The following is a 57671-nucleotide window of genomic DNA, read 5'->3' as shown; positions in this document are numbered from 1 at the left end:
AGCGCTCGCGCAGCGGGTCGACGGCCTGATCGTCAGTTCGCGGATGCCCGACAATGACGCGCAGTGGTTGCTTGATCTCGGCAAGCCAGTCGTGCTGTTGAGACGTAGCGATGTGCTGCAGATCCCGAGCGTCGGCATCGACAACCGGCTCGCAACCTACATGCTCGCGCGGCATCTGCTCAACCTCGGGCATCGTCACATCGCCTACCTCGGTTTTGGGAAGGCACGCATCAACGACGAGCGCATTCGCGGCGCGCGCGAGTGTCTGGAGGAAGCCGGCCTCACGCTCGACGTGTACGACGCTCACGCGCCGACGGCGCATGCAGGCGAGGACGCGTGCTCGCGCGTGATGCTCGGTCCGCGCAGGCCGCAGGCGGTGATCTGCTACAACGACCTGATCGCGCTCGGCTTCATGAAAGAGGCGGCGTCGCTCGGCATCAAGGTGCCGCAGGAGCTCTCGGTGACTGGCGTCGACAACGTCCCGTATGGCGAGTACGCAGCGCCCGCGCTCACGACCGTCGATATTCAGAGCGAGAAGATGGGCGAGCTCGCGATGCAAAAGCTCATCGACGCGCTCGCGGGCCATGCGGAGGCTGGGCATTCGACGTTCGAGCCGAGGCTCATCGTCCGTGAGTCGACAGCGGCCCGCGGCTGACGCGCCTCGTGCTTTCACGCGTCGAGCTTCGCGGGGGTCATGCGCGGCGTCAGCATCTGCATGACGGCAAGCGCGACGAGATAGGCGAGCGCGCCGATCGCGAACAGTACCCAGTAGTGGCCCGTGCGTTGCAGGACCTGTCCGATCACTTCCGAGAACAGCACCGCGCCGATCGAGCCCGCCATCCCGCCGATCCCCACAACCGCGCCCAGCGCGCGCTTCGGAAAGAGATCGGACGCCGTGGTGAAAAGATTCGCGGACCAGCCTTGATGTGCGGCTGCGGCCAGTCCGACGATCGCGACGGCACCCCAAAGATTATGGACTTGTGAGACGAACGCGATCGGCAGCACGCAGCACGCGCAGATCAGCATCGCCGTCTTGCGCGCGGCGTTCACGCTCCATCCGGAACGCAAGAGCGCCGAAGAGAGCCAGCCGCCGCCGATGCTGCCGACGGTCGTCATCGCATAGATGCAGACGAGCGGCAGGCCGATGTGCTGCATGTCCATGCCGCGCGACTCGTTAAGCCACTTCGGTAGCCAGAACAGATAGAACCACCACACCGGGTCAGTCAGGAACTTGCCGATCAGGAACGCCCACGTCTCGCGCTTTCTGATCAACGCGCCCCAGCCCGGCGCGCGGGCGTTCACGTTGACGGCATCGAGCACCTCGACTTCGTCCTGTCCATCCTCTACCGAACTCGTGTCTGCGGACCGGTAGAGCGCGAGCCATACGACCAGCCAGACGAGGCCCACCGCCCCGATGATCACGAACGCCGCACGCCAGCCGAACGCCAGCGCAAGCGGCGGGATGATTGCGGGCGCGAACACTGCGCCGATATTCGCGCCAGAGTTGAAGATGCCGGTCGCAAGCGCACGCTCGCGCCGCGGGAACCATTCGGCCGTCGTCTTGCTGGCGGCCGGGAAGTTACCGCCCTCGCCGATGCCGAGCAGCGCACGCACTATGGCAAAGCCGGCCACCGAGCCGACCGCCGCATGCAACACCGCAGCCGCGCTCCAGATCAGCATTGCAAGCGCGTATGAAATGCGCGTGCCCAGCCAGTCGACGATCCGGCCGAAGCACAGAAGGCCGACCGCGTAGAACGCCGAGAATGCGATCACGATGCGGCCGTACTGCACCTGGGTCCAGCCAATGTCGTGCTGCAGCACTGGCGCGAGCAGACCGAGAATCTGACGGTCCATGTAGTTGATTACGGTGGCGAAGAAAAGCAGCGCGCAGACCGTCCAGCGGTAACGGCTGGCGGCGGTGCGGGCGGGTCTGATGACGGCGGTTTGCATGTGAGTCTCCGTTGCGCGGCGGCGCTCGTCGCGTCGCGCTATGTGTCATTGAGGGCGGGGAGCGCCGAGGGTCGCTACGCGCGCCGCAGCAGGTGTGTTACGTCACGAGCACGTCCAGTTAGGAAAACGTTTTTCTAGAATAGAAGTTTTGTTACTCTCTGTCTAGTCCTTAGTTTACCTAGTCTTGCGCACTGTGATCCGGTGGTGGGACCATCTAGCCACGAAGTCTGGTTAATCGTTTTCGTTCCCATGCGCAGCGGCCTCGGCAGATCGAGACGGCGCGGAGATTAGGCGGACTGGCGGGGCACGGGTCGGTCGTGTCGGCGCGAACAGATTGAAACGACGGCGAGCGGATTTTTCGTAGGGTTTTTACTGGCTTCCGTCGAGCCGTGCCTAACGAACAGCCGGACACGCTTGTGAAGTTGCTAGTTTCAGCATCGATCCACTTACAATCAGGAGACAAAAATGCATTCGTCAAGAAAATCATCCGTTATTTTTGCGGCCAGTACACTGACGTTCCTTCTCGTCAGTGCCTGCGGAGGCGGCTTGGATGATGGTCCGAAAAATCCAGTTTCTTCTGCGTCCACCGTGTCTCTTCACGGAATAGTTTATGGAGCGACGGATACGAGCGTCCCGTCAGGAGCAGGCGTGTCCATAACCATGATGGGGCAGATGAGAGCGCTCTTTGATCTCATCAAGAAAGCGCCTGATTTCACACAAGTGGTGATGGATCTGGGCGACGGCAGCCCGGTCCATGTGCTCGATACCAATACGGGCGATAAATTTCTGCCTGGCAAACTGGCGCTCGGCCTGTCGTACATACTGATCGATATGAAAGCGAAAGGGGATCCGAAATACGCGGATTACCTCGCGACGTATCAGAAAATAACGACCGCCATGATGGCGCAGACGAGCGGCGCCAACTACACGTACGCAAATACATCCTGGGGCGAGTACTACTACCTCGTTGCGCTCAATAATTTCAAAGCGCACGGCATGCTCAACGAAGTCTTCAGTGACGCAATGCTGGCTACGCTGCAAAATCGCCTGACCTTCTGCGACATGTTCGGCGCGGATGCGAGCGGCACGAAGAACACGTGCCCCGCCACAGGTGTACCGGTCGACGTTGCATCGCTCAATACGGCGCAGAATTACTATGCCGTCTCTTACGGTATCGCAGGGCTGAGACAGAAACTCGGATGGAGCAATCCGACTTTCTTTTCCGCCACCGACCCGGCTGTGGCATCGATGGGCGCGCGCGACGCGCTGCTGTACACGCTCACGAATCACATTAGAAAGGACTCGTCCGGCGGCTTTTCCGACGAGGCCTCGAGCACCCATACGACCTATTATGATCAGGCGCGCTTCGATCGGTACAGCACGTTGCTAATTGGCGAAGTCGTTGAGCGAACGTTCGAAATGGGCAATGAGGCCAATCTCACGCCCGAATTGAAATCCTATCTGCGCAAGTCAGTCGATCTCATTCTTCCGCAGCTCAACGCAGACGGCCAGGGTTTCAACTATGGCAGGTCCATCGGGCCGTACGGAGACTCAGCCTTTATGGAAATCCTGACTGCTGCGGCAAATGCTGGCGTACTGTCCGCTCAGGAGATGGAGGTGGCCTATTCGTTCATCTACAAGGCGGCCTATCGTTTCGACACGTTCTGGTACGACCCGACCTTGCCGACTCCGTCCGTGAACATGTGGGTCAAGGGCCGCGGCACCGACGCGTATCGCGGCAAGCCCCGCGTGATGGGCGAGAACTTCAGCCTGCTGCACCAGTACATGTATGTGAACGCGTGGTGGGACAAGCTCGGTTTCAACGGCAAAGCGCCGATGTCCGATTCCGACCTGCAAGCGTGGCTGAATACAAAGCCGCATTACACGCTCACCTGGTACAACTTGCCCACCGATACCGCGCATCCATATAGCGCCGCGCTCATCACCGTGCGCGACGGCAAGCGGGTCATCAATCTGAATCTGAGCCAGGCACCCGACTACAATTCGTACACGCCCTATTACCCGACGCCGTTCTCCGACAACCTGATTTATGGCACAACGGATCTGGGCTATGCGTTGCTGATTCCGCAAGTTTCCTATAATGGGAAAACCTACATTCCGGTCACGTATTATAAGAACCTGAGTGTTCAGGAAAACAACGGGCAGGTGGTCGTCTCTTTCGACACGACCAAGTTCCGGCAGGCCGTTAAGAATGCAACCTATGCCACGGATATCGACTTGCAAGTCCACACGGTTCTAACGTTTGGTCAAGGCACACTGACGCGAACCGATACGCTGAGTTCCGGGACGTTGACCGGCGCCATCGCGGTCGAGACGGACTTCACGTCCTTTGCGGATTTCCAGAACACCATGAATAGCGATGGTTTCTCGGTTAAGTACGCCAATAGTAATGCGACCAGCTATGGCACGACGGGTTTTGACGGTTGCGTCCTGTCTAACTTCGAAATGGCGGCCGGGGTAACCAATCCGTTGTCGACCACTCCGATCGGGCAGCTGCATTCGAACTTTGCCTGTACGACGCGCCCCTTCGCACTCAACGCGGGAAGTGATCGTACGTTCAGCTGGACTCTGAAGTACGCCGGTTCGAATTGATCCTATGAAGTGCGCCGGCCTTTTAAGGGCCGGCGTTGCCTCGCAAGGAAGTTTATGAGCTGAAAAGCTTCGTATGGTCGAACTCTCGTGATGTGTAATCTGGTGTGCACGTTAGCTGTCCCCCGAAAGGACGTGCTGTGTCTGTTAGGAAATCATTACGTAGGGCAATTCATCGGAGTCGGTCTGAAATATAGATGTCCGCCGAGTGGCTTTTAGATGCGATCCGGCCAACCCAAAGCTCGAAGAAGGACTGTTCGTTACTCGAAAGCGGTCAGCGGTCCGAACGGTTCGATCGGCTGTAGCGGGTCGCGAACGGTCCGCCAAAAATCAGCAAATTGCATACGTATTCCCATGCCGTCAGGCGGTGGTACACCGAGCTAGAATTCTGTCATCATCCGAGCACGGCGCAGACGCTTCGCGTCTGCCCGGTGCGAGTGACTCACTGGGGGAAAAAGCTGATGAGCAAGAAATCTGCGTCCGACGAGGTCGGCAATGCGACAGAGACAACCGAGGGGACGCTGGCAGCATTGACAATGCGGATCAACGAGTTCCTTCATGACGGGACGCTTGACAGTCGTTTCGCCGCGAAGCTGACAAAGCGTCTGAAAAAGGAAGCGGAAGCGATTTTGGAAACCGGCAAGGCAACGAAGGCAGGGCAGCGGGAGTTGAACGAGGTTTTCGACATGCTGGATGCAGCACTGCGTGACCACGACGCGAGGCTACTGGTTACAGCCAACGCTGAGCTGCGGGCGACAGACAACGCGGTGGCTTCCAAGAGGTCGCAGTAACGTCCTCAGACAATACGGGAGGCAGAATGCCTCCCTGTCCTGCGATCCGATCAACCAGTGACTCTCATAATAGCCCTTGCGGACAGGCTTGATCGTAGAAAGGAACCAGGGTGTTTTCTCGTTCATTTGACTACCCGTCATGATTCGTTCCTCCATGCACACGCAACTGAAACCGTACTCCCCGAATCTGTCCCGCGCCAAATGAACTGCGAAACAGTCGGCTGATGCTCAAAGGGGGGATGTTTCGTGTGCTACAGATTTGCTGCAGCAATGGTAGCAATCCATATCTTCCCTAAAAGCAGGTTGGGACGGACTAAGGGTAGCATCGGTTCGCCTCCTCTCGCCTCGGAAACCGGGTTGAGGCATTTTTATAGCGCCCCACCTCGGGCGCTTTTTTTGCGCCTGCTTTGTGCGGCCCACATCTTTCAGCGCTGTCGGCTGTGTAACCACCCTGCGGCCGTCTAAACTAAAAGAATCTATCACCGCCGAAGCTCCTCCGTGCTCACGTCTGATATTCCGCTGACTGCCGATGATCTGCTGTTCGTGGTAGACGGACTGGCCTTGCGCTCGCCCGCGCTTGCAGGTGATCCCGAACAACTTTCTGCGGAGATTCGGCAAACGATCATGGAAGTCCGTCTGATGGTCGCAAATTACGACCTAACGGCATTGCACTCCAGTCTGTGCATCGCTGAATCGTTGCTCCTGCTCAATCGCCCAGCAGAGGCGCTGGCGGTCATCCACACGGCGGTTCGCCATAACGCCAGCGGCGGCCATTGATTGCACTACGCGGCACGTGCTGGTCGAGCCTCTGGCTCTTGGCAACTCGTGCCGGACTTAAGCGCTTCTTAAGCTATTCCGCATATAGTGCAGATCTCTCAGGTTCTAGCTCACTCGGACGCTAGATCCTTTCAAGCCGGCTTCGCGCCGGCTTTTTTTCGCGCTGAGTGTCCCAGCAACGTGTCCCAGGTCACGGTGCATCAGGTTCTCCCCGATCTTAAGTTTGCCTTCAATGCCCCGCGGTGCATTTTTTGAGCACCCGTAGCAATCCATATCTGACAGGCCTTGCGCCTGTCATTCCATCCCTTGAACTATCGTTGCCCGAGAGGCACCGTCACGTTCCTGTGGCCGATGGCAGGCATCGGATAACCCGTAACGAACTCGGCCTTGCTGAACTCGCGTTGCCGACCTGCTGCGCCCCCTCGCTCGAGCAGCGAGAACGTCTATTGCCCACATCACCCAATCTGCGCGCTTCATCGGCGGCGCCTTCTATTCGCCCGCATTGGGCGAGATACACTTCTCTGCGAATGGCGCTTCGTCCTATGGATTGATCAAACATTTTGCGAGGGCACAATGACATCAGACTTCGAGCCAACGGTCATACCAGCCGGGGAGTCGGCCGGGCTGTTCGACACCGCATGCAACCATGTGCGAGACATGACACGCGCGCGCTGCGCAGTCTTGATCGTCATCGACGGCGAATCGGGATCAGGGTATTCCGTGGTGGGCCCACTTGAGGCGCAGGTTCTTTTGCCAGACATCTTGCATAAGATGGCAGATACCTTGCGCGGGCAGCTCTCGAAAAATCTGCAGTAGCTTGCCGTTCGTCTCGCCCTACGGGTCAAACTCAGGCGGCCTATCGTGAATGGCTGGCAAAATTAACGGACCGCAGCCAGCCATGATGCGCCTGTCGCATCAAAAAACCGAAGAGTCGAAATCCGGCAAGTAGCGGCTTCACTAGAAGTTGAGAAGTCGCTGGCTGAGCCCCCAAAGGTCATCGGCGAATGCAGAGTCGATCGCATAGGGCACTACGCCCGTAAGCCTCATGGCATCCGCCATATCCATGTTCTCCGGTTCCTGCATCATCACCGGGGCAATGTCGACATTTTCGCAATACACGCCGCCCATACCATTCAATTGTGGACTCGTTGCACACCAGACCTGGGTGGCTGCTCCCTGCCCGATGGTCTTGAGTTGCCTTGCCGGATCGCGCACCGGCTTGCCTTGTTCATCGAGGACACCTGCGGTGATCAGCTGCTCGCGCGTCACGTATTTCCCCAGCCCGGTATCGACAATGGCGCCCGGATGCAGCGAAAACGCGTGGATCCCGTGGGCCTTTTCGCGCTGGTCGAGCGCAGCGGCAAAGAGGATGTTGGCCGTCTTCGATTGTCCATACCCTGCCCACGGTGTGTACGGGCGACGCTCGAAATGCGGGTCGTCGGAAATCACCGGCGAATAGCGGTGGCCAATCGACGAAACCGACACCACGCGAGCGTCTCCCGCCTTGCGCAGCGCAGGCAAGAGCCGCATCGTGAGTTGAAAGTGGCCGAGGTGGTTGGTCGCGAACTGATACTCGTAGCCTCGCGCGTCGCGCATCAATTCCGGCACGGCCATGATCGCGGCGCTGTTGACCAGCATGTGCAGCGCCGGTGTCGATTCGAGAAACGACGCCGCAAAGGCGTCGATTGAAGCCGGATCGAGCAGATCCATCTGCGCGATTTCCACGTCGATGGCGGCCAGTGCCTCGCTGGCGCGGCGCAGGTCGCGCGCGGGGACGACCACGCGTGCGCCGGCGGCGCGCAAAACCCGCGCGGTTTCGCGCCCGAGGCCGGAGTAGCCCCCGGTCACGATCGCCGTCATGCCGGTAAGATCGATGCCGGCGATGACCTCGTCGGCAGTGGTGGCAGCTCCGAAACCCGAACCGAGTGGCTTTTGTAGCGTCATCATGGCGTTTCCCTGGACAAACAACGATGTACGCAGTGTGGGCTCAAATTCCGGTACGATGAATAATCAAAAGTTCGGAATACTGTCGCATGAGTTCAGAAATCGAGGGCGATCCACTTTCGGATATCCTTCGGCTGCTCGGCGCCCAGCCCGTCGTGGCAGGCGGCTTCTCTGCCGGCGGCACATGGGCGATCCGCTTTCCGCAGCCGAAAAAGATCAAGTTCTTCGCGCTGGTCAAGGGCAGTTGCTGGCTTTGCATCGACGCGCAGGCGGAGCCGGTCGCGGTCGGCGAAGGCGACGTCTTTCTGCTAACCGGCGAACGCTCGTTTGTCCTCGCAAGCCACCCGGACGCGGAACCGGTCGACGCGGCCACCCTTTTCTCCGGCGACAGGACCCGGACCGCGACGATTGGCGACGGCAACGGTTGCACGCAGATCGGAGGACACGTCAGGCTCGCGCCCTCAAACGACGCGTTGCTGGTCGACGTCCTGCCATCGCTGATACACATCCGTGCGGACTGCGAGCAGGCGGACGTCCTTCGATGGCTGCTTGCCCGGCTCGTCAAGGAATTCGCGTCGGGTTTGCCGGGCAGCGGCCTTGCTTCAACATACCTTGCACAACTGATGTTCGTCGAAATGCTGCGCGTCCATCTCGACACCGGCACGGAAATCCCCAACGGCTGGCTGCGCGCCATCGGCGACAGGCGGCTTGCGCCCGCGCTACGGCTGATGCATGGCGATCCCGGCCGGGCGTGGCGGCTGGACGAGCTTGCGACCGCATCGGCAATGTCGCGCACGGCGTTCTGCGTGCATTTCAGGTCTGTCGCGGGCATGGCTCCGCTCACGTGGCTCACGCAGTGGCGCATGCGTATGGCAAAGCAGGCGTTAATCGACGAGAAAATACGGATTGCCGTTCTCGCGGCAAGGTTGGGTTACGCATCCGAAAGCGCATTCAGCAGCGCGTTCAAGCGGGTGTCCGGAATGTCGCCGAGCGATTACAGGCGGGCGGGGTGGTCTGGTTGAAGCGCGGGGTCGCCCGACTATCGCAGCCGCACCTTCGAACGTCGAGATAGGAACGATGACCGTTGTACCGTCATAAGCTGCCGTTGCCGGGATACCGCGGCGATCCTTTGGGTGTGAATACCCTGACGACGAAGCTGATGATCGAAAATCGACAATCTTCTGAAAAGTTTGTAGCGGGTCTCGCCAGACTGTCCGCTTTTGGGGTCGCGCGGTGCCGACCGCCGGGCTCGTGCTGCACATGCGGATCGCGTGAGTCCGTCGGCCACTTTCGGCCGTTCGAGATGACGATCGAAACTTCCCGATTGCGGACGCTCACAATCCGCCCGACAACGAGATATCGCTTCGGCGCGAAAGCCATACCCTTGGTCGGGCACTGCGGCGTAGGTGTACCATCCCAGCACTCGAACATGAGTCGTCAGTTCTGTTAGGGCGGGTGCGACTTCGAGTCAAACCGCAGAGGTCAGTCATGAGCTCATTGGTAGTCGCCTTGATCGTGCTTGTGTGTGTCTTCGGATGCGGATTGCTCGGCCTGGGTCTTCGTACATTCCTTCCCGACCATCACCTGAGCGAGGATTCGACGGCTATCGTGAAGCTGGGGGCTGGCCTGATGGCGACGCTCGCTGCTCTCGTCCTTGGTCTCCTCATCGCCTCGTCAAAAGTTTCTTTCGACCGACTCAACGACGAGTTCACGCAGACGGCGGCTACGGTCGTCTTGATCGATCGCACTTTGGCCGATTACGGCCCGGAGACGAAGGAAGCGCGCGAGCTCTTGCGCAGCACCTACGCGTCATCCGCGCCGACTCCCCGCGGTTAGTCAGTCAGCAACCAATCGCCGGTGCTGGCGTGCCCGATCAATGCCCGGAGTCGATGGTCATTCATCCGCTTGTCGCAGATAGAACGCGTCGAGAAACTCGTTCATCAGTGCCGCTATGTCATCCACTTTTTCATCAAGTGCAAAGTGGCCTGCGTCGAGCAGATGGACTTGCGCATTTGGCAAATCACGCTGGTAGGCAGCAGCTCCGGCCGCAATGAAGGATCTGTCGTAGCGTCCCCACAGGATGAGCGCGGGAGGCTGTTGCGTTTTCATCCATTCTCGCCAAGCTCCATAGGCCACCACGTTCGTACGGTAGTCATAAAGCAGCGCGGCCTGGATGTCAGACTGGCCCGGACGATTGAGAAACGCGTACTCGTCCGTCCAGGTGTCCGGGCTGTAGCGTTCGGGGTTCGGGCTCTCACCGTCGTGACGATATTTTGTACTTTCGAACGATGTGAACGCGGTGAACACCTCTGGACGCGCGGCAGGATCCGCCCAGTACTCCTTGATGGCCGTCCACTTTTGCCCGAGACTTTCCTCGTGGCTATTGGCGTTCTGGATCACTAGCGCTTCAAGACGCTCGGGATGTGCCAGCATGATTCGGAATCCGATCGGACCACCGTAGTCCTGCAGATAAAAGCTGTAACGGTCGATGCGAAGCTGTTCGAGTAGGCCATCGATCGTCTCGGCGAGGTGATCGAACGTGTAGGCGAACTGCGAAGGCGGCGGTGCGTCGCTGTGGCCGAAGCCAGGATAGTCCGGTGCGATAAGGTGGTAGTGTGTCGCGAGCAGCGGAATGAGGCTATCAAACATCCGCGACGACGACGGAAACCCGTGAAGAAGCACGATGGTTGGTGCGTCTTTGGGCCCCGCCTCTCGATAGAAGACGCCGACACCTTTAACTTCCGCTCGGTGATAAGTGAGGGTCGATGAGGACGATCCGCTCGGAACAGTCCTGCGTGGGCGGGAATCGGTAGGCGGACTCTTTGTATTCATGGTGACTCCGTTATTAGGCAACGTTGGAGCGGCAAGTTAAGTCTGCGCCCTTCATTCCCTCGAAGCAGACGACATTGCTCGTCAGTGCACGACATCAGATGGCGATGTCAAGGCTACGGCGTAATCGAATCAGATCAGCCCGCAATTGTTAAAATGACTGACGGTTGATGCCGGTAGCTCTCAGGGCAGTCGTCGAAATGATTGCGGCCGCTGCTTTGAGCGCTCTCCCATCTTCGTCCCGGGTAATCAGCACCTGCCGTTCGTCAGTGGATTCGCGTGAAGCGCCCGGCCGCTTCCAGACGTTTAAGAAGTGGGGTAAGCGTGGCGGAGTCCAGGAACACTCGCTCGGCGACCGCCCTCAACGCTATGCCATCGTGCTCCCACAGCACCGACATGACCAGTTACTGCAAATCCTAGCTTATTTTTGCGGACGAAACATTCCAAGCCGCCCATCTGGCGAACAGTACAGGGCGCGTATAGGCCTTCACCCAACGCCGATCAGTCTGGCTTCGCGTAGTCGTGCCTGCTGCCCTCGTCCTTGCACGCCCAAAGCCACGCCACGACGAACACGCCGAGACTGGCGCCCAAAGACGACGACAGCCGCACCACGCGCACGTCAGCACCCTTTCAGGTCGGGGCAAATCTCGAACCCCTATGTCACCCGTTACAGGCAACCCTTCGCTTCTTGCGCGTTCTCACTCCCGCTTCCCCAACAGTGTTCCTCACGGTCCACCTGCCACCGCTCCATTGAACCAGAGCGAGGGCGAGAAATCGGGGTTCCCGCGTTCCCATCCCTGCCGACCCGAGCACTTCCGGGCCTGTCCGTTTAGCACCTGTTTATTCCCCGATGGCCTCGTGACGACGTGCACCCACTTGAAAAAGGTGCAACCGGCCATTTACCATTTTGGTCAGAGCCTCTCAGCAGCTTTGGCTCTTCGAAGATAACGAGGATTCCATCGACAGTTCACGTACGTTGTGCATGCGGAACTTGCCTGGCCCCCACACCGCACGGCTGCTGGCAGTGTCGATCCCTGCCCGGTCGCCCGGGTGAATCGCCCATAGGGTGGGTACGTTGTCCCCGGAGCTTCGAACCCGACCGTTACCGGTCGCGCACGTCCAGGTAGGCAACTGCTGGTCGTACAGCAGGTCACGCCTTCAATCTCCGATGTTCAGGTTGTTGAATGTGACAAGGCAGAGAAGAGCTTTGCCATCCACTACGTTGCCGATTTACGTCCGGCGGACGGCGACACGCGTCGCACTTCAGGGGTCTTCTTACCCTTGACCGACGCTCGCGAGCGGCTTGTAGGTCGATCTGAGAGGTCGATTTTTTCGCTTGCCGATTGCAAAAACCATGCAGCGACTTTTTCAACAGTATCGGCCACTAACCGCCGTTCACATGCGTCGTCGGTCGGACGTTCAGGCGTCGGCTCCGCCCCCGTAAGCGGCCATCCGATTGTCAAAGACGAACGCTCCTTCATCGGCCTGAGCCGACGTTCGCGGTCAATCGATTGCGGCCGGCGCGAGCGTCCGCTTAAGGTTTTCAGTCACGATCAGGACAAGGGACAATCGACGTCAATGCGTTCAGCACCAGTCCTTCGCGAACGAGGCCCGCTCCCACAACATCCAGGCCAGGATGTGGCTGTTGCGAACGGCGCTCGGGTCGGCTCAGAGCGGTTGTCGAGACAATCGGCTACACGTCTGGGCACACCGGGGTGAACCGGTCCGCTATGCGATTTTCACGTCACACGGACGCAATGGTGCTAGGGAACGACCCAACTGCCTTGCGGCGAAACCGCATCGGACGTACTCCCGGAAAGCTTGATGAAATAGCCACCTTTTGACGCGAAGCGCTGCGTTGGCGCGAGGCTCAAGCGAGGGAAATAACCGTTCACCAGCCGTCGACTCAGCATATTTTCGAGCTGTTCGACCAGATAGTCGCGATGAAACAGATCGAGCATGCCGGACAACGTATCCGCCAGTATCTGGCATGCCAGATACGTGTTTGCTTCCACGCGTTCATCCAGTATCGGTACGTGCCGTATATTGAACCAGGCGAGCGGAAAATTTATTGCGACCCGTCTCAGCACAGGAAGATCGAACGGATAGGTGACTAACGTCGATTCGCGCCAGGCCGATGGTAGCGGCGCATGCTCAAGGCCGCCCATCAATCCGGACACGTAGACGGTAGCCAAGGGCGCAGAGGCGGGTAATGCAGCAAGTGCGCCCGGCCGCAGCCACAGGATCAGCACATCGTCCTCTTTGATTCCAGTCAATGCCCGGTTGATCGCGCCTGGCGCGGCGTCGCTGTCGAGTGGCCGGTCGAGCGGCGGCGGTTTACCGGCTGCCGCAAGTTGGGCCGCAAGATGCGCGGCCGCCTCTTCGCCAGCATCGCCTCGCTGAAAGACTTGAATCACCCTTCGGTCGGTGGCCGATTTCCCGTGCGCCAGTGCCGCGCTCTGCGGGAGCGCCAGACGCGCCGAGATCAGCTCGGCCTCAAGCAGGACACCCTTGGAAAAGTAGACGTTGTAGAAGTCGTGCTCGGCGATAACGGGGACGTCGACATTCGGAAACAGACAGGGCAGTGCCTCGGATTCGCAGAATCGATGCACTGGCGCCCATGTGTTGCCGCCGATGCCTGAGATGACGGCGAACACCGGCTCGGTGGCGAGATGCTCATGGAGCTGACGCTCCCATGTCTCCGGTGGTCCACTCAGTTCCCACACGTGCAGTTGCCAGCGACGCTTCACCCGGTAGAACACGTTGCGGTCGCTTTGCATCGGCTTGACGCCGCCTCGCAGAAATTCGTTCTGGTCGGAAAAAAACTGTCGAATTACCGCTAGCATTCCGTCGCGGCTCGTGCGGTCCGAATCCGGAGTGGTAATCGTAGCGAAGTGAAGCGTGTCCTCGGTGACGCCGGGCGAAAGGGTGCTCGACAGTCCGCGCAGATAGTCGATCAACTGGGTCATCGTGTTGTCGTCGATATCGAAGCGCGGCATCAATTCGTTGAGGGGGCGGCCGTCCCGGCCCGTCCCATGACGGATGGCTTCCGCCAGCGTCTGATCGATGTACGGCTGGCGTTTGAGATTGACGTATCCCGGCATGTACCGGTAGTCCATATCGTCGTTCGCACTGCTTGCTGGGCGGAACAGATAGTGTCCGGTGATGGGCGGGACGATGATTTGCCCTTCTGCGGTGCCGAAACCGCTGCGACGATGGCAATTGACGCACGCTGCATCGGCGCCTTTGACTGATGCGCCTGCGAGGCGCTGTCCGACAAGCGGGGCGCCCGACGGCAGGATGCCGTTGCGATACAGCGCCTCAGCGCTCGATGCGTCCGCTGCATATGCAAGGCGGCTTATCAGCAGGAACGCGAGCACGCCTGAAGTCAGGAATCTCATATTGGCGCCCTTAAGTGGGTTCCTAAGAGGCCTAGGAAGCGGGAGACTAAGCGGATCATTTTTACGCGCCTCCGCGCAAGACTAAATCGGCCCGCTTTTTCGGGGTTCCTCGAACTGGCCGATAACCCCGCTGCGCAGGAGCTGTCAGGTCTGCTGCGGCGTACTGGCTGGCCAGAATGATGATCCAGATTGAGTGATTTTCAATCTGGGTGTTTTCCCCATTTTGAAATCACCCGATTCCACGCACCGACCGTTTTTTCGCATTTTGCGAATCGGGTCGCGCAGGCACCGAGGCGGACATCTCCTACTGTGGTTTGCGGGTCTCTCTCCAATGACGCGTGCTTTCATTTCCGAGACACTGGCCCGGCAGTTTGATTTCAGAAATTACAGCTCGTAGACAGCATCATCCACCGCATGGCGACTTTCGAAGGTCGTGCGCAGATGTAGACATGTCGAACGTAAGCAGAACATATCGCCGCTCGTGCACACGCGAGCAGGCGGGCCAAGCGTGGATATCTGAAGGACCGGTGCTGGATGCCAGCGTATGTTGCGCAGGCAGTTCGTCCGTTCGCGGAGGGATCTATGTTTGGTACTCGCTTGTTTCGTATCGTGCTGCCCGCGTTTTTCTTTCTCGTCGTCTCGATACCGGCGTTCGCGCAGTCATTCCGCGTGCAGTGTCCGAACGGCACCACGCTGCACAAATCGCTCGACGGCAAAGTCGACTCGATGGTGCAGGGCGACCCGGCACGACCCACCGCAGCGAACGCGAATCCCCAGATCAAATGCCAGCACATCTCGGGCGGCGACGGTTACGCAACGATGGCCGATGGTCAGCAAATCTATCTGTTTGCGTTCGGCCCGCTCTCGGGCCTTTCGGATATTTCGATGGGTCTGCCAGGTACCCAGCCTGCGTCGGTATTCAACAGCACGTTCGTAGGCGCGACTTTCCCGGGCGATGGCATTGCGCCCAATAACGCTGCCATCAAGGAGCCCGCCTTGATGATGAACAACGGCGTGCTCGCGGGCCAGGCGCCCGCGCCTACGATGGCGCTAGACGAGGACGACGAGTTTTACCTCACGCTATCGAACGTCGGCATGATCATGCGCCCGGACCTGTTCGAGCAGCACACGGTGCATTTCCACGGCTATCCAAATGCGTCGTCTTTCTTTGACGGCGTACCCGATGCATCGGTGGCCATCAATATTGCGGGCAGCTTCACCTACTATTACACCGCACCCGACGCAGGAACCTATTTCTGGCATTGCCATATCACGCCGCCTGAGCATCTGCAAATGGGCATGGAAGGCCAACTCTACGTGCGTCCCCGTCAGAACCGCCTGAAGCCGGGCGCGAATCTCTATACCGCGTTACACGACTATGAATACCCGATGCAGCCGATCAGCACTGCGTCGAATGCGCACTATCTGAATGCATCGTTCCCGCCTGAAGACTGCCGGAAAGACGTTCTGTGTTCAACGCCGCTGCCGCGCAAGGATACAGGTGCAGTGCAGGCTCCGGGCGCGCTGTACGCCTATAACGACGGCGACGGTTCGACTCGCTACGATGTCGAGTATCCGATCCAGATGATGGGCTTTGATCCGAACTTCCACTTCATAGGCATGACCTTCAATCCCGAACCGTTTGCGGATATGAAGGACAAGTATTTCTTGCTGAGCGGTCGCAGCTATCCGGATACGATCGGCGTGCCAGGCTATGCGCAACTACCAACCACTGCGACGAACCCGACCGCAAGCGGGGCTATTACGACACTCGATTCAGATGGCGTATCGCGTGTGTCGCAACCGATGCCGACCCTCATCACAATCAACAAGACTGCGGGACAGACGCGTGCGCTGCTGCGTGTGTCCAACCTGAGCGTCACCGAGTATCACACGCTTGCGACCGAAGGCGTGCCGATGCTCGTCATCGGCTTTCATGCGCGCCTGTTACGCGACATGGCCGGCGCAAACATGTACTACACGACGAACTCGCTGACCATAGGCGGCGGCGAATCCGCCGACGTGATCCTCGACGTGACGAACATTCCACAGGGTACGTACTTCCTCTACACCACACAGCTCGATCACCTGTCGAACGACGCCGAGAATTTCGGCGGAATGATGACTGAGATCCGGGTCTTATAGGAGCGGCCCGTCATGTACTCATTCAAGACCTGCGGTGGGGTCGTCGTCCGGTCGATGTCGATGCTGCTGATTCTGGCTGTCGTCACGAGCTTGTGTTGCGGACTGGCGCGCGCGGCTGTGCCGGGAATCACGGGTGGCGCAAAAACCCCGACATTCAATCTGGTCGCGAGCGCTGGGTCGACTTCGCAGCCGGATGGCGCATCGATCTATACGTGGGGCTTCGGCTGCGGCAAGGCCGGAAGCGCGGTTGGGCTGACCGCTGCCGCGGCGCCCGCAGGTTACGCGCCCGCGGCGCTGACTGCCATCAGCACGTGTGCGGTCATGCAGTTGCCCGGTCCCACGCTGATTGTCACCGAAGGCGACACGGTGACGGTCAACCTCACGAATGAATTGCCGGTGGCCGCCGGCAATACGTCGATCATCTTCCCAGGCTTCAAGGTGTCGACGACCAACGGCGTAGCAGGTGTTCTTGCGCGCGAGGCTACGCGTGGGACCACGGTAACGTATTCGTTCACGGCGACGAAGCCGGGCACGTACGTCTACCACAGTGGCACGCAACCTGAGTTGCAGATCGAGATGGGGCTCTACGGCGTCGTCATCGTCTTGCCGAAGACACCACCCGCGGTCTGTCAGACGCCAAGCGCGCTTGGATCCCAGGCCGACTACCGGCTCTCCACGGCGGCCTACGACCATCCGCAAACCTGTTACGACCGGGAATATCTGTTCCAGCTCATGGAGATGGACTCAAACATTCACCTCGCGGCGCTCCAGCAGGTGACGGACTGCGATGCGCGAGTCGCTGTCACTCCAACGGCGACGTGCGCGCCGATCGCCGTGCAAACCGAACCGTACCACCCGAACTATTTTCTGATTAACGGCCGCTCGATGCCGGACGACATGGATGGCCCGTACTCGTCCGCTTATCCGAATCAACCGTACAACGGCAATCCGCACTTGCATCCCGGCGAAACCATGCTGATCCGTGCGGTAGGTCAAGGCCGCATACAGCATCCACTACACATCCACGGCAATCACGCGCGTGTGCTTGCCCGTGACGGCAACCTGCTGCTGTCCTCAGTCGATCAGCTCAGCCTTGCAGGGCCTTTGATCTTTACGTTCCCGACGGTATCGGGGCAGACCGTCGACGCGCTGTTTCAATGGACCGGCAAGGGGCTGAACTGGGATGTCTATGGGCACACGTATGCCGGTGCGCCAGCAGGACCGAGCACCGCCGGCAATGGCGACCCGGCGCCCTGCTATCCGGACCTCAACGGCTACTACACCAACGCGAGCAATCCGGCCGCGATCCCGGGCGTCACTCCGAACTACGGCGAATGGTGTGCGGATCACAACAAGCCGATCCCGGTTACGCCGCCTGATCCGAATATCGTTGCCAACGGTCTGTGGTATGGCGGGACGCCTTATCTCGGTCTGCAAAGCATTCCGAGCGGAAGTGCGCAGTTCATCTCGACTCCGCTTCCGCCGGGTTTTGCGAGCCAGAACCCCAGTGCTGGTTACGCCTTCATGTGGCACTCGCACGACGAGCGCGAGATTACAACCAACGACGTCTTCCCGGGCGGCATGATGATGATGATGATCATCGATCCGCCGGCCGCGAAGATTGACGAGTCGCAGTGACACGAGTGCGCCAAAGGAGTCGTAAGCATGAGATCCCTGATCGATCGACTGACATCGAAGTCAGCGTGTGTGTGCGCCGTGACGATGCTCCTGGCATCGCTCGCGTCCGCGCAAACGGTCACGACGGTCAATCTGACTGCGCAGCGTATGTCGACGACGCTCCCGGACGGAGCGATCGTTCCCATGTGGGGCTTCTGTACGAATGACCCGACGCAGGGTGCGGCACTCGGGGGCGGCACGCTGGACAACGCCAATGTCTGCTCGCGGAAGTCCGCTGGATCGACCACGCCGGTGCCGAATAACGTCTGGGCGCCGGGGCCGACCATTGTGGTGCCGGTCGGCAACAAACTGCGTATCAATCTCACGAACAGTCTGCCTGCCGGAACCCCAACGTCACTGGTGATTCTCGGCCAGATTGGCGGCAGCGCCGGCAAGCCGACACGCGATGCAGCGCCGATTGTCCATCCGACGGTGACCACGACGACGTGGCCAGCGAACGCGGCGGTGCCCGCTGGCTCGGCAGGATTTGTTCCGCCGCAGCAAGCCGCTCGTGCCCGTGCGTTTGCGCAGGAGGCAGCCCCGGGCGGAACGGTGTCTTACACTTGGGATACCAACATCGCAGCGGCGGGTGCGAAAGCAACGTATCTCAAGCCGGGCACGTACCTCTATGAGACGGGCAGCCATCCGTCGATGCAGGCTCCGATGGGTTTGTACGGCGTGCTGGTCGTCACCTATGCGCCGTTGTACGAAGTCGAGGGCGCCGGCACCCAGGAAGCTGAGATCCATCTGTCGAACGACCCTCATGCCGAGGGCAAGGCGTTTCCGGGCGCTTACCGGAACGCTGGGCCAGCGCTCGCTTCGCTCGCCGATGTGCCTTATGACATGGACGCGGTTCTGCTCTTATCGGAGATCGATGCCGTCCAGAATGCGGCGGTGGACGCAGCGGCTGTCGCGGGCACGAGCGAGACGATCCGCTGGAACGACCAGCAATGCGCGCAATCCCAGAAGGCCGCGCCGGTCGTCAACGGAGTCGCGCAAGCGCAAATTCCATGCTACCCCGCTGCGGTCAACTATGCGCCGACCTACTTCCTCGTCAACGGCAAGTCTTATGACCAGTCCAATCCCAGTGGCACCTCCGTGGCGATGCCGGACCTCAAGGGAAGTGACTACAACGCGCTAAGCGGGAATGTGCTGGTGCGGATGGTCAACGCTGGGTTGCGTACTCATGTGCCGTCCGTTGTCGGTCAGCCGTTGCAGCTCATCGCAGAGGACGGCAATGTCGCGCCAGGCATGCCGAAGATGCAGAACGAAGTGAACATGCCAGCGGGTAAGACCATCGATGCGCTGGTGCATCCGGCAAAGAATGCAACATCGTACGTCGACGCGGTATTCGCATTCTTCGACCGCGCCTTGGGTCTGACGACTGCCAATGAGACCGCGGGCGGGTTCGAGGGATACTTGGCCATTGCTAGCGCGACGACTGTCACGGCGGGTCCCGGCACATTTGCCGCGGCGCTGAACCGGACGATCGGCAGCAGTGCGAAGCCGGCGGTCGCGGCGCAGGCAAATCCGGACAATTACACGTTGGCCCCGAACGCCACGACGTTCAGCAACAACGTGTTGAGCAACGACATCGGCGTTTCCAACGTCGTCATCAAGGGCGTGACGGCGGCCGCTGGCGCTACGTCGACCGCGATCACGCTGGCCCACGGCACGGTGACGCTTAACGCGAACGGCACCTTCACCTATACGATCACGAGCGCGCCGACTACCAGCCCGAGCAGCGATACGTTCTCCTACTGCGGCAATGCGGGGACCGCTTGCGCGCTCGTCACGCTGGCGTTCGAGGCGACGGGCGCTGCGCCGACCGCGAGCGCACGCGTATACGACAACACGGCGGCAAGCGCCTATCCGAGCCGGGTGTCATCACTCATCAAAGTGCCGCGCGGCGCTGGTCTGCTGGCAGGCGCTGCCGATCCCGGCAATTTCCCGCTTACCGCGCGACTCTCGGGCACGGCGCCCGCGTGGGTCACAGTGAATTCCGACGGCTCGTTCACTGCCACGCCGTGCTCGGCTGCGCCGGCGACCTGCACGTTCCAGTTTGTCGTCGTCAATTCGCAGGGCACGTCGAGCGCGGCGCAGACGGCCACGGTCGTGTTCCCCGCTGGCAGCGGCTTGCCGGTGAATCTGCTGGATGCGCAGAACGGGATGGCGTTACCGAACGATTACGGCTGGATCATCGAAGAGGACCAGACCTGGCATAACCCGACACCCGGCACGACGCCGCCGGTCGTCAACGGCACACCGCAGCCGAGTCTCGCGACCAGTTTCTTCCGCAGCCACATGCCTGTCGTGGCGGCCGGCTGCACGGGACCGCTGAGCTGTGGTGACGCGCAATCGAATGGCGGCACGGTCGCGAACGCGAAACCACGGTCCATGCCGGGAGATGTCGCGCTTGATCCTGCCAAGTGGTATTTCATTTCGATCCTGCCGGGCGATTCAGCGAATCCGTTCATCGCCGGCTATGCCAATGATCCGCTCATCAACCCCGACTGCCTGACGCCGAGTTCGGCGACTGCCAACGACGCAAAATGCGGTCACACCATGAGCGGCATATCGGTCCCGCCACCTGTCAACGGCGCGTATCAGACCGCAACGATCAAGGTTGAGCCCAATCCGCTCAAGCCGGCGCAGCTGTCGATCTTTATCTTCGAAGACAGCAATCCGACCAACGGCGATCCCGACGCCAATGAACATGGCCTCGGCGGCTTTGAGATCGTGATCTGGGACGTGGCCGGCCGCAGCGGCGACCCGATCGGCCAGGTGACGTACGATACTCTCAATCAACCGCTGACGAACGCGCTGCTAGGGACGCCAGGCTGTCCAAATGTCTACAGCCCGACCGCGTCAGCCACGCCATCGACTCACCCTAGCTATGCAGGCAAGGATTTAACCGGGGTAGTCATCACCTGCCCGAGTGATCCGAAAGACCCGGCCAATCCGTCCGCGGATTACGCGCTGCAGGGCCAGGCGCTGGTCAAGAATTTGATGCCGGGACGGTTCGACGTGATTGCGCACCCGGGTGCGGCGCGCGAAGGTGCAGGGGAGACCTGGTATCAGGTGTCCACGCTCGAAGGGACGCCCGGACAGGACGCGTTCACGAAATCGGGCGAACCGCCTTACTTCCAGGAGTTCGGGCCGCCAGGATTTCACACGTTCATCGGCTTCGTGAATCCCGCGCACATTGCGCAGCAGAACGTGATCGCAACACACGTGCCGGTGGGTGGGGTGCCGCCCACGAATCCTAACGGCGATACGGAGGGGCCGCCCGTTACCGGGCCGATCCCGCTCGCGACGACGTCAGTGACCGGCCGAATCACGAGCCTCCACATGTCGCGCCCCGTCATGGAAACATTGTGGGATTCCGCCTCGCGTGCGCCGCTTGCATCGACCACCTGTTTCGTCGGCTTGAATCAGCAGGGCGAAACTGGCTTGAATATCGGCTTTGCAGCCTGCGACCCGAACGGCAATTTCAAGCTGAACAATATCCCGGTCGGCAACTATATGCTGGTGGTCTGGGATCAATGGCTCGACCAGATCATTGCGTCCAAGTCGGTGCAGGTCACGGCAAAGCCGACCCCTGACACGAACGGAAATCTCGTTCCGACAGGGCCGGTCTCGATGGGCAATGTTCCGGTATTCAGCTGGTTCACGCGGCTCGAAGCCAGCACGTTCATCGACTCGAACGGCAACGGTGTACGGGACCCCGGCGAAGCGGGCGTTGCCCAGGTGCCGGTGCGAATCCGCTTCCGTGACGGCTCTGTGTCGAATACGCTGCTGACGAATTCCGACGGCAACGCGATCTTCAATGAACTGTTTCCACTGTTTAACTGGTACGTCGTCGAATCCGACAGGACGCGTTTTGCCAGCACGGGCGTCAACGTGACGGTCGACGGCGGCGGTCTTGTCGACTGTGTCACGTATAACGCCGCGACCGGACAGGGAACGCTTGGCAGCAGCAACCAGAACAGTACGCAGCCGTGCTCGAAGACGGGCGGAATTCTGAACTCGTCGTATGCATGGACCGATCCTGTCTCGGGCAAGGCGTACGGCGCGGTGCCGCCGGGCGTGCCGAACGTAACGAGCCGTGTCGATTCCGGCAAGGTGCTCTATGAGGGGCTGCAAGGCTTCATCAATCAGACCCAGATGCTCGACTGGGGCAAGCGACCATTCGCCGTCGGCGAAAACGGCGGTATTCAAGGCATGGTCGTGTATGCGTCGACCCGCGGTTTCGACGACCCGAGCCTCGAGGTTCAGTTCATGTGGGAGCCGGGCGTGCCGCGGGTGCAGATCAATCTGTACCGCGAAACCCCGAATGCCGACGGCACTGTGGGTCTCACGCTCGTCAATTCGACCAGGACGACGAGCTGGGACGATTTTGCGAACGGCACGACGGCAGGCGGCGCACCGAACATGATCTGTCCGGGGCAGGATCCGGCTGATCCGTTCCTGTCCTACACGCTTGGAACATCGAACCAGTTCAGGTGTTACGACGGCTTCCACTTGTGGAATCAGGTGCAGCCTGCCGTGTACGACGGCGCCTACACGTTTACGACCGATTCGGCCGGCCACGCGCTCACGCCGGGCAAGTACGTCGTGGAAATGATTGCGCCGCCGGGTTACGAGGTCGTCAAGGAGGAGGACAAGAACATCCTGATCGGCGACGCATGGGTGGCGCCGGCCGCACAGCAGTTCGCCTCGCTGTCGAATGTCTTCATCATCCCCGACCAGGCGCAGGTGGCCGCGTATTACAACCCGGGCAACCCCAACAACCCGACGACAACCCTCGGGTTCAAAGGCGCGAAGCAGCAGTTTCCAGCTTGCGTCGGCACGAAGCATACCGTTCCCGATTTCATGAGTCTCTTCCCGAACTCGGGCCAGGTAGCGCCGTTTGCTGGCGCGACCAAGGCGCTGTGCGACCGCAAGGAAGTCACGCTGAGCGACCAGATGTCGGCGCCCGCGAACTTCTTCGTGTTCAGCAATACGCCTGTCGCGTCGCACTATACGGGGCTCATCCTTGACGACGCCGCTAGCGAGATCAACGCCGCATCGCCGGACTTCGGCGAGAAGTTTGCCGCGTCTTACGCACCGGTGTCGATTCGCGACATGAACGGCGTGGAAATCTCGCGCACCTACTCGGACCAGTGGGGAACCTACAACGGCATGACACCGTCCACCTGGCAGGTGAATGTGCCGAATCCGGCGGGTTACTCGCCGAACATGCTCGTCACCTGCATGAACGATCCCGGTCCGGTGCTGGATACGCGTCCGGGCTCGGCGACTTACGGCCAGATGATTACCGACCCGCTCTTCAATCCGTCGTTCAGCAACTTTTGCTATACCAATCCGTTCATGCCGGGCGCGACGGTGTATCTCGATACGCCGGTTCTGCCCGTCGCGGCGTTCGCGGACGGCTACAGCCCGCCGGATTGCGATTACCCCGATAGCACACCTGGGATCAAGCGGGTGGACGGCGACAAAGTGGGTCCGTGGGTGGCGGCAGCCGATGGCACACATACCTTGCGTATCACCGCGCTGGGCGATGTCGATGTGCCGAACCCGGTGTACCAGGGTCCGAGCGCGACCGCCGCGCCGTTCAACCAGCGCACGATCAAGCGCCACTACGGCTTTGGCGCCACGGCGGGCACGGTCAGTGTGAACGGCGTGCCGCTCACTAACGTGTCGTGGTCGGACGGTCTTATTACCGGGACCGTTGCCAGCGGCACGACCACGGGTGAACTCGCCATCACGAATGCCACCGGCACGAATAGCGTGGATGCCGTGACGGTCGACATCGGCGGCGCGGCGCCGGTCGTGGTCAGCCCGGCTGCGGCTCCCGCTCCCGCGGGGAACGGCCATGCCGCAGGGTTCCCTCATCCTATCCAGGATGCGATCGACGCCGCGAAGCCTGGCGACCTGATCATCGTCGATGCGGGCGTCTATCCTGAACTCGTCATCATGTGGAAGCCGGTCAGGCTGCAGGGTGTCGGCGCGGCTTCGGTCGCGATCAACGCGGCCAAGTATCCGACGCAGAAACTCGACGACTGGCGGCCGCGCATCAATCAGCTGTTCGGCCTCAACCCGACTGCGCCGAGCAGCAGCGGAGGGACCGCCGACACAGGCGGCGCGGGCGAACTGGTGACCAATCCGCAGGTTGATCCGTTGCCGACGCAAGCGCCGATTACCGGAGGTGTCATTCTTCTCGAGCCGACCATCCTCGCAACGGAGGAGGGCGCGGGCATAACGGTGCTTGCCAAGGGCGTCGGGCTCGATGGTGTGACGCCGCTGACGGCTAGCGACTGCAGTGCCAATCCAGCTTCTCCGATGAATGCGGCAAGCAGCTATTTCAAGGTGACGTCGTATAACAACGGGGTCCCGAGCGCGACCACCTTGACGCCGACTGGCTGGAAGATGTCCGACTCGAACTTCCTGTGTGCCCCTTCGCGCATCGACGGGTTGAGCATTACTGGCAGCGATGCGGGTGGCGGGATCTATGTCAACGGCTGGGCGCATAAACTCGAGATTGCCAACAACCGAATTTTCAGCAACGCCAGCGCGATGCACGGCGGCGTGCGGATCGGTAGCCCGTTTGAAGAGGAACCGCCACCGGCGGACGGCTATGGATACGACAACAACGTCCGCATCCATCACAACTCGATCACGAGGAACGGCACGGTTGAGGCGACGCCCGGTGCGGGCAGCGTGAACGTAACCGGCTCCGGCGCAGGAGTGTCGATCTGCACGGGTACCGACAATTACGCGGTCAACTACAACTTCATCTGTGGCAACTACAGCAACGGCAATGGCGGGGGCATTGGCGCGATTGGCGTCAACATGAACGGGACGATTGCGCACAACAAGATCCTGTTCAACCAGAGCTGGCAGCAGACGTCGGCCGTGCACGGTGGCGGTATCGACATCGAAGGCGATCTGACATCTGCCACCACGCTGTCGAACGGGACGGGCAACATCACGATCGACTCGAACCTGATTGTCGGAAACTTTGCGCAGGGCGGGCACGGCGGTGGTATCCGCCTGCAACAGGTGAACGGCAACGACGTTGTGACGAACCCGCGGAATCCGGCGAAATGGTACCGTGCCACGGTCACCAACAACATTATTGCCAACAACGTTGCGGGCTGGTCCGGCGGCGGCATCTCTCTCGTCGATGTGTTGAATGCGGTGATCCATGAGAATACGATCGCCAGCAACGACAGCGCCGCGATTGCCGGGTCGCTGTTCGGAACGGGTGGGCGTGGGCCGACCACGGCGTACCCGAGCCCGGCTGGCATCAGTACCGAGCTGACTTCATCTGCGTTGCTCGCAGCCTTGCCGGCAACCGCGTCGGCCGGCGTACCGGTCACGGCGACCAAGGCGCATAACAGCTACTCGAACCCGGTACTGTTTAACGACATCATCTGGCATAACCGGTCGTTCTTCGTCGACGCCAGCACGGGCGCGGCCAAAGTCTGCTCGAGCAACAACGTTGCCGATGCGGGGCAGAGCTGCACCGTGTTGCCGGTGTCTCCCGCTGCGGGCGCCTGTACCGGGTCCCCCGCCTATTGGGATATCGGCACGGTTGGCGACAGTTCGGCCACTGCGTCCAGCTTCCGGCTGACCGATATCAACAATTCGGTGGTGTCACCTGGCGGTTCCGTGTACGGCAGCACGACTGGTGCTGGCGTCTCGACCAACGATCCGGGCCTCACGAAGATTTATTGCAATGGCCCGCGCGCCAACCCGGCCTTCAAGTTCGAACCCGGCCAGCCGTTCCTGCCGCCGTTCAGTCTCGCTGCGGGCGTGACGCTGGATGAGGCGGGCAACTTCGTCGACCTCAAATACGGTCCGCTGTCGCTGTCCGATCCGCTGCAACCTGGCTATGTCGCGTATGGCGACTACCACGTGACGGGTACGGGATCTGCGTACAACAACGGGGTGCTCGCCGATCCGCAGAGTCTTGTCGCGGCCACAAGGTTTGACTTTGGCGGCGCGGCACGTCCGGCGCTGGGGCGCGTGTCAGGAGTCGACATCGGCGCCACGCAAGTGACTGTTCCAGGGGCGCTCGCGTTGACGCCGCAGTCGATGCTCGCTGCCGTCGCCAGGCAGGTGAAGGCGCTAACCGGGGCGACGATGCCGCTAACCGGAGCGACGATGCCGCAGTTAGCCATTCCGGCCATTACTCTGCCGGGGGCCCCATGATGCGTCCAGGCTTGCGCGCATTGACCGGGGTGTGCGTCTTGCTGGTACTGGCAGGGCAGGGCGCATGCGTCAGCCCCGCCACTACCAGCGCAGTGGATCCCCGCGATGCGGCGCACGCGTGGCGGGTTCGCCGGGCGCCTTATTTCGACAGCAACTGGGGCGTCGATATTGTTGGCGTGAAACTGGTGTCCTCGGGCTGGATGCTACAGTTCAAGTATCGCGTGACCGATCCGGACAAAGCCAAGGCGCTGCTCGACAGTCATGCGAAACCGTATCTTATCGATGAAGCAAGCGGTGCCAAGCTGGCTGTTCCAGCGCTCGAAAACACCGGTGAGTTGCGGCAGACCGCGGCGCCGGAGCAAGGTCGGACGTACTACATGATTTTTGGAAATGCTAATCAGATTGTGAAGCGTGGAAATCGAATAAACATTGAGATTGGCCGGTTCGTCGCGGACGATCTGATCGTCGAATAGTCTGACCTGGCTCTTTGCAGATGGGGTTCAAATGATGAAGCACGCAGACCTGAAATTTCGTGGCGCGAGCCTCATGCTCGTCGCCGGCATTGCGCTCGCCCTGTTGGCCCCGGCGCCGACCATGGCCGAGACAGCCACCATGAGCGCCGCACAGGTGGTGGCGAAAAATGTCGCCGCGCGTGGCGGTCTTGAAGCGTGGCGTGCGGTGCATGCCGTGTCTTTCACCGGCAAGATGGATGTGGGACGTACTCACCCTGAGCCGCAAGGAACAGTCGACAACCCGCCAAGTTCGTCGCCCAAGCGTCACATGCTCGAAAAGGCCATGACCAGCAAGGGTGGCGCGATGGAGGGCACCGTGATTGCATTGCCCTACCGTATCGAGATGAAGCGGCCGCGCAAGGTGCGCCTTGAAGTCGACTTTGCTGGAAAGACCGCGGTGCAGGTGTACGACGGCACTGCAGGGTGGTACTCGCGTCCGTATCTCGGCTATTCAACCGTGCAACCGTTCAACCCCACCGAATTGAAGCTCGCCGCCGACCAGCAGGATCTCGATGGCCTGCTGATCGACGCTGCCGCCAAAGGCAGCCAGATTGCGATGGAAGGCGTCGAACCCGTAGATGGGCGCCGTGCGTACAAGCTGAAGGTCACCCTGCAAAACGGCGACATCCGCCACGTTTGGGTGGACGCAGGGAATTTTCTTGATGTCAAGGTCGATGGTACCCGGCAGGTCGGTACGCGCACGCGGACGATGGTCACGACGCTGCGCGACTACCGCAAGGTCAACGGTGTGATGATCCCGTTCGTGATGGAGACGGCGGGTGAGGGCATGAGGCAGCCGGAACGAATTGTGATCGAGCAGGCGACAGTTAATCCGGATCTGCCCGACACTCGCTTTGCTAAACCGCAGTTGAACTGAAATGACTTTGATGGCGACGTCCGGGTTTGCTAAAGCTTTCGTGGTGTTCTGACGGACAGGATGGATTGCAGTTCTATTACACGGCCTCCGGTCCGAGGCTTCGCTTGTAAGCGGCCGCTCGTGCGCACGGGACACGACGGTTGCGGATGACCGTAATGGCCGAACACCCGTCTCCCTATGCGAGTCGACGAGCGACAGTTGTACCTCGAGAGCCGACGTAGATGTCGAGCCGTCTCGACGGTCCGAAACGGGTCGATCACAGGCGTCGCCGCTCGGCCCAGAAGTAGCATCGCCGCGATGACTCACGAAGCCGTGAAGGTGTTTGAAGAGAACAGAGCGCCAACGCATATTTGAGACACGCGTCCAAGCCCTCATCGGGCCCAGTAGAAATCCACGGGGATAAGCTCGACGACCCATCCACCTTCTTCGCCCAGCGTGGCCGCCGGGTGCATGGAGGCGATGCGCAACGCCTCGTCATGGGTATCCGCCTCGATGATGAACAGGCCGCCCACGACTTCCTTCGACTCGGTATAGGGCCCATCGGTGACGTGCGTCTTGCCACTGCGCGGGCGGAGCGTCCTCCAGTTGTCCAGATCGCCAAGCGATGCGGAAATCAGTATCTTGCCGGTAGCCCGCATCTTGTCGTCCAATGCGGGGCATTGGCTCACCAATTTCTTGACGTCGTCTGGCGCCATCGCGGCGAATTTATCGGGGGTGAAGTAGGCCAGGCCGAGGTATTTCATGGGAGATCCTTTGGGTGTGAATAACCTGACGACGAAGCTGATGATCGAAAATCGACAATCTTCTGAAAAGTTTGTAGCGGGTCTCGCCAGACTGTCCGCTTTTGGGGTCGCGCGGTGCCGACCGCCGGGCTCGTGCTGCACATGCGGATCGCGTGAGGCAGAGGTCGGCCAAGAAGCTGCCCGTCACGTCAGGGTTCCAATTCCAGAGTGCGGCAATGATATTCTCGCTGCGACGCGCATATGAGCTTCCCGATCCGAAGGAAGATAACCAATGATCTCGATTACGAATTCGTTTGCTGCGTGGACCGTGGTTTTAGCCTCGGGACTGCTGGAGATCGTCTTCTCCGTGGCGATGAAGTTGTCCGATAGTTACACAAGGTTGGTACCGAGTGCGCTGTCTATCATTGCAGCAATAATGAGCGTTTGGTTGATGAGTTTCACGCTCAAAATTCTTCCGCTCGGGACCGCATATGCTGTCTGGGCTGGGATCGGTGCCGCTGGCACAGCCTTAGTTGGATTGATCTGGTTTCACGAGCCGGCCTCGCTCGGTCGCCTGTTGTGCGTCGGGCTGGTTATCGCAGGCATCGTTGGATTGCAATTTCAGGAGGGTTCCTGATTTCGTTCTGCGCCGGACGAATGTCAGCTTCCGGCGATCTCAACTGTCCGCAGTGGGTCTTGGATTCAACCGGTCAGATGCGCATGACGTCAACCCACGGTTCTAGAACTGTCCAAGTGGCTCACGAGTATTCCACAGCCCCAGATAGGCGTGAGCGGGCGGGACCGACGAGCGATTGTGCATCAACTGCGGAAAGCGCGCCTCAGTTGCCGTGCCGTCACACTCCCGCCGACCATGCCTTTTGGTCGCCAAGGGCGATTTTATGAACGTTCGCCGCATACACCCATTCGCGGGCTTGGCGCTCTATGAGATCCATGAAAGCAGGGGGGCCGCTGCAGTAAATCTGTGTGTTGGCATGAGTTGGACTCATTGCGTGGGAACTCTTCTGCGCGAATAGATCATCGGACAGGCCGAAATGGTGATAGACCTCACCGCGACTTCGAAGCGCGTCAAATTCTTCTCGAAGAACTGCGCGGTCGGCCGATCGGGCGAAGTTGTGCACCTCGAACCTTTGACCCGCCGATGCAAGCCGCTTCGCGATTCCCGCGATCGATGCTGCGCCTATTCCGCCAGCAAAAAGGATAGATCGCGCACGATCGTCCAAAATTGTCGGCGGCCCTTTGGGGGTGCCGACATACACTTCGTCTCGTTCATTCAACGGAAACTTGGATAGCAGACTATCCGTTCTGCCATCACCTTCTTGTCTCATGCCTACCACGTAACCATCGGACAGGGACGAAACACCGAGCAAAGGATAAATTCTTTGCTTGTCGCCAGCGCTATTCAGAAAGAGAGTGACGCACGACCCATCGTTAAACGGCGGAAGCGCCGATTTGGACATTGTTCGAAGTTCAACGGCATGGTACCCCTTAGCAATTTGCCATTTCCGGCCCACGATGACGGGAATCAGGTTGTCGCGCATGTCTTCTCCAATAGGACCTGCTTCACAGGTGGAACTCTAGCCGATACCGCTCAAGGGATGGAGAGGGGAGCCGGGTTGTAGCGAATCCGCAGTGATGATCGGGCGTCGAAACCCGCGTGGTTAAAGGCGTTGAGCGATTAGTGCAAGGATTGTATTTCCAGAACGTACTTTTTGATTATCGATTACATCACGTTGACGATACTTGGCATAGCATAGTAAATGCACTTGGGAACGGTATGTCCATCAAGGGTGACAAGGCAATGCTGCTGCTTTCACACCGATCCATGCACGATCGCTAATGCACACGATAAGAAACGTCAACTTTATCTTGTGGGCGGGAGAAGGCACCATAGCTTCCCGTCCGCTTTACAAGGCCTGTCGGCCCGCAACGAGGCGTCACGTTCGACCACTGCAGACAGGCGAGCGAGGAATCGTTTTTGCCGTCGTCAATAGATGAAGACAGCTGTATCCTTGGCAAGGCTGCCCACGCATCGCGCACGTCAGAGCGGATTTCATGCACAAGCTCACGACTCGGCTCTGCCGCGAGAACCAAGCGGTGGTTATCGAGGACCTGAACGTCAAAGGGATGCCGGCGAACGAACGACTTGCCGGGGCGATCTCGGATGTAGGCTTTGGGATCTTTCGCCCCTTGATGCGCCGCTACGTCGCGCTGAGGTATTTCAACATCGGAGCCGCATCGATTTACGTCGTCAAGTTCCTGACCGAGCCGCTGCTGGGAGGCAAGCCCAGATGAACGTTGCGCGTCCTCGCGGTTCGTATTGCCTGAAGGCAGCCGCCCGCTGCGCGCCGCTGGCGGCTGCCGCCGGCTTCGCCGTGGCAACCCCGTTGCCAACGCCGCCGTGCGGGACACCGCCGGTGCCGGCCTACGCGTCGCTGGGCGTGCAACCAGCAATGGCGATCCTGGGCGCCGAGGAGCTCGATGCGAGTGTGTGGCGGCCGTCCTCGTGTACCGGATGGCCTGCCGCGTCCCGCTCCCGGGTTGTCGTCGCGGTCGCAGGGCTGGCCCACGTCGCTGGCGGTCCCGAGACGCTGTTGGCACGTGCCGGGGCGGTCTCCACCCTGCGCAGCATGCGCTACTGGTCCACAACCGACAAGACGTGGCGTCCCTTGTTCCTGGATGCCGCAGCGCTGTCCGGACCCGCCGAGGGCGGGGACCGGCGGGGTGATTTCCGTCCGTTTGAACTGCAAGCCGGTCGAACCTTGTACTTCTGGGTGCGCGACAGCCGCTCCGGCCCCCTGGTGTACCGGATGCGGGTACTGGAGCGCAGCCCGCAGCGGATGGCGCTGGCCGAGGAAAATGTGTCGCCGGTCCGTGCCTTCGGACTGACACTGTTTCAGCCGGCTGCGCTGCAGACGGTGGTCTTCGCACAGCGCCAGACGAACGACGTATGGGGTCTGTATATTCTCGCGCGCATCGACCGGCAAGCCAGCAGTTTCATTGCGAGCGGGCACGAGGCCTCTACGGCGAACCGGGCGCTGGCACTGTTCCGGTACCTGGCCGGCGTCCCCACCGACGCGGAACCACCGGCCGTGCGATGACTTGGGTCGTGACGCAACAGGCCCCTCGTCGATGCGTCAAGCGCCTGCTGCGGCGCTCTCGCGCGCTTTCCTGCAGTACGCGGCCGCGGTGTACGGTCTCACATTTCCCGGTGTTGTTCGTCTGGGTCGAAAACTGTCAGTAGCTCACAATAATCCCCGCTTGTGCGAACCCATTTTCTCCCACCGATTTTCTGACCAAGAAGTCCAGCGGCCACTCGCGGTAGAAAAGTACGGTATGACGCAGCGAACTGCGTAATCACTCTGCGAAGTCGCCTTGAAACGGCCGGGTCATGATCGATTCCGCCTGCCTGCGCAGCGTGGCAGGTGAATCCCAATAACGCAAGAGCGGCCATGCGTCTGAGAGCGTGGCCGACACGCCTGTTTGCCTGTTGATGCGCCTATAAAGGAATCCTTCATATTGAGCGGCATTGCCCTTGCATGGGCACCGTGTTTCTGCAAGCGCATACATGGTCTGGTCGCACTCCTGCAAGCCCTATACCACGGCAATAGAGGGGCGGATGCCGCGTGATGAACCGGCATCCGTAACGAATCTTTCACACAAATGCGGCTGTCGCGACCTAGTGTGTTTCTGTAGACGTATCTCTCGGCGGGCGCCACCGATTGGTGGTTTTATGGTGGGGCCAGTCGTTTTCGCACATGGATCGACCGATCACAGTGCGAGAGTCATGGTGCCGGTGATGTACGGCCGGTTGTACCAGGGCGTTTTATTCTTTTCGCGAGGAACAAGAATGAAATCCATTTCCAGACGCCTATCCCGTTCTATTTCCCAGAGTCTCGCAGGCAGCGGCGTCATCGCGCTCGCTTGCGCGATCGGCCCAGGCGCCCAGGCGCAAACGCTTGGTTCGCTCGTCCAGGTGGCCGCGGGCGATCCATTCATCGGATGCATTGCCGACCAGGTGCACGCCCAGGAGTCCGCATTCGGGAGCATCCTTTTTCCATCCACGTCGATCGAGCCATGGTTGGCGGCCGATCCGACCACGACCAACATCAGCACGGCTCGTCTGCTCGTCGGCCACCAGCAGGACCGCTGGGACGACGGTGGCTCGCGCGGGCTCGTCGGCGTCGTCTCCACGGATGGGGGCGGCAGCTGGACCAATTCGATCCCGTCCGGCGTTACCGACTGCACGGGGGGCAAGTTCCGTCGCGCCTCCGATCCGTGGGTAGACTTTGCGCAAGACGGAACGGCCTTCTTAATGTCGCTGGTGGTGGACCCCATGCAGCCGACGACTGCGTTTGGCGCACGCAATAGCGGGATGCTGGTCAGCCGCTCCGTCGACCACGGCACAACGTGGCAAGCTCCGGTTACGCTGATCCGTAACACTTCGCCGCACGTGCTCAATGACAAGAACTCGCTCACTGCTGATCCGACCGCGAACGGTAACGTCTATGCGGTATGGGACCAGCTGAGCGTTTTCCCGCCAACCAAGGATGGCGCCCAGTTGCTCGCGGAAAACGAAGGTGTCGAAATCGCGCGCAAATTGGTTAATTCGACTGCGGGCGCATCTTCGGTGTGTGAGCCCTTCACGAAGCCGCCGTGCAAGGGCGGTGCGCCGTTCTTCAAGTTCAACTTTACCGGCCCAAGCTTTTTCTCGCGATCCCTCGACAACGGCGTGACCTGGAGCACGGCCACCCCGATCTACCAGCCGGGCACGAACAAACAGACGATCGACAACAACGTGCGGGTCTTGCCCGATGGAACCCTGGTCGATTTCTTCACCGCGATCAATGTCGTGAAGCCGGGGAGTCTCAACATCGGCTATATCAAGTCCCCGGATAAGGGCGGGAGCTGGTCGGGGCCCGTATTCGCCAGCGACATTCAGGTGGTCGGAGTAGTCTCCCCGGACACCGGCCAGCCGTTACGCGACGCGGCCATTCTCTACAGTGTCGCTGTGAACCCGGTCACGGGGGCGATCTATCTCGCCTGGCAGGACGATCGCTTTGTGACAGCCATGTGCACTACGCCCACTGGAACAATCCCGATCGACGGGATCGCTTTCAGCGAGTCGGATGACTTCGGGAAAACCTGGTCATTGCCAGTGATGATCAACAAGACCCCGGCCAATGCCACGAACGCGTGCCGACAGCAGGCTTTCATCCCGGCGGTGGTCGCGTCGGGGGACGGCAAGACCGTCGTGGTGACCTACTACGACTTTCGTAACGACACGAACACACCCGCCGGCGGCGAGGGCACCGACTATTTCGCGGTCTTCTGCACTTCCGGGTGCACGAGCCCTGGCAACTGGGGCAATGAGCAGCGACTGACCACAGCCTCGTTCAACATACTGAACGCTCCGGTGGCACGTGGCCATTTCCTCGGCGATTACATGGGCCTGGCTGCTAGCGGACTCAAGACCGTGTACCCGCTATTCGGCATAGCCACGGCTCCCAACGTTACGGCCGAATACACCCGCCAGATCGCGTTGCCGTAAGCACAACGGGCGGCGACTGGAGGTCGCCGCCCGATCCTCCGGGACACGCCTTGCCTTTATTACAAAAGGTCCGACCGCATTTGAATGCCAATCAGCCGATTCAATGACCGCGCGCCAGCGCGAGCGGTTTAGTCCACTGGCCGCATTCGGCCCCACGACGAACTTCCGAACCCGGACGGGCTGGGGGCGCATGTCACAGAAGCAAGGCGCTAAGCGTTTCCTAAGGTTCGCGGACTATCGTTTGAGCTTTCAATCCTTGCGAACCAGCGTTTCTTACAGGAACAGGCCTATGGCCATCTCTTCTAAATCTCTGGGGCGCTAAGCGCCGGTCGCCGTTGCCTGTTCCAATGCGATCCGTGCATTCTGAATTAGATATGTGCTTACCCGGTCGCTCGGCGCGTCAGCCATGCGACCTGCTATCGCATCGGATGTCCAACGGAGGTTGACGGGCGCAGGATGGGTACCTCGCGGGTTTGCCTCGTATTGATCCTTGATTGGGTGCCTTACTTGAGCATGACTCAAAGACAGCGATTGCCCGATCGGAATAATTCGACAGGAGCCGTGCGCCAACGGCCCGCAGCGCGCCACGAGCCACATTCCAGCGCATCGCGCATGGCCAACGCCCCTGACGCCGCGCGAATGTGAAGGAGGGAGACCTTGACATTGAATCCGAGCTGCCAGCGTTTACTGCGGAATTCGGCCATTGCGCTGGCTTTCGCCGCCTTGCCCTGCGCGCTGCAAGCCGCCCAGAGTGTGTTAGCTGCAACCGAGCAGGCTGCCACGCCCGAAAAGAACCCGCCGGGCGACATTCCGGACACCCAGGTCTTTGTCACCTACCGATCCCCAGCAGGTTTTTCGCTCCAGGTTCCCGAAGGCTGGGCGCGCAAGGAGCGCCGCGACGGCGCGAGGTTTGCCGATAAGTACAACATCGTCGAGATCAGCGTGGCGCCCGCCTTGACCGCGCCCACAGTATCGTCGGTTACCGCGCACGAATCCGCCGAACTCGCCAGGACCGGTCATAAGATCGGTGCAATCACAAACGTATCGCTGCGCAGCGGGCCGGCCGTGCTGATTACCTACACTTCGAATTCGGAACCGAACCCGGTCACGAACAAACGACTTCATCTTGAGAACCACCGCTATTTGATCTATAGCGGTGGCAGGCTGGCCACGCTCGACCTCTCCGCGCCGCTTGGAGCCGACAATGCCGATCAATGGAACCTCATGTCTAATTCGTTCCAATGGCGCTGATTTGCCTCGATTCGAAGCGTTCGAACTCTACCGCTTCTACCACCGCGGTGACGACGAGACCGCCGCGCTCAGGGGCGTCTCACTGCAACTGTGCGCCGGCGAACTGGTCGCGTTGCTCGGGCCCTCTGGCAGCGGCAAATCTACGCTCCTCGCGTGTCTTGCGGGACTCGAGGAACCGGACGGCGGCCATGTCGATGTGATGGGTCAGCGCCTCTCGCGCAGACCCGAAACGGTGCGTGCGGCCTTGCGGGCGCGGCACATCGGCATGCTGATGCAGTCGGGAAACCTGTTCGAGCACCTCACCGTCGAGGGCAACATGCGCTTGCAGATGTCGCTGGCTGGCAGGAAGGATCGAGACAAACTTGACACGCTGCTTGGGGTGACAGGCCTGGCCGGGCGGCGCCGCGCGTATCCGTCGCAGCTATCCGGCGGCGAAGCGGCGCGCGCCGGGCTGGCCGTGGCGCTGTCGGCCGAGCCTATGGTGCTCCTTGCGGACGAGCCGACCGCCGAAGTCGATGCGGCCACTGAAACCGTGATCCTGAGTCATCTGATCGAGCGATGTCACGGCAACAGAACCATGGCGCTGATCGCGACACACAGCGACGCTTTGGCCGCGCGCGCTGACCGCGTCCTCGTGATTCGCGATGGAAGGCTCGTCCATGCGTGACGCACTCATCGAAGCCCAATCGCTCAGCCGTATCTACCGGCACGGCGAGTCCGAGATTGTGGCGCTCGTCTCGGCCAGCTTCGTCCTCAATCGCGGCGATCGCATCGCGCTGGTGGGCCGTTCGGGGAGCGGCAAGACAACCTTGCTGCACCTGATGGCAGCGCTCGATAAGCCGACGAGTGGCGTGATCGATTGGCCCGCGCTTGGCTCCCCGGATACGCTCTTACCCGCAAAAATCTCGCTTGTGTTCCAGACGCCAAGCCTTCTTGAGCCGTTGACGGTGAACGAAAACGTGGCATTGCCGCTCCTGATGGCCGACGCGGCAGATTCCGGCGATGGTGCCGGCAGTGTCGAACGAGCCGTGGCCGCTGCGCTTGCCACATTCGGTCTCGAGGCGCTTGCGCAGAAATTGCCGGAGGAGCTTTCGGGCGGGCAGATGCAGCGCGTTGCGATGGCGCGCGCGGTAGTCGGACGACCGCTCGTCATTCTCGCCGACGAGCCTACGGGCCAGCTCGATCAGGCCGCCGCTCAGGCGTTGCTCGACGCGCTCATCGCGCATCTCGCAGGCACGCCAACGGCGCTCGTCATCGCCACGCATGATTCGGCCGTTGCAATGCGGATGGATGCGGTCTGGCGCATCGAGCGTGGCATGCTCGCGGATGCCGAAACGGCAGCGAGACGAACATGATCGGCCTATGGTTCGCGGGACTCATCAGCGAACGCCGGGGCCGGCTCGCGGGCATGGCGGCTGGTGTCGCGTTGACGGTCGCGCTAGTCGCATCGCTCGGCGCTTTCATCGCGCAGAGCACCGCTTCGATGACACAGCGCGCCACCGCGAGTCTGCCGGTCGACTGGCAGGTGCAACTGGGGCCCGCGACGACTGGCGCGCTTTCGGTCCCGCAGGCCGCAGCAGCCGTCGAAAAGGCCGCGCGCGTCACAAGACAGCAAGCTGTCGGTTATGCCGACGTCGATGGCTTCGAAGCTACAACAGGAGAAACCGTACAGACGACCGGAAAAGGCCAGGTGCTCGGTCTTGATCGCTCGTACTTTCGGGACTTTCCGGGGCAGTTCCGGCTGCTGCTGGGTACGCTGGATGGCGTTCTGATTGCGCAGCAGACGGCTGCGAATCTGCATGTGACCATCGGCGATACGGTGAGCATTCGTCATCCAGGCATGGCTGCGGCCGATGTGCGGATCGCCGGCATCGTCGATCTGCCGAATGCCGATGCGATGTTTCAGGCGATCGGCGTCGCGCCTCGCGCAGCGCCGCAAGCGCCTCCTGACAATGTGCTTCTGCTTCCGATGGACGCGTGGCACCGCCTGTTCGACGGAGAGGCCGCGGCGAGACAGGCTTCGGCGCACACTCAGCTTCACGTCGGACTCGCGCATGACGGTCTTCCGAGCGATCCTGAAGCCGCCTTTGCACAGGTGCAGGGCGCTGCGAAAAACCTCGAGACGCGCGTGGCGGGCAGTGCGCTCGTGGCGGACAATCTTGCTGCGCGGCTCGACGGCGTGCGCAGCGACGCGCTGTACGCAAAGGTCCTGCTTCTGTTTCTGGGCACACCCGGCGCGCTCCTCGGCGCATTCCTGACGATTGCCGTCGTTGCATCAGGTTCGGGACGGCGGCGGCGAGATCAGGCGCTGCTGCGAATCCGTGGCGCGTCGCGCGCCCAGATCATGAAGCTGGTGGGAGTCGAGGCGATGTGCGTTGGCGTCGGGGGGGCGCTTGCTGGGTTGGTCCTTGCCGCCTTGTTGTCGCGTTTGTTTCTCGGTGCCGGCTATTTCGGGGCTTCGTCGATGGGCTGGATCGCCTGCGCGGCCATATCGGGTGTCGTGCTGGCGAATGCGGTGATTCTCGTGACAGCCTGGATAGATGCAGGTACGACGTCCGTCGCGAGCGCCCGCCGGATGACGAGTTCCGCACGTCCGCGCCTCTGGCAGAGGGTCTACTTCGATCTCGTTCTTCTCGCACTGTCGGCCATCATCTTCTGGCGGACATGGAGCACAGGGTATCAGGTTGTGTTGGCTCCCGAGGGCACGCCGTCATCGTCAATCGATTACGTCGCCTTTCTGGCGCCCGTACTGGCCTGGGCAGGGTGTGGCCTGCTGACCATCAGGCTGTGCCTCGCGGGATTGCTGCGCGGCCGCGACGCGCTTACCCGTTGCCTTCGTCCGCTGACGAATTCGCTAGCCGGCGTGGCCGCTGCAGCGATGAGCCGGCAACGCTATCGAATGACGCAGGGCATCGCGCTCGTCGCGTTGGCGTTTGCGTTTGCGACCTCCACGGCTGTGTTCAACGCAACCTACAACGCGCAGGCGCGCGTGGACGCGGAACTCACGAATGGCGCGGACGTGACGGTGACTGGGACTTCCCAGGCGCCCGCGTCAGCGAGATTCAAGGACCTTGCTGCGTTGCGTGGAGTCAGCGCGGCCCAACCGATGCAACACCGTTTCGCTTACGTCGGCACGGACCTGCAAGACCTGTATGGCGTCGACGCCCGCCACATCGGACAAGCGACGCGCATGGCCGACGCTTATTTTGAAGGCGGCAATGCACAAAGATCGCTCGACGCGCTGGCGCAACATCCGAACGGCATCCTCGTGTCCGAGGAGACCGCGAACGACTATCAATTGCACCCAGGCGACGAGATCAACCTTCGCCTTCAGAACGCAAGCGACCATCAATATCACGTGGTGCCGTTTCGTTTTGTTGGCGTCGTGCGCGAATTCCCAACTGCGCCGCGTGACTCGTTCCTCGTCGCGAACGCCAGCTACATCGCGCAGCAAACCGGCACGAGCGCGGCGGAAATCGTTTTGCTGAAGACAACCGTGCCGCCGGGGCAGGTTGCAGCAGCAGCGCGCGCGGCAGTTGCGCCGCTCGGCGCAGCCAAGGTCAGCGACATCGGGCAGGCCGAGCACGTGATCACTTCAAGCCTGACGGCCGTCGATTTGCGCGGCCTGACGCAACTCGAACTGGGTGCGGCAGCGCTCATGGTCGCGGGCGCAACGGGACTCATCATTGCACTGGGTTTCGCCGACCGGCGGCGCACGTTCGCGATCCTGTCCGCGCTCGGTGCCAGGCCGCGTCAGCTTGGTGCGTTTTTGTGGAGCGAGGCGCTCGTGCTCCTATACGGCGGGGCGACCATCGGAACGCTGACGGGGTTTGCGCTGGCGTGGATGCTGGTCAAGCTGCTGACCGGTGTGTTCGATCCTCCGCCCGAACGGCTCAGCGTGCCCTGGTTCTTTCTGGCTTTCCTGGTCGGCGTGGCGGCGCTGTCGGTTGTGATTGCCGTGATCGCCGCATTTCGCGAGACACGCGTGCCCGCTGTCCAGCGCATGCGCGAGTTGTGACGCGAGCGACGCCTGCATGCTCGACGGCTCGCGTTGTCGCGGCCCCATCACGATCCGCTTTGCCCCGTAGCGCCTGACGCGCGAGGGAAATGCGTGAGGATCGGTGACTCGTAGCTATTGTTCGGCCGAAGCGGTCGTTGGCAGAACCACGAATCAGTGCCTTGGCGAACGTCCGCTACCAAGGTAGTCGAGCGCCCCTTCTCGGCCACGACCCGCCGTTCGGAACGCATGCTTGAATGGCTGCTCTATGATCAACACTGGACATATGCATGATAACGCCGCACTCCGAGTGCACGGACCGCGCAAATTTTCCTCGCCGGCGAAGTTTCCGCTTGTCAGCAGACTCAAGGCGCCGGCGCTCTGCGCGCGAATCTCGGAGGGGCAACGTAAGGGACTGAAAAAGCCGTGTATGGCTGGCCACCTTCAATGGTGATGGCGGCGCCACTAAATCAAGGCGCGGGCACCTCAGCTTCCCGCAGATCACGATAGGCGGGGTAGGGATCGTTCAGGAAAGCGGCGTTGACAATGGGCGGCAGGCAGCCGGCAGATCTGTCCGGGTGGCAACTGCCGCGGCTCTCATGCGGCCTGTCCCGAGGTGCGCATCCCCAACCTGGCGAACAGGGCCTGGTCCCGTTGTGACTGCGGATTGGCCGTGGTCAACAGCTTGTCCCCATAGAAGACGGAGTTTGCGCCCGCGAGGAAGCACAGCGCCTGCATGGATTCGTGCATTGCCTCCCTGCCGGCGGACAGCCGCACCATGGTCTGCGGCATGGTGATACGGGCGACGGCGATGGTCCGCACGAACTCGAACGGGTCGATGGGCGCGGTGCCGGCCAGCGGGGTGCCGTCCACCTGCACCAGGTTGTTGATCGGCACCGATTCGGGATAGGGGTCGAGATTGGTGAGTTGCGCAATCAGCCCGGCGCGTTGCTCGCGCGATTCGCCCAGCCCAACGATGCCGCCGCAACACACATGAATGCCGGCGTCGCGCACGTGCGTCAGGGTGTCGAGGCGATCCTGGTAGGTGCGCGTGCTGATGATGCGCTCATAGAACTCCGGCGCGGTATCGAGGTTGTGGTTGTAGTAGTCCAGCCCTGCCTCTTTCAGCCCATTCGCCTGGTCCGCGTTGAGCATGCCGAGCGTCACGCAGGTCTCCATGCCCAACGCCTTCACCTCGCGGATCATGGCGGAAACGCGTTCCATGTCACGCTCCTTGGGACTGCGCCAGGCCGCCCCCATGCAGAAGCGCGTTGCACCCTGGGCCTTGGCCGCGTTGGCGGCGGCAACGACCTCTTCAAGCGGCATCAGCTTGCTGGCCTCTACGCCCGTTTCGAAATGAGCCGACTGAGGGCAATAGCCGCAGTCTTCCGCACATCCCCCGGTCTTGATCGAAAGTAGCGTCGACAACTGCACCTCATTGGAGTTGAAATGCTGCCGATGCACCTCCTGGGCACGAAACATCAGGTCCATGAAGGGCAGGCCGTAGAGCGCCAGGATGGCCTCCACGCTCCACCGCGCAACGGTACCTGACTCGCGCGCTTGCGCGGCGGCAGGGGCGGCGGTTACTGCGGCGGCCCCGGCGCGCAGCGAGGCAAGGGAGACGATGGCAATGGGTTTCATGATTATTCCGTTCTACGTAGCTTTCTCAGACGCCCGGCGCCTGACCGGCGATGGTGACGCGCTGCCCGTAGCGGTTGAGCGGGTAGTAGTCCCAGACCGCGTGGTGTTGTGTGCATCGGTTGTCCCAGAACACCATCGAGTTCAGCGTCCAGGGGATCCGGCAGACGAGCGGTGGCGTCAGTTCGATCATTCGATAGAGCATCTCAAGCACGCACCTGCTCTCGTAGCTGGTGAGCTGGACGATGCGGGACGTGAAGCCCCGGTTGACGAACAGCAGCTTGCGGCCGGTCTCGGGATGGCGCACCACGATCGGATGCTCGGCGGTCGGAAAGCCTCCCTCCGGCGCCTTGTGTTTGTAGTTGCCGACGTACGGAATCGCGCCGTCGTGAATGGCGGTCATGCCCTCGAGCAAACTCTTGAGTCGATCCGACAGCATGTCGTAGGCGAGGTACATGTTGGCGAACATGGTGTCGCCGCCGATGCCTCCCTCTGGCATCTGCGTGACGTAGAGCATTGAGCCCATTGGGGGTTCGGCATCGCACGACACATCCGTGTGCCAGCCTTCGCCGGCCACACTCCTGGAGTGCTTGCCAGCCTTGACCTCGAAGATCTCCGGGTCCTTGCCCGGCTTTACGGCGTTGAGCGGATGCACGTGCAACGCGCCGAAGCGCCGGCCGAGGCGCTTGTGCTGCTCGGGCGTCATCTGCTGGTCGCGGAAGATGACGACCAGATTCTCCAGCCACGCATGACGGATCTCGTCGAACTGTTGATCCGAGAGTTCGGTGGACAGATCCACGCCGCCGATTTCCGCGCCGATCGTGTGCGTCAGCGGCTTGACGCTGATGGTTTCGTAGTGCCGGCGAGGACGGCTGTTCCACGCCTCGATGGCGCTTAATCCATAGTCGTTCATTGTTTGCTTCCTTCCTTTCGTGATGCCAGGTATGTGTCTCGTAGGGTGTTCTTCGTGACCTTGCCCGCGCCGTTGCGCGGCAGCGCGTCGACGAACTCCACCAGGCGCGGTTTCTTATAACCGGCGATGCGCTCTGCGCAGTGGCGCTGCAGTTCTTCGGCCGTGGTCGTCGTGCCGGTGCGCGTGACCACGAAGGCCGCGACCGTCTCACCCCACTCGGAGTCGGGCAGCCCCAGCACGGCGGCTTCCGACACTGCGCAATGGCTGACGAGCGCATCTTCGACTTCGCGCGCGTAGACGTTGAAACCGCCCGAGATGATCATGTCCTTGTTGCGGCCGACGATGTACAGAAAGCCGGCCTTGTCGAAGTAGCCGAGATCACCCGTGTAGTACCAGCCGTCACGTACCGTTTCGGCAAGCAGTTCGGGCCGGCGCCAGAATTGCACCTCGCCGATGCCGCGATGCTCGATCGTGATTTCGCCGATCTCGTCCGGCGGCAGCGCGGCGCCGCTGGTGTCGCGGATCACGATGTGTACGTTGGCCGTCGGCCGTCCGCACGACAGCAAGCGGTGCTCCTGCGTCACATCACCGACCAGATGATCGTCTGGGTACAGCACAGTCAGCGGTTGCGCCGCTTCCGTCATGCCGTACTGCTGGCGCAGGATCGGCCCGAATGCGGCGACCGCACGCTTGATGAGCGCGGGCGGCGTCGGTGCAGTGCCATAGTGGATGCGCCGCAACGATGACAGATCCGCCTTGGCGCCGCCTTCCACTGCGTCGACCAGGCGGTTCAGCATCGTGGGCACGAGCATGATCTGGGTGATGCGGTACCGCTCGATCAATGCGAGCACCGCCCCCACGTCGAACCCGTCTTCGATCACGTTGCGCGCCCCGCACAGGTAGCAGGGCAGCAAGTGGACTCCGGCTGCGTGCGTCAATGGGCCGACGTGCAACATCGCGTCGTCCGGACCAAGCCGATACTCCATCGCGTCGAAGTGATTGGTGAGGCGGGCCTGCCAGCGCGCGAGCGAGTAGGCCACCCCTTTGGGCTTGCCGGTCGTGCCCGAGGTATAGGCGAGGCGTAGCAGATGTTCGGAGCCGACCTCGATTGCGGGTGCTGTCTCGCTCGCGGTGCGGACAAGTGTCTCGTACTCGATCGTTCCCGGTGCCGACCATCCGAGCGCGACGACGTGCCTGAGCGCCGGCGCCGGGGCTGACGGCAGGCGGGCGGCCAGCCGCGCGCCGACGTCGCGGAACTCCGGGCCTACGATCACGATGGCAGCTTCGCAGTCGTTGAGGATATCCACCTGCTCATGCAGTGTGTGGCGGGCATTCAGTGGCACGTAGGTCAGCGCGGCCTTCTCCGCTCCGAAGAAGCTGTCTACGGTCTCTTCTGAATTGGCAAGCAGCGCCGCGATGCGCTCGCCGGGCTTCAGCCCGAGCGAGATCAGGGCGTTGGCCAGCCGATTGCTGCGTCGTTCGACCTCATCGAACGTGATGTTGCGGCCCTGAAAGACGAGGGCGGTTCGGCTCGCGTGCTGAGCCGATGCCCAGGAAATCATGCGGCCCGCAATCTGAGTGCTCATATAAAATTGTCCGATTGTCTACAATAGTAGGTGGCAAAGCACCGAAAATCGGTGCGGTACGTCAGCCTTGCTGAAGGTGCTTCACGGCTGCGACGCGCGACGCCTCGACGAGGCCTTCGAGAGCCGCTGCGGCGAGGTCGGCGTTGCCGGCCTCAAGGGCGATCACGAAGCTGCGCCAGCTGGCGGCCGACTGTGTGCGGCGTTGCGGTTCGCGCAATCCGAGCCGGGTATATCGCGCTGTCTGGTTGACGAGCGACTCCAGCATCTCCACCAGCCGATGGTTGTCGCAGGCGGCGAGTAGCAGCCGGCTGAGCAGCATGCTGATTTTCGCGTGCTCTTCCGTCGCGCTCTCCTGACCGCCGAGCGCTTCCAGAGCACGAACTTGCTGATCCACCGCCTTGATCAGTGCCGGCGGCGCAGGGCAGATCTTGCGGGCAAGCAGGCCGATGAGGGAGCGCCGAACCTCGAAGAGGTCGTTGACTTCCTTTGCGCTGAGTTGCGTGATGTGCGCGCCGCGCTGTGGCAAGATGCGCACGACGCCACTCTTTTCGAGGATCCGCAGCGCTTCCCGGATCGGGCCGCGGCTAACCTGGAACTGCGACGCCAGCTCCTGCTCGCGCACGCGATCGCCTGGCTGGTAGTCGCCTCGTAACACCGCGTCGGTGATGCTCTCGGCGATCTGTTCCGGCATGGTCAGGGGCCGCGGGCTGCCGCGGCCTCCGCGCGAACCGGTGGGGACCGCAACATCGGCAATGTTGTCGTCAGTGGTCGACATGATTCCGTTTAGCTTATGTAGGGTTGTAGTACTGCACCAGCAGTCTATCATAACGTATTCGTGTTGACAATATTACAATATTGCTTGGGCGTCAAGCCGACCGCTGCGCGAGTTGCTACCGCCCTTGAATCGATGCCTCAGGGACCACCATTTCGCCAGGATCGGCTTCCAGCTCACGGTCGCAAGTTTCTTCAGTCGCGTCTTCATGCTGATTCCGGCGCTGGCGTCAACCAGGCCGCCAACCCGGGACGCGTGACCATGAAAATCATGGGAGCACGGCCTCGCTGGCACCCTGAGGCGTCGGGGCCTTGCTACACAGGCGCCGCGCCGCCATCAGGAAGAACAGCGCCGACGCGATGGCCACGATATCCGCCCCCAACAACACCTTCGTGAGCGGCGCGCTTACGCCGGCGCGCGCCAGCGCGTCGCTCACCGAGCCAATGGCAAAGCTGCCGATGGCGACGGCGAAGACGTTGATCAGCAGCATGCAGCAACCGGTAATGGTCGAACGCATCTGCGGCGGGGTCAGGCTCTGGATGACCGTGATGGCCGGCCCATACAGCGCCAGCGGGAGGAAGAATCCGGCGCACATCCCCACGTAGAACAGCGGGGAGCCGGCCGGCGCCAGGCGGTAAGCGATCATCAGCGGCGCTGCCAGCAGCACCAGTATCAGCATGAACGTAGCGAGCCCGCCAGGGAGGCGGCGCGCATAGCGGTCGCCCAGCGCGCCACCGGCGATCGAACCCAGCGTGCCGAAGACGATCTGCAGCATCCCGATCGTCCTGGCGATACCGGCGCCATCGAAGCCGCGCTCACGCACCAGCCATAGTTGCGTGAATGAAAGCCCGGCCGCGACCATATGGACCAGTACGAAACCAGCGATCGTCAGCACGATCGCCGGGTTCCCTCGCAGCAGGGCAACGACGGCACGCACCTGCGCGGCGAAAGGTTCGCCGCGCGCGTCTTGCGGCCGCTCGTCGCGGTGCTCGCGCAGCAGCGATAGCGGCAGCGCGAGAGCCATCCCGATCGCGCCCAGCGCAAAAAAGGTCGTGCGCCAGCCATGCTCGGCGCCAAACGAGCCGGCGAGCAGGAAGCTACAGCCGATGCCAACCGGAATGCCCATGAAGAACAGGCCAATCGCCGCGCTTCGCCGCTGAGAGGCGAAGACTTCATACAGCAGCGCCACGGCGGCCGGGATCAAGGCGGCCTCGCCACTGGCGACGAGAAAGCGTGCTGCTACCATCTCCCCGAACGTGTGTGCCGTGCCGGAAGCCGCGGTGCATACGCTCCAGATGACGAGACCGACGGCGATCAGGCGGGGGCGACTGAAGCGGTCGGCGAGTGTTCCCATGAGCACCGACATCACACCGTAACTCAAGACCCACACGGCACCGACCAGGAAGCCGTACTGCGCGTTGCTGAGCGCCAGGTCCCGCGTGATCTGCGGCGAGAAGCCCAGCAGCATGTTGCGGTCGATTTGACCCAGAAGATGAATCGTCAATAGTGTGGCGAGCACAGCGCCCGGCCTGTTCTTCCAGTTCATGCGTGTCTCCTTTTCGGCGACATTGGCCGAATTCGTATGATTGTCGACACATTGGCCCCCAAATACCTTAGCAGAGCCGTGCGTCCTCAGTCGTGTTCGATCACCGAGAGGTCCTGGCCTTCACGCACCGCTTCGCCTTCCTTGACGAGTACGGAGATCAGGCGGCAGGTCTCGGGCGCTATCACTGGAATTTCCATCTTCATCGATTCCAGTGTCAGAACAACCTGATCTTCATCCATGCTGTCGCCGGGTTGCGCATCGATCCGGCCGAGGCCGGTGATCTTGCCGTCAGCCGGCGTCGACTCGCGATCGGCGGCTACTGCCGACGTGGCAAGCGTGCCGATTTCCTTGAACGAACCTTCGTCGAGCAGACGTTCGACACGTTCCCGGGCGTTCAGCGCGCCGGTCGCGCGCCGCTGCTCGAGCTTGGCGCTGCCTCCCATCGCCAGGGCATGGCGCACGCGGGCGTCGAATTGTTCAGACTGTTCTGAATATGTGGCGGTGGTCACAGGGGAGGCTCCGAAAGAGGTGTCGCGATGATGGCTACAATAACAGCAAGTCTTATTGTTGACAATGACACAATCTGTAAATATCATTGAGTCAAGGGAGCAGCCGCGGATACTGAAATGAATATTGAGACGAACACCGAAATGAAACGCGTTCTGGTCACGGGTGCGGCCGGCCTCATTGACGACGCTCTGACAGAGTCCGAGGCGCTCGGCTTCGAGGCGCTCGGCTTTGTTCACGACGGGACCCCTTCGCGACTGGTTGTTCGCGCCATGGAGAATTGAGAGATGTCACTGACACACACAGACGTCACCCGGATCCTCGAGTTGCTCGATCGAGCCGCCGAACTGGATTCTCTGGAGGTAAGGCTGGGCGACTTCGTCGTTCAGGCAAGCAAGCCCGGTGCCGTCGCCCCGGACAGCGCGGCGGTGTTTCGGCCCGCTGCGACGGCTTCGCAGGCAGCCACGCACGTTACGCTGAACGCTGCGCCGGCCGCGGAAACCGCCGTGCAGATCCCGGAAGGCATGGTCGCGATCCGTGCCCCGATGGTCGGTACCTTCTATAGCAGCCCGCGCCCAGGCGAGCCGCTGTTCGTCGAAGAGGGTGGGGTGGTCGAGGCTGACACAACCGTTTGCCTGGTCGAGGTCATGAAAATGTTCAATTCGGTGGAGAGCACCACGCGCGGCATCGTTCACAAGATCCTGGTCCGTAACGGCGAACTGGTGCAGCACAACCAGGTGCTCATGCTGATCACGCCGCTTCCCGCCTGACCGAAACGAGGAGAGTCACTCATGGTTCCAGTCGTCAAGCACGACATCCGGCGCGTCTTCGTCGCCAATCGCGGCGAGATCGCCGTGCGTATCATTCGTGCCTGCCGCAGCCTCGGCATCGAGACGGTAGCTGGCCTCTCAGAGGCGGACGTCGAAAGCCAGGCCGCGCGCCTCGCCGACCAGCACGTTGTACTTGGCCCGCCCCCCGCTTCGGAGAGCTATCTCAAGATCGCCAATCTGGTACGCGCTGCGAAAGAATCGGGCTGCGATGCGGTGCACCCCGGTTATGGCTTCCTCTCCGAACGCCCGGCGTTTGCTCGCGCCTGCGCTGAAGCGGGGCTCATCTTCATCGGCCCGTCGCCCGAAGCGATCGACGCGATGGGCGACAAGATTACCGCCGTGGGCCTCGCCGCCAAGGCCGGCGTGCCGCGCGTGCCGGGCTCCGGCGCGTTGGCCGACCCTGAAGCCGCGCGCCGGATCGCCGCGGACATCGGTTATCCGGTGCTGATGAAGGCGACCGCGGGCGGCGGCGGTCGCGGCATGCGCGTCGTGCGCTCCGACGACGAGGTCGAAGCCGCGTTCAAGTCGGCATCGTCGGAAGCCCAATCGGCCTTTGGCGATGCGACGCTCTATGTCGAGAAGTTCATCGAGAAGGCGCGGCACATCGAGATCCAGGTGATGGGCGACCAGCATGGCAACGTGGTGCACCTTGGTGAGCGCGAATGCTCGACCCAGCGCAGGCACCAGAAGCTCATTGAAGAGGCACCGTCGCCGTTCCTCTCGGATGACATGCGCGTGCAGATGGGCGATGCAGCGGTGGGCCTCGCTCGGAACGTCGGGTACTTCGGCGCCGGCACCATCGAGTTCGTGGTCGACGACAGGGACGGCAAGTTCTATTTCCTCGAGATGAACACCCGCATCCAGGTTGAGCACCCGGTCACTGAAGAGGTGACGGGGCGTGACCTGGTGGCCGAGCAGATTCGCGTCGCCTGTGGGCTGCCGCTGTCGTTCAGCCAGCAGGACATTGTGCTCGACGGTCACGCAATCGAATGCCGCATCAATGCCGAGGATCCGGACAAAAACTTCCTGCCGCGGCCCGGACGCATTGATCGGTGGCAGCCGCCGTCGGGCTTTGGCGTGCGGCTCGACACGCATTGCCATGAGGGCTACACGGTGCCGCCGTACTACGACTCGCTGATCGCCAAGCTGATCGTCCATGCGCCGACGCGCGCCGAGGCGATCGCGCGAATGAGCCGGGCGCTGGCCGACTTCCACGTCGAAGGTCCGGCTACAACGATCGCGTTCCACGAGGCAGTCCTCGAGCATGACGATTTTGCGAAGGGCCAGGTCACGACCCGCTGGGTCGAAGACACTTTTATTCCGGCCCGCAAGGCGGCGCTGAAGGCGGCCAAGGCCGTGGAGGTGCAATCATGATCGCGCGCGTCCAGTTCTCCGATGTGAGCTTGACCGACGGACAGACCGTCACCTGGTCGGGCGCGCTGTCCACTGCAATGGCGCAGCTTCCGCTCGCGCGAATGGCGGGAACAGGCCTCGCCGAGGTTGAGGTCATCAGCACCACTACATTTAGTGAGTGCCTTGCCCGCGGCGAGGATCCCTGGCAGCGCGTGACGGCATTGCGTGCGGCCGCCGGGCCGCTGGTACTGCGGGCACGTCTGGACCTCCTGACCGAACACGGAGGCCGCGGTGCCGACGTGCTGTCGCCCGAGGTTGGCGCGGCCTGGATCGCCGAGCTCGCTGCGCGTGGCATCGCGCAGGTGGTCATCGTCGATCCGCTGTTGCAGCGCGACCGGCTGCGCCCGATGTTCCTCGCGGCGCGCCGGGCCGGTGTCAGTGCCATCGGTGTGCTGCCGTACGACGCCGATGAGCGTCGCACGGACGCGTGGTACTGCACGCAGGCCGCGCACCTTGTGGCCGACGGGGCCGAGCGCGTGATGCTGCGCGACGAGGCGGGCGTGCTGACGGTGGACCGCATCGCGACCTTGATCCCCTTGCTGCTCGAGACGCTGCGGGCAACGCCGTTGCAATTGCATACGCGTTGCCAGACGGCGCTCGCACCGCAGGTCGTCATCGAAGCGGCGCGCCTGGGTGTGGCGGGCATCGACACGGCATTGCCGTGCGTGGCCAACGGCGCGTCGGTACCGTCGCTGACGAGACTCGTGCGCTCGCTTGCACTGCTCGGCGTCGACGCCGATGTGCCGGACATGGCCGGTGTTGCAGAAGCCGACGCGGAGCTGGGGCGGATTGCTGACGTTGAGGGCTTGCCGGCGGGTGCGCCGTGGGTGTTCGACGTGGCGCCCTATGTCCACCAGTTGCCAGGAGAAATCGCGGCGCAGGCGATGGACGCGTTGACCCGGTCGGGTCAGCTTGCCGGGCTGCACGCGTTCGCCGAGGAATGCGCTCGCGTGCGCGCCGAGATCGGGAACCCGCCGATGGTCGCGCCGTTCGCCGGACCCATCGCGGCCCAGGCGTGGCAGCACTTCAGCGGCATGGCGCGCTATGCCGAGCTCCAGCCCGGCCTGCGCCGCATCCTGCTCGGCGCCTACGGGCCGGTCGATGGCGCATTCGATCGCGGACTGCAGCAGCGCGTCGGAGCGCTGGCGAAGATCGAATGCAAGAGCCTCGAGGACATCCGCCGCTCGATGCCTCTGCTTGACGATGCTTCGCGCCTGCTGGCGCATGCTTTCGCCGCAGACCCGTCGTCACTGCCTCGTGCGTCGAGCGCCGGCGAACTGACTTATCGGCCGGCCTCACCTTGGGACCGCCTGGCGCTCGGCCTTGTCCAGCGCTCGCAGCGCTACGCATTGTTGAGCGTGACGGGCCCGGGTGTCGATATCCGCCTTCACCAGTGCAAGGAGTAGCCTCAATGTTCGAACACCTGAAGAGTCTCGTCGCGGCTCAGACCGCGCGCACTGGCAAGCGCCGCACCATCCACCTGACAGACGACACGCTGCGCGATGCGCAGCAATGCCTGTGGGCCACCCGCATGCGCACTGAGCACATGCTGCCCATCGCCGAACGCATGGACCAGGCCGGCTTCGTCTCGATGCAGACGATCGCGCTGGTCCAGTTCGATGCGAGCGTGCTGTTCCTGAATCAGGACCCGTTCGAGCGCATCCGCCTGCTGCGTGAGCGGATCACCCGCACGCCGATGCGTGGCGCCGTTCGTAGCAACCTGATGCGCGGTTTCTTTCCGGTGGCCGACGATATCACCGACCTCTTTGTCGAACGGCAGATCGCCAACGGCATCCGCGAAATTGCAGTATTCGATGCCTTGCTGTGCTCGGACAATCTCGCCTCGAGTATCGGCACGGCGCATCGGCTCGGCGCCAATGTGACGCTCGGACTTGGCTACAACATCGCGCCTGGCTATGACGACGCGCTGTATGCGAGGAAAGCGCGCGAAGGCGTCGAGCGTTTCGGCGTACAGACCGTCGCGCTCGGCGATGCGGCTGGCATCCTCACGATCGACCGGGTCCGCACGCTCGTGCCGGCGCTGAAGCAGGCGATCGGCGACAAGCGGCTGGAATTCAACACCCACTGCCTGACCGGGCTCGGGCCATGGCTCGCGATCGAGGCCGCGGTGCACGGCGCGGACAGCATCCTGACGGCGGTCGATCCGCTGGCCAACGGCAATTCGCTGCCGGCCAGCCAGATGATTGCGCGCAATCTGCGCGAGATCGGCTTTGATGTCGTGGTCAACGACGGCTTGCTCGACGAGGTTGGGGACTACCTCGGCGCAGTGGCGCAACGGGAGCAGCAACCGGTCGGGGCGCCTGCCGAGTACGAACCCAGTCACTACGTCACCCAGTACGCGGGCGGCGCGATGAGCAATCTGGAATCGCAACTCAGGCAGGCCGGGATCGCCGACAAGCTGCCTGCGGTGCTCGAAGAGATTGGCCGCGTGCGCGTCGAACTCGGCTCGCCGATCATGGTCACGCCTTATCCCGCGATCGTCGCGGCACAGGCGGTGATGAACGTCCTCAACAACGAGCGCTACAAGGTGGTGCCTGACGAAGTGAAGAAGTACGTCTGCGGCTATTTCGGCGAGTTGCCCTTGCCCGTGGATCCCGACGTCAAGGACCGCATCCTCCAGAACGGCTCGCGCGATGTCGCGCTCACACCGCCGCCGCTCGAACCGGTGGTGCCGGGCCATCGCAAGCGCTACCCGAAACTGGACGATGACGCCCTGCTGCTGCGCTATATGTATGGCGACGAGAAGATCGACGGTCTGTCACCCACGGGCAACGGCGACGAGTTCAGCGTGCGCAATCCGCTCGCCGATCTGGCCGCAGGTCTCGGACGGATTCGACGGCGCGTCCAGGTCACTGGCGCGACCTTTGGAGCCCGCATATGAGCCGGCCGCTACCCCAACCGACCACGGAGACCGCGCCGTTCTGGGCGGCCGCCAGGGCGGGCAGGCTCGCGATACAGCGCTGCACCGCCTGTGCACGGCATCAGTTCTACCCCCGACCGTTCTGCACCGTTTGCCTGTGCGACGACATGGAGTGGGTTGATGCGAGCGGCCGGGGACGAATCTACACGTACACGATCTGCCGCATTGCCGCCAACCCGGCGATGGCTGACAAGGTGCCTTACGCGATCGCGATGATCGACCTGGCCGAGGGTGTCCGCATGCTCACCCAGATCGTCGATTCCGACCTGGATCAGCTCAGCGTCGGCGCGCCGGTCGAAGTGGTGTTCGAGTCGATCAGCGACGACATCACGCTTCCTCAATTCAAACTTTCGGTGGCTTCATGATTACAGACTCGTTCGATGCCGGCGCGGCGAAGTTTCCCGACCGCGTCTGCCTCCAGGATTCGAATACCCAGCTCACATACGCAGAGGTGGAGAGTAATTCGCATGCGGTCGCCTTCGCGCTCGGCGAACTCGGCCTCGGCGACGCCCATGTCGGTATCCTGACGCCGAATAATCTGATCGGCTTCGTCGCGATGCTCGGTATCCTTCGCTCCGGCGCCACTTACGTGCCGCTAAACGGGCGCGACGCCATTGACGACCTGATCTGGTTCATGCATTTCACCGAGGTGAGTGCGCTCGTGTGCCACGCGCAGTTCACCCCGCACCTGGCGCGCATTCGCGAAGGCGTACCGACGCTGAAGGTCGTGATCGGCCTCGACGAGCCAGTTGAGGAAGGCGGGCCGTGCATCGCCGGCTGGAGCCGCGCCCACGCCGGCCACCGCGTCGCCGTGCGTAAGCCGCTCGACGCCGTGGCGCAGATCAAGTCGTCCGGTGGCACCACCGGACGACCCAAGGCCATCATGCAGACCCATCGCTCGCTGCTGACGGCATACCGCATCCAGAACCAGTTTGCCGTGCCCGGGAAGGACCCCGTGCATCTTGTGGTGGCGCCGCTTACGCACGCCGCCGGCGCGACGACAATGGCAATGGCGATTTTCGGCGCACGCAACGTGCTCACGCCGTCCCCGGACGCCGGTGGCATCCTCGAGGCGATCGAGCGCGAGAAGGTCACGCACCTGTTCCTAACCCCGACCATGATCTACCGGTTGCTCGCGCATCCGGACGCCAGCCGTCGCGATACTTCGTCGCTCGAATGCGTGATGTACGGCGCCGCGCCGATGTCGGTGGAGAAGCTGAGGGAGGCGCTGGCCTTGTGGGGGCCGGTGTTCTTCCAGGCCTACGGACAGGCAGAAGTACCGGGCGTTATCACCTGCCTGTCGCGCTCTGACCATGACGTCGGCGACGATCTGAAGCACCTGAAGCGCCTAACTTCGGCGGGCCGGCCCACTGGCGCCTGCGAAGTGGCGCTGATGGACGATGACGGGCGCATCGTCGGTGTGGGCGAGCGCGGCGAGATCGTGGCCAAGGGCGAACTGGTGTCGCCGGGGTACTTCAACAACCCGCAGGCCAATGCCGATGCGCACCAGTTCGGTTGGCATCACACCGGCGATATCGGAGAGTTCGACGCTGACGGTTACCTGTACATCGTCGACCGCAAGAAGGACATGATCATCTCCGGCGGGTTCAACATCTATCCCGGCGAGATCGAACAGGTGATCTGGGGGCATCCGGCCGTGCAGGACTGTGCCGTGGTCGGCGTGCCCGACGAAGACTGGGGTGAGCGCGTCACCGCGGTGGTCGAGCTCAAGCCCGGTCAGTCGGTCAGCGTCGACGAACTGATCGCGATGTGCAGGCAGCGCCTGGGCAGCACCAAGGCCCCCAAGGATGTGGTGTTCTGGGAAACGTTGCCGCGCAGCACGGTTGGCAAGGTGCTCAAGAAGGACATCCGCTCGCAATTCGGCGCGAAGAGGTAAGCGACGATGAAGAAGCACGCACTCGCTCACCAATATGCGATCGTCGGCATCGACGAGGCCGGGCTCGGCAAGGCCGGCCCCGGGGACACGGCGCTCAGCCTGCAATGCCGCTCCGCGCGCGGCGCGATGCTCGACGCAGGCATCGCGCCGCACGATATCGATGGCGTGTTCGCCTACTGGGACGACCGCGCGGCCGGGTTGCTGGTTACCGAATACCTCGGCCTGAAGCCGCGCTACGTTGACAGCACCCTGGTGGGCGGCCAGTCGAACATCACGAACCTTGTCCACGCGATCGGCGCCATCGAGGCCGGCCTGTGCAACGTGGCGCTGATCACCTACGGTAGTACGCAGCGACTGGACCGCAGCCGCCAGAAGGGCGGCCACGCTACCGACCCACGCTCGCCCAACGGACAGTTCATCCAGCCCTATGGAATGCTGAGTCCAATTGGTTTCTACGCGATGCAGGCGCAGCTGCACATGCATCGCTACGGCACGAAGCCGGAGGACTTTGGCGAAGTCGCGCTGGCCGCTCGCAAGTGGGCACAGCTGAATCCGAACGCGGCGGCGCGTGAGGACCTGACGATGGAGGCCTACCTGGCTGCGCCGATGGTGTCCGATCCGCTGCGCAAGTACGACATCTGCCAGGTGACCGACGGTGCCGGAGCGATGATCGTGACGCGCGCGGACCGTGCCCGCGACCTGAGGAAGCGCCCGGTTGTCGTACGAGGCTTCGACGATGCATATCTGCACCATACGACGCCGCTACGCAGCAACGACTGGCTCGACGACGATGTTCTCGCGACGTGCGGCGCCAACGCACTGGCGATGGCGCAGACGAGCCGCAGCGACCTCGACGTCGTGCAGATCTACGATGCGTTCACGATCAACGTCTTGCACGGCCTGGAGGCCTTGGGCTTCTGCGCGCCGGGCGAGGCAGGCGCGTTCGTGCGCGACGGCCGGATCGCGCCGGGCGGCGCATTCCCACTCAACACATCGGGGGGCGGGCTGTCGTTCAACCACTCCGGACAATTCGGCATGCAACTGATGATCGAGGCAGTCCGGCAGATGCGCGGCGAGGCCGGGGAGCGCCAGGTGAAGGATGCGCGATCGTGTCTGGTTCAGGCCGGCGGTCTCGTCATGTCGGCGTACATGGTGATGGTCCTGGGCGCCGACTGAACATGCTGTTCGCGGTATCGAGGGCGGACACTGAACCCCGTCGTGTCTGCCGATGCGGTGTTTCGTCGTGCTACTGGCAAGGAGTTGACAAACTGCTCGTGAGGGCCGTTTGAGGACTATCCGTCACTGTCGTCTCATGGCAGCGACGGATTGCGTTGTGAAGGTGGATCTGGCAGTTACGGGTTGAGCACATTAATTAATTAGGAGACAGAATGAAGTTGAAAGGAATCGCTGTGGCCGCGTTGGCCGCAATCGGAACTTCGGCGTACGCGCAGTCGTCGGTGACGTTGTATGGCGTCATTGATTCCGGTCTGCTGTATCAGAGCACCTCGGCTGCCTCCTTCAGCCCGGCGGCGAAGAACCTCGGGAAGGTCTATCGCTACAAGGACGGTGGCATCTATTCGAGCTTCTGGGGCATGAAAGGCACCGAGGATATCGGCGGCGGCTACCACGTCAACTTCAGGCTGCAGGGCGTGTTCGACAGCGGCACTGGCAAATTCGGCCTCTCTGATACGCCGGGCGTTGCGGCGCAGTTCAATCAGGTCGCGACCGTCGGCCTCTCCGGCCCGTTCGGTTCGGTCAACCTGGGCCGCCAGATCGTGCCGATGGCCTACGCGATGGCGGAGACCGACGTTCGCGCGGGCCAGTATTTCGGCAGTATTCTGACCGCGTGGCTGGGCATGAACACGGCGGCGGGCTGGCCGGGCACCAGTACCAACGGACCAATCGGCGCGCTGTACGACAGCAATGCGATCGTCTACCAGTCGCCGAGCTTCGGCGGCGTGAGCGGCGCGCTCGAATACGCGCCAGGCGGCGTCGCGGGAAGCTTCCAGGGTGGTACGCGCGAGTCGGCGGTGCTGAAGTATTCGAACTACGGGCTGAAGCTGTCGGCGGTGTACTACAACGGTCATGACACCAACCCCGGGCCGACGACGGTCGCAACCGGGTTGGACAACAATCGCTTCTGGTATCTGGGTGCGCTGTACACGATCAAGGGCTTCTCCGTTTCAGCGTCGTACAGTAACGGCAAGAATCCCGCGCACTCGAATCTGGTCGACCTGGACCTGTATTCGGTCGGGCTCGGCTATCGCTTTACGCCGGCTTTCCAGGTCACGAGTGGCCTGTATTACCTGAAGGACAGGAATAACTCGGCCAACAAGTCGACCGAGATCGCCGCGGGAGCCGAATACAGCCTTTCCAAAGCCACGCTGGTTTATGCGCAGGTTGGCTACGTGAACAACAAAGGCAACGCGACCACGACCATCACCTATGGCGCGCCCGTGGCGCCACGCATGGGAACCACCGCGGTCAACATCGGTCTGCGTCACTCTTTCTGATCGAACCCGGGACCGGCTCGCACACCCTTCGTACGCGAGCCGCGTCCTATCGCGGCGGGCGCCGAGCGACAGCGGCGAAAGTTGTCGCCACCCGGAAAGGCGGGATGAGCATTGACCTTCCTCACCGACTCGTCATAGTGAGGACCGCGCGAAACCACAGGGCCAATTCCGTCATCAGATTTTCAGACGCGACACCTTGGTACCCGAGAGGGAGACGTCGCCCATCAGACCGGCATTCGTCAGCACGAACGCTTCGACCGGCGCGGTTGCCGTGTTCGTATCAATCACCCCGTTCGCTCCTACCTTCACAAGCGCGACCGATCCTTCGCCCCCTGCTGACCAGCCGTCGGAGCGGCGAAAGCGGTTGAGCGCATCACGCGTCATGAACAGGAAGATGATGGCCTTGGATTGGCCACCCGCCTGGAGGCCGAACGAACCGGATACCGTACTGTAGTAGCCCACCGACTTCCCGCCTACGCGCAATGCACCTTCGCCGTATTGACCGCCCACGACGAAGCCGGCTTGAATCACGGAGGGGAACACGAGCACGCCGTTCGCCTTTGCGACAAGTTCCCGCGAACCCCTGACGTTCGCGTAGAGTCGCGACATGGTGCCCTGGACCTTTGCATCGATTGACCGACGTTTCGCTGCGTTGGACTCGCTGGTCGCTGCATGACTCGTCGTGGCCGTACAAGCCGCGAACGAAAGACCGGCGACAGCGAGCGCGGCAGTCCCTGTCCGTATGAAGTTTCGCCTTTGCATCGCGACCTCCATCATGGTTCGTTGCTAAATTCCTACTGAGGGAGCAACTGACTAAGGTTATATACCATAGCTCTGTTTCGTCCTTCGCCGCAATGCACGGACTGAGTCGATCATTGCGATTTTCCGCCCTGACCGCCGTCCTTATCGGCGCACGCAGACAGCGAACATTGGCGCCTATTCGCTCGCTCCCGTCTCTCATCATAGCGGCAACTGGACAGACAAAATCAGGTCAGGGTCGCGCGCGGATGTTTCTCACCGGAGCCGAATGCTTTCCCGCGAGGCGAAGATCCGTTGAGGGTCGCCTACGGAAGTTCGCCCTCGGACCAGGTCCAGCCAGCTTCAGTCAATCGACAAAGACTTGCGACCGTCCGCTAACGAACCGGCGGGCGACGCGCCCTATAACTCAGCTAATCGGCAGCACTTCAGGAAACCGCGACGCTGTCGTTAACGATTAGACCAAGAGCCGAAACAGTCGGCTGCATCTGATTTGCCTGGAGTACATTCCGGCCGCTCTCTCAGGTTCTGGCAGCGTTTTCCCCTCGGAAATACCAGGACCTTTCCAAGCCGATCCTTTATGGGATCGGTTTTTTTTCGTCCGGCTCCCCCGCGCACTCGGCGATAGCCGGGCGTTGCTAGCATGCGCGGATCAGCCGGTGTTAGGTGCCAAGCTGTGGACGGTGCGGCATCCAGTCTAGCCAACCCCGGCTATCGTTGGCTATCCACTCGCGGGCCTCGGCATCGTCGGTGAAGCCAGTGATCTGCTGTTCGTAACCGTCAGGCCACGTAGCTCGCACGAAATACCCCGATCGGTCATTGAGTTGCACCGCTTCAAACGTGATGCTTTGCGCATCGCTCATCTTGGCCCCCGTATTTTTTGTGTCTCGATCATACGGCGCTGGACGGGTGTCCTGTTGGAATCCGGGTTCTAATCCGGCAGGCGGAGGACAACGTGGTTTGCCAGGATAAGAAGTTGCCCGTCAACGATTGTCAGGCGATTAAGTGCGCTCCCCGGGAAAGGCGATCGGAATTTCTTCGGCGCGAAGTCGGCATCCGCCCACCAGAATTAAAGTAAGAATCCCCG

Annotated in this window: 43 protein-coding genes (1 of these 43 running past the window's edge); 28 read left to right on the top strand and 15 right to left on the bottom strand. The window is 61.8% G+C overall.

Translation table 11 applies throughout. From position 1 onward, the window contains the following. On the top strand, window positions 1–655 hold the 3' portion of the coding sequence (locus P3T25_RS38010) for a LacI family DNA-binding transcriptional regulator (protein ID WP_429362264.1). It extends 338 nt beyond the left edge of the window; the window shows 655 of its 993 coding nt (coding positions 339–993); its start codon lies off the left edge, out of view; its stop codon occupies window positions 653–655. 14 nt (window positions 656–669) lie between these two features. Here the strand turns inward: P3T25_RS38010 and P3T25_RS38005 are convergent, their stop codons facing one another. After that, window positions 670–1950: an MFS transporter gene (locus P3T25_RS38005; protein ID WP_429362262.1), complete on the bottom strand. Its 1281-nt coding sequence runs from the start codon at window positions 1948–1950 to the stop codon at window positions 670–672. 465 nt (window positions 1951–2415) lie between these two features. Here P3T25_RS38005 and P3T25_RS38000 point away from each other — a divergent pair, with 465 nt between their 5' ends. The 4 genes from P3T25_RS38000 to P3T25_RS37985 all read left to right on the top strand — a co-directional run bounded on the left by P3T25_RS38000 (window position 2416) and on the right by P3T25_RS37985 (window position 6944). Beyond that, on the top strand, window positions 2416–4563 hold the full coding sequence (locus P3T25_RS38000; RefSeq protein WP_429362260.1) for a hypothetical protein: 2148 nt from the start codon (window positions 2416–2418) through the stop codon (window positions 4561–4563). A 458-nt stretch (window positions 4564–5021) separates the two neighbouring features. Then, a complete protein-coding gene (locus P3T25_RS37995; protein ID WP_429362258.1) occupies window positions 5022–5351 on the top strand; it encodes a hypothetical protein in 330 nt (109 codons plus the stop codon). A gap of 498 nt (window positions 5352–5849) precedes the next feature. After that, window positions 5850–6128 (top strand): hypothetical protein, encoded by a 279-nt coding sequence (locus P3T25_RS37990; protein ID WP_429362256.1) that lies wholly within the window; start codon window positions 5850–5852, stop codon window positions 6126–6128. Between the two features lie 573 nt (window positions 6129–6701). Then, window positions 6702–6944, top strand: a complete 243-nt coding sequence (locus P3T25_RS37985) for a hypothetical protein (protein ID WP_429362254.1) — start codon at window positions 6702–6704, stop codon at window positions 6942–6944. 141 nt (window positions 6945–7085) lie between these two features. Here the strand turns inward: P3T25_RS37985 and P3T25_RS37980 are convergent, their stop codons facing one another. Beyond that, on the bottom strand, window positions 7086–8075 hold the full coding sequence (locus P3T25_RS37980; protein WP_429362252.1) for an SDR family NAD(P)-dependent oxidoreductase: 990 nt from the start codon (window positions 8073–8075) through the stop codon (window positions 7086–7088). Between the two features lie 86 nt (window positions 8076–8161). Between P3T25_RS37980 and P3T25_RS37975 the strand changes: the two genes are divergently transcribed. Continuing rightward, a complete protein-coding gene (locus P3T25_RS37975) occupies window positions 8162–9094 on the top strand; it encodes an AraC family transcriptional regulator (protein ID WP_429362250.1) in 933 nt (310 codons plus the stop codon). A 466-nt stretch (window positions 9095–9560) separates the two neighbouring features. Further along, window positions 9561–9908, top strand: a complete 348-nt coding sequence (locus tag P3T25_RS37970) for a hypothetical protein (RefSeq protein WP_429362248.1) — start codon at window positions 9561–9563, stop codon at window positions 9906–9908. 57 nt (window positions 9909–9965) lie between these two features. Here the strand turns inward: P3T25_RS37970 and P3T25_RS37965 are convergent, their stop codons facing one another. The 3 genes from P3T25_RS37965 to P3T25_RS37955 form a co-directional block, all read right to left on the bottom strand. After that, entirely contained in the window at window positions 9966–10904 is a 939-nt protein-coding gene (locus tag P3T25_RS37965; RefSeq protein ID WP_429362246.1) for an alpha/beta fold hydrolase, read from the bottom strand. Between the two features lie 263 nt (window positions 10905–11167). Further along, window positions 11168–11299, bottom strand: coding sequence for a MarR family transcriptional regulator (locus tag P3T25_RS37960; protein ID WP_429362244.1), 132 nt, complete (start codon window positions 11297–11299; stop codon window positions 11168–11170). A 1365-nt stretch (window positions 11300–12664) separates the two neighbouring features. Beyond that, window positions 12665–14302: a c-type cytochrome gene (locus tag P3T25_RS37955; RefSeq protein ID WP_429362242.1), complete on the bottom strand. Its 1638-nt coding sequence runs from the start codon at window positions 14300–14302 to the stop codon at window positions 12665–12667. Between the two features lie 582 nt (window positions 14303–14884). Here P3T25_RS37955 and P3T25_RS37950 point away from each other — a divergent pair. The 5 genes from P3T25_RS37950 to P3T25_RS37930 are packed head-to-tail and all read left to right on the top strand — an operon-like array spanning window position 14885 to window position 27733. After that, window positions 14885–16447, top strand: coding sequence for a multicopper oxidase domain-containing protein (locus tag P3T25_RS37950; protein ID WP_154567095.1), 1563 nt, complete (start codon window positions 14885–14887; stop codon window positions 16445–16447). Between the two features lie 12 nt (window positions 16448–16459). After that, window positions 16460–18085, top strand: a complete 1626-nt coding sequence (locus tag P3T25_RS37945; protein WP_429362239.1) for a multicopper oxidase domain-containing protein — start codon at window positions 16460–16462, stop codon at window positions 18083–18085. Window positions 18086–18112: 27 nt separating this feature from the next. Beyond that, entirely contained in the window at window positions 18113–26344 is an 8232-nt protein-coding gene (locus tag P3T25_RS37940; RefSeq protein ID WP_429362237.1) for an SdrD B-like domain-containing protein, read from the top strand. 38 nt (window positions 26345–26382) lie between these two features. Beyond that, window positions 26383–26817, top strand: coding sequence for a hypothetical protein (locus P3T25_RS37935; RefSeq protein WP_429362235.1), 435 nt, complete (start codon window positions 26383–26385; stop codon window positions 26815–26817). 31 nt (window positions 26818–26848) lie between these two features. Next, window positions 26849–27733 carry an outer membrane lipoprotein-sorting protein gene (locus P3T25_RS37930; RefSeq protein WP_154567091.1) on the top strand — a complete coding sequence of 295 codons (885 nt, stop codon included), beginning with the start codon at window positions 26849–26851 and terminating at the stop codon, window positions 27731–27733. Between the two features lie 371 nt (window positions 27734–28104). Here the strand turns inward: P3T25_RS37930 and P3T25_RS37925 are convergent, their stop codons facing one another. After that, window positions 28105–28476: a YciI family protein gene (locus P3T25_RS37925; protein ID WP_429362233.1), complete on the bottom strand. Its 372-nt coding sequence runs from the start codon at window positions 28474–28476 to the stop codon at window positions 28105–28107. A gap of 271 nt (window positions 28477–28747) precedes the next feature. On the opposite strand from P3T25_RS37925, the gene P3T25_RS37920 reads away from it, so the two are divergent. Beyond that, on the top strand, window positions 28748–29092 hold the full coding sequence (locus tag P3T25_RS37920) for a DMT family transporter (RefSeq protein ID WP_154568008.1): 345 nt from the start codon (window positions 28748–28750) through the stop codon (window positions 29090–29092). A 217-nt stretch (window positions 29093–29309) separates the two neighbouring features. Here the strand turns inward: P3T25_RS37920 and P3T25_RS37915 are convergent, their stop codons facing one another. Further along, on the bottom strand, window positions 29310–30014 hold the full coding sequence (locus P3T25_RS37915; protein WP_429362231.1) for an oxidoreductase: 705 nt from the start codon (window positions 30012–30014) through the stop codon (window positions 29310–29312). A gap of 463 nt (window positions 30015–30477) precedes the next feature. Between P3T25_RS37915 and P3T25_RS37910 the strand changes: the two genes are divergently transcribed. From P3T25_RS37910 to P3T25_RS37880, 7 genes are all read left to right on the top strand, one after another. Then, on the top strand, window positions 30478–30768 hold the full coding sequence (locus P3T25_RS37910; protein ID WP_429362290.1) for a transposase: 291 nt from the start codon (window positions 30478–30480) through the stop codon (window positions 30766–30768). Further along, window positions 30765–31574, top strand: a complete 810-nt coding sequence (locus P3T25_RS37905) for a DUF6675 family protein (protein WP_429362229.1) — start codon at window positions 30765–30767, stop codon at window positions 31572–31574. Before P3T25_RS37910 ends, P3T25_RS37905 begins: the two co-directional genes overlap by 4 nt. 749 nt (window positions 31575–32323) lie before the next feature. Next, window positions 32324–34024, top strand: coding sequence for a sialidase family protein (locus P3T25_RS37900; RefSeq protein ID WP_429362227.1), 1701 nt, complete (start codon window positions 32324–32326; stop codon window positions 34022–34024). A 657-nt stretch (window positions 34025–34681) separates the two neighbouring features. Further along, window positions 34682–35275 carry a hypothetical protein gene (locus P3T25_RS37895; protein ID WP_154566508.1) on the top strand — a complete coding sequence of 198 codons (594 nt, stop codon included), beginning with the start codon at window positions 34682–34684 and terminating at the stop codon, window positions 35273–35275. Window position 35276: 1 nt separating this feature from the next. Next, a complete protein-coding gene (locus P3T25_RS37890; RefSeq protein WP_154566509.1) occupies window positions 35277–35942 on the top strand; it encodes an ABC transporter ATP-binding protein in 666 nt (221 codons plus the stop codon). Then, entirely contained in the window at window positions 35935–36630 is a 696-nt protein-coding gene (locus tag P3T25_RS37885) for an ABC transporter ATP-binding protein (protein ID WP_154566510.1), read from the top strand. The genes P3T25_RS37890 and P3T25_RS37885 overlap by 8 nt, the downstream gene beginning before the upstream one ends. Next, a complete protein-coding gene (locus P3T25_RS37880) occupies window positions 36627–39293 on the top strand; it encodes an FtsX-like permease family protein (RefSeq protein ID WP_429362224.1) in 2667 nt (888 codons plus the stop codon). The genes P3T25_RS37885 and P3T25_RS37880 overlap by 4 nt, the downstream gene beginning before the upstream one ends. A gap of 576 nt (window positions 39294–39869) precedes the next feature. Here P3T25_RS37880 and bioB read toward each other — a convergent pair. The 6 genes from bioB to P3T25_RS37850 all read right to left on the bottom strand — a co-directional run bounded on the left by bioB (window position 39870) and on the right by P3T25_RS37850 (window position 46473). Beyond that, window positions 39870–40913, bottom strand: coding sequence for a biotin synthase BioB (bioB, locus tag P3T25_RS37875; RefSeq protein ID WP_429362222.1), 1044 nt, complete (start codon window positions 40911–40913; stop codon window positions 39870–39872). 25 nt (window positions 40914–40938) lie between these two features. After that, window positions 40939–41823, bottom strand: coding sequence for a TauD/TfdA dioxygenase family protein (locus P3T25_RS37870; protein WP_154564053.1), 885 nt, complete (start codon window positions 41821–41823; stop codon window positions 40939–40941). Then, window positions 41820–43409: a class I adenylate-forming enzyme family protein gene (locus tag P3T25_RS37865; protein ID WP_429362220.1), complete on the bottom strand. Its 1590-nt coding sequence runs from the start codon at window positions 43407–43409 to the stop codon at window positions 41820–41822. Before P3T25_RS37865 ends, P3T25_RS37870 begins: the two co-directional genes overlap by 4 nt. Before the next feature lie 61 nt (window positions 43410–43470). Beyond that, the gene (locus tag P3T25_RS37860; RefSeq protein WP_429362218.1) at window positions 43471–44100 is read right to left on the bottom strand and encodes a GntR family transcriptional regulator; all 630 of its coding nucleotides are present in this window, start codon (window positions 44098–44100) and stop codon (window positions 43471–43473) included. A 349-nt stretch (window positions 44101–44449) separates the two neighbouring features. Beyond that, window positions 44450–45727: an MFS transporter gene (locus P3T25_RS37855; protein WP_154564059.1), complete on the bottom strand. Its 1278-nt coding sequence runs from the start codon at window positions 45725–45727 to the stop codon at window positions 44450–44452. Window positions 45728–45813: 86 nt separating this feature from the next. Beyond that, window positions 45814–46473 carry a biotin/lipoyl-containing protein gene (locus P3T25_RS37850; protein ID WP_429362215.1) on the bottom strand — a complete coding sequence of 220 codons (660 nt, stop codon included), beginning with the start codon at window positions 46471–46473 and terminating at the stop codon, window positions 45814–45816. Between the two features lie 48 nt (window positions 46474–46521). Here P3T25_RS37850 and P3T25_RS37845 point away from each other — a divergent pair, with 48 nt between their 5' ends. From P3T25_RS37845 to P3T25_RS37810, 8 genes are all read left to right on the top strand, one after another. Further along, on the top strand, window positions 46522–47004 hold the full coding sequence (locus tag P3T25_RS37845; protein WP_429362213.1) for an acetyl-CoA carboxylase biotin carboxyl carrier protein: 483 nt from the start codon (window positions 46522–46524) through the stop codon (window positions 47002–47004). Between the two features lie 21 nt (window positions 47005–47025). After that, a complete protein-coding gene (gene accC, locus P3T25_RS37840; protein WP_429362211.1) occupies window positions 47026–48438 on the top strand; it encodes an acetyl-CoA carboxylase biotin carboxylase subunit in 1413 nt (470 codons plus the stop codon). Then, complete coding sequence (locus P3T25_RS37835) at window positions 48435–49883, top strand: hypothetical protein (protein ID WP_429362209.1); 1449 nt, start codon at window positions 48435–48437, stop codon at window positions 49881–49883. Before accC ends, P3T25_RS37835 begins: the two co-directional genes overlap by 4 nt. A gap of 5 nt (window positions 49884–49888) precedes the next feature. Next, window positions 49889–51379, top strand: a complete 1491-nt coding sequence (locus P3T25_RS37830) for a carboxylase (RefSeq protein WP_429362207.1) — start codon at window positions 49889–49891, stop codon at window positions 51377–51379. Beyond that, window positions 51376–51783 carry a Zn-ribbon domain-containing OB-fold protein gene (locus tag P3T25_RS37825; protein WP_429362205.1) on the top strand — a complete coding sequence of 136 codons (408 nt, stop codon included), beginning with the start codon at window positions 51376–51378 and terminating at the stop codon, window positions 51781–51783. The genes P3T25_RS37830 and P3T25_RS37825 overlap by 4 nt, the downstream gene beginning before the upstream one ends. Beyond that, on the top strand, window positions 51780–53315 hold the full coding sequence (locus P3T25_RS37820) for a class I adenylate-forming enzyme family protein (protein WP_429362203.1): 1536 nt from the start codon (window positions 51780–51782) through the stop codon (window positions 53313–53315). Before P3T25_RS37825 ends, P3T25_RS37820 begins: the two co-directional genes overlap by 4 nt. 6 nt (window positions 53316–53321) lie before the next feature. Beyond that, on the top strand, window positions 53322–54491 hold the full coding sequence (locus P3T25_RS37815) for a thiolase C-terminal domain-containing protein (RefSeq protein ID WP_154564075.1): 1170 nt from the start codon (window positions 53322–53324) through the stop codon (window positions 54489–54491). 212 nt (window positions 54492–54703) lie between these two features. After that, the gene (locus tag P3T25_RS37810) at window positions 54704–55828 is read left to right on the top strand and encodes a porin (RefSeq protein ID WP_429362201.1); all 1125 of its coding nucleotides are present in this window, start codon (window positions 54704–54706) and stop codon (window positions 55826–55828) included. Between the two features lie 174 nt (window positions 55829–56002). Here P3T25_RS37810 and P3T25_RS37805 read toward each other — a convergent pair whose 3' ends face one another. Continuing rightward, on the bottom strand, window positions 56003–56590 hold the full coding sequence (locus tag P3T25_RS37805) for a BPSL1445 family SYLF domain-containing lipoprotein (RefSeq protein ID WP_429362199.1): 588 nt from the start codon (window positions 56588–56590) through the stop codon (window positions 56003–56005). A 656-nt stretch (window positions 56591–57246) separates the two neighbouring features. Further along, window positions 57247–57447 carry a hypothetical protein gene (locus tag P3T25_RS37800; RefSeq protein ID WP_154560257.1) on the bottom strand — a complete coding sequence of 67 codons (201 nt, stop codon included), beginning with the start codon at window positions 57445–57447 and terminating at the stop codon, window positions 57247–57249. Between the last annotated feature and the right edge of the window lie 224 nt (window positions 57448–57671).

It is taken from the genome of Paraburkholderia sp. GAS32, from assembly GCF_050434225.1.
In the GTDB taxonomy this organism is placed as follows: Bacteria; Pseudomonadota; Gammaproteobacteria; order Burkholderiales; family Burkholderiaceae; genus Paraburkholderia; species Paraburkholderia madseniana.
Note: the sequence above shows the minus strand (reverse complement) of the source record. Positions and strands in the feature narration are given on the sequence as shown.

Bases quoted from the DNA above. Each gene is read 5' to 3' on its own strand.
- P3T25_RS37925 (WP_429362233.1), bottom strand. From the start codon at position 28,476: ATGAAATACCTCGGCCTGGCCTACTTCACCCCCGATAAATTCGCCGCG.
- P3T25_RS37960 (WP_429362244.1), bottom strand. From the start codon at position 11,299: ATGTCGGTGCTGTGGGAGCACGATGGCATAGCGTTGAGGGCGGTCGCC.
- P3T25_RS37940 (WP_429362237.1), top strand. From the start codon at position 18,113: ATGAGATCCCTGATCGATCGACTGACATCGAAGTCAGCGTGTGTGTGC.
- P3T25_RS37905 (WP_429362229.1), top strand. From the start codon at position 30,765: ATGAACGTTGCGCGTCCTCGCGGTTCGTATTGCCTGAAGGCAGCCGCC.
- P3T25_RS37865 (WP_429362220.1), bottom strand. From the start codon at position 43,409: ATGAGCACTCAGATTGCGGGCCGCATGATTTCCTGGGCATCGGCTCAG.
- P3T25_RS37835 (WP_429362209.1), top strand. From the start codon at position 48,435: ATGATCGCGCGCGTCCAGTTCTCCGATGTGAGCTTGACCGACGGACAG.
- P3T25_RS37855 (WP_154564059.1), bottom strand. From the start codon at position 45,727: ATGAACTGGAAGAACAGGCCGGGCGCTGTGCTCGCCACACTATTGACG.
- P3T25_RS37945 (WP_429362239.1), top strand. From the start codon at position 16,460: ATGTACTCATTCAAGACCTGCGGTGGGGTCGTCGTCCGGTCGATGTCG.
- P3T25_RS37860 (WP_429362218.1), bottom strand. From the start codon at position 44,100: ATGCCGGAACAGATCGCCGAGAGCATCACCGACGCGGTGTTACGAGGC.
- P3T25_RS37970 (WP_429362248.1), top strand. From the start codon at position 9,561: ATGAGCTCATTGGTAGTCGCCTTGATCGTGCTTGTGTGTGTCTTCGGA.
- P3T25_RS37980 (WP_429362252.1), bottom strand. From the start codon at position 8,075: ATGATGACGCTACAAAAGCCACTCGGTTCGGGTTTCGGAGCTGCCACC.
- P3T25_RS37965 (WP_429362246.1), bottom strand. From the start codon at position 10,904: ATGAATACAAAGAGTCCGCCTACCGATTCCCGCCCACGCAGGACTGTT.
- P3T25_RS37915 (WP_429362231.1), bottom strand. From the start codon at position 30,014: ATGCGCGACAACCTGATTCCCGTCATCGTGGGCCGGAAATGGCAAATT.
- P3T25_RS37955 (WP_429362242.1), bottom strand. From the start codon at position 14,302: ATGAGATTCCTGACTTCAGGCGTGCTCGCGTTCCTGCTGATAAGCCGC.
- P3T25_RS37845 (WP_429362213.1), top strand. From the start codon at position 46,522: ATGTCACTGACACACACAGACGTCACCCGGATCCTCGAGTTGCTCGAT.
- P3T25_RS37815 (WP_154564075.1), top strand. From the start codon at position 53,322: ATGAAGAAGCACGCACTCGCTCACCAATATGCGATCGTCGGCATCGAC.
- P3T25_RS38005 (WP_429362262.1), bottom strand. From the start codon at position 1,950: ATGCAAACCGCCGTCATCAGACCCGCCCGCACCGCCGCCAGCCGTTAC.
- P3T25_RS37805 (WP_429362199.1), bottom strand. From the start codon at position 56,590: ATGCAAAGGCGAAACTTCATACGGACAGGGACTGCCGCGCTCGCTGTC.
- bioB (WP_429362222.1), bottom strand. From the start codon at position 40,913: ATGAAACCCATTGCCATCGTCTCCCTTGCCTCGCTGCGCGCCGGGGCC.
- P3T25_RS37920 (WP_154568008.1), top strand. From the start codon at position 28,748: ATGATCTCGATTACGAATTCGTTTGCTGCGTGGACCGTGGTTTTAGCC.
- P3T25_RS37880 (WP_429362224.1), top strand. From the start codon at position 36,627: ATGATCGGCCTATGGTTCGCGGGACTCATCAGCGAACGCCGGGGCCGG.
- P3T25_RS37900 (WP_429362227.1), top strand. From the start codon at position 32,324: ATGAAATCCATTTCCAGACGCCTATCCCGTTCTATTTCCCAGAGTCTC.
- P3T25_RS37870 (WP_154564053.1), bottom strand. From the start codon at position 41,823: ATGAACGACTATGGATTAAGCGCCATCGAGGCGTGGAACAGCCGTCCT.
- P3T25_RS37950 (WP_154567095.1), top strand. From the start codon at position 14,885: ATGTTTGGTACTCGCTTGTTTCGTATCGTGCTGCCCGCGTTTTTCTTT.
- P3T25_RS37885 (WP_154566510.1), top strand. From the start codon at position 35,935: ATGCGTGACGCACTCATCGAAGCCCAATCGCTCAGCCGTATCTACCGG.
- P3T25_RS37985 (WP_429362254.1), top strand. From the start codon at position 6,702: ATGACATCAGACTTCGAGCCAACGGTCATACCAGCCGGGGAGTCGGCC.
- P3T25_RS37800 (WP_154560257.1), bottom strand. From the start codon at position 57,447: ATGAGCGATGCGCAAAGCATCACGTTTGAAGCGGTGCAACTCAATGAC.
- P3T25_RS37825 (WP_429362205.1), top strand. From the start codon at position 51,376: ATGAGCCGGCCGCTACCCCAACCGACCACGGAGACCGCGCCGTTCTGG.
- P3T25_RS37930 (WP_154567091.1), top strand. From the start codon at position 26,849: ATGATGAAGCACGCAGACCTGAAATTTCGTGGCGCGAGCCTCATGCTC.
- P3T25_RS38000 (WP_429362260.1), top strand. From the start codon at position 2,416: ATGCATTCGTCAAGAAAATCATCCGTTATTTTTGCGGCCAGTACACTG.
- P3T25_RS37820 (WP_429362203.1), top strand. From the start codon at position 51,780: ATGATTACAGACTCGTTCGATGCCGGCGCGGCGAAGTTTCCCGACCGC.
- P3T25_RS37975 (WP_429362250.1), top strand. From the start codon at position 8,162: ATGAGTTCAGAAATCGAGGGCGATCCACTTTCGGATATCCTTCGGCTG.
- P3T25_RS37810 (WP_429362201.1), top strand. From the start codon at position 54,704: ATGAAGTTGAAAGGAATCGCTGTGGCCGCGTTGGCCGCAATCGGAACT.
- P3T25_RS37995 (WP_429362258.1), top strand. From the start codon at position 5,022: ATGAGCAAGAAATCTGCGTCCGACGAGGTCGGCAATGCGACAGAGACA.
- P3T25_RS37830 (WP_429362207.1), top strand. From the start codon at position 49,889: ATGTTCGAACACCTGAAGAGTCTCGTCGCGGCTCAGACCGCGCGCACT.
- accC (WP_429362211.1), top strand. From the start codon at position 47,026: ATGGTTCCAGTCGTCAAGCACGACATCCGGCGCGTCTTCGTCGCCAAT.